The sequence below is a fragment of the Bacillus cereus ATCC 14579 genome (assembly GCF_000007825.1).
Taxonomy (GTDB): Bacteria; Bacillota; Bacilli; order Bacillales; family Bacillaceae_G; genus Bacillus_A; species Bacillus_A cereus.
The window spans coordinates 5213701-5271371 of sequence record NC_004722.1; the positions used below are offsets into that span (position 1 = coordinate 5213701).

The following is a 57671-nucleotide window of genomic DNA, read 5'->3' on the forward strand; positions in this document are numbered from 1 at the left end:
AAAGAGTACGGTATCCAAACTTCCATTGATGACTTCGGTACTGGGTATTCTTCTCTTGCTTATTTATCAATTTTTCCAATCGACACATTAAAAGTACCGAGAGAATTTACACAATTAGCTGATCATCGTCCTGAAGAACGAGCCATCGTTTCTACAATACTTTCCCTCGCAAATACTTTAAATCTTTCAGTCGTTGCCGAAGGAATTGAAACCGAAAAACAGCTTAAGTTTCTGCAAAAACATAACTGTAAATATATGCAAGGTTACTATTTCAGTAAACCACTTACTAGTAATCAATTTATAAAATTTCTACAAAAAACCCCCAGTATGAACAAATAATTCATACTGGGGGTTTTATAGTGCTAAATTTTTTTCTCATAATATTCTTCTGCAATCTCTTCGTAAAAAGCTGCAGATGTCGTATAGAAATATGGAATTAACCATAAGAATCCAATCCCTAACGTAATACAACTTAATATAAACCAGCCAATAAAACTTAAACATAAAATGAAATACTCCATCTTATGTCCATCCATCATACGACGACTTTCTGTAATAGCTTGGTTCAGTGAATACTCAGGATGATCGTTTATAATAAAGTATGTCATCGCATAAGAAAATGATTTAATAATACCTGGAATAATGAACAATAACGTCCATAAGAAAAGATAAAGATTTACTAATAAATATAATAAAAATGATTTTAGAAATCTCTTTCCCTCTGAAAACCAAATGAATACATTACCAATACTAGCTTGCTTTTCACGAAGGATATTTAAACCAAGGTAATATCCACCTAAAGTTAACGGTCCAGTTACAAAAAATGAAAGAATATTCGTTGAAAGTGAACCATTTGTTTTTTGCCAACCGAAAATTAAAGAAAATCCCCAATCAACACTAAAACTAAAAGCCGTGATAAGAATTGAAATGAGTAGTGTAGCTCCAACAGCTAATCCCCATTTCCCTTCTAATGAATCTAGTGCTTCTCCTTTTAAATCACTAATCATGCGTAGCCTCGCCTCCTATACACAATAATTCTATTAGTATAGCATGTTCCTATTGAAATTCACCTTTTGAAATGTAGCGATAAAAGTGTGCTGTCGTCGTACTCATATACGGACTAAGCCAAAGAAATCCTATTCCAAAAGTAAGCAGCGCTAAAATAGCCCATCCTATGAAGCTCAGCCATAAAAGAAACAAATCTAACTTATGACCCTTCATAAGATTCTTACTTTCCTTCATCGCCTGCGAAACACTATATCTGGATTTTCAATCATCACATAGTACGTCAGTGCATAAGAAAAATACATCACAATCATACCAACAATTGAAATTGCTAATAGTACGAAGAAAGCTATTGCAAATGACGTATTCCCTTCTTCACCTAACAATGCAAATAAGCCTATTAACAGCATCGGAATCCATGTACCTGTATATAACAAAATCGCAAGCATTGCCCACATTGTTTTCATCATTCTTTTAAAGCCACGAAATCCTTCGAATAAGTAATCTACTTTAGCATCTTCTCGTTTACTAATCTGTAAAAATACATTTGTATAACCATATGACGTAATCCCATACGATGCGTTACTCAAAATTATCATAATGCAATAAAAAATTCCAAAGGTAATACCTGCTCCAATCGACATCGTTTCCTCTTCAAATGATCCAGTTAAGCTTACAACTGAGAGAAATATAATAATTCCTGGAATTAATAGTATAAGCATTGCAGCCAGCGAAACAACATAACTTAAAATAAAATATAAAATTGTTGATCCAACACCTAGTCCCCATTTTCCCTTTAAAGAGTACAATGCTTCTCGCTTCATTTCACCAATCATTGATCCATCCCCTTTATGAAATATAAATTGTTGTACACTTCTACTTATACAAGCATCAATATAATTATACCAGTTTTGTAAAATTATCCATAAAATACACAAAAAAAAAAAAAAATCCGTAAAGGCAAAGCCCTTACGGATTTTTTTACTTCATATCGGAAACGTTCAAACGGTTCACAGCACGTTGTAATGCCATTTCTGCACGTTTAAAGTCAACATGTGCTTGTTTATCTTGCAGACGTTGCTCAGCGCGACGCTTCGCTTCATTTGCACGATGGATATCGATATGGTTTGCTTCTTCAGCAGATGATGATAATACAGTCACTTTATCTGGACGAACTTCGATAAAGCCACCGCTTACTGCTACATAATCAGTGTGTCCACCATTTTTCAGACGAACTGCACTAATTTTTAATGGTGCAACAGTTGGAATGTGACCTGGTAAGATCCCCATTTCCCCACTCTCTGCTTTTACACTTACCATTTCTACTTCTTTTTCGTAAACCGGTCCATCAGGAGTTACAATACTGACTGGAAATGTCTTCATACTTCGTCCCTCCTAAGGCCTTACGCCATCATTTTCTTCGCGTTTTCAATAACTTCTTCAATGCCACCTACTAAGCGGAATGCATCTTCTGGAAGGTCATCATATTTTCCTTCTAGAATTTCTTTGAAACCACTAACTGTATTTTTTACAGGTACGTAAGAACCTTTTTGACCTGTAAACTGCTCAGCTACGTGGAAGTTTTGAGATAAGAAGAATTGAATACGACGAGCACGATGTACAACTAACTTATCTTCTTCAGATAACTCATCCATACCTAAGATAGCGATGATATCTTGAAGCTCTTTATAACGTTGTAAAGTTTGCTGTACCTGACGAGCTACTTCATAATGCTCTTCTCCTACGATTTCTGGAGAAAGTGCACGAGATGTAGATGCTAATGGATCTACGGCTGGGTAAATACCCATTTGCGTTAAACGACGCTCTAAGTTTGTTGTTGCATCTAAGTGAGCGAACGTTGTAGCTGGTGCTGGGTCAGTATAGTCATCGGCTGGTACATATACCGCTTGGATAGACGTGATAGACCCTTTATTTGTAGATGTAATACGCTCTTGTAATTGACCCATTTCTGTTGCAAGTGTTGGTTGGTAACCTACCGCAGATGGCATACGACCAAGAAGGGCAGATACTTCAGAACCCGCTTGCGTGAAACGGAAGATGTTATCGATGAACAGAAGTACGTCTTGTCCTTGCTCATCACGGAAATGCTCAGCCATTGTTAAACCTGTTAATGCAACACGTTGACGTGCTCCAGGTGGCTCGTTCATTTGTCCGAATACCATCGCAGTTTTCTTGATTACGCCAGAATCGCTCATTTCGTGGTATAAGTCATTACCCTCACGAGTACGCTCACCTACACCAGCGAATACAGAGATACCACCGTGCTCTTGTGCGATGTTATTGATTAACTCCTGAATTAATACTGTTTTACCTACGCCGGCACCACCGAATAGGCCGATCTTACCACCCTTAATGTAAGGAGCAAGTAAGTCTACTACTTTAATACCAGTTTCAAGAATTTCTACTTTAGTAGATAATTCTTCGAATGCAGGTGCTTGACGGTGAATTGGATCACGGTGTACATCCGCAGGAAGTTCACCATCTAAGTCAATTGCATCACCTAATACGTTGAATACACGTCCAAGTGTTGCATCACCAACTGGTACAGAGATTGCTTTACCAGTATCTTCTACTTCTGTGCCACGAACAAGTCCATCTGTGGAAGACATCGCAACTGTACGAACTGTATCATCACCTAAATGAAGTGCAACTTCAAATGTTAAGTTCATGCTTCCGTTTTCGTTGCTTTGTTTTACCGTAAGGGCATTGTAGATTTCTGGTAGCTTTCCGCCATCAAACTTAACGTCTACAACCGGACCCATGATTTGCGTAACGCGCCCTTTATTCATCGGGTTCCCTCCTAGCTTTCTTTTAATTAGCTACCTCTATCAGAGAAGTTAGCTTTTAATTTTTTATTAGTTTAGCTTACGCGACTCTCCTGAAAGAGCCGCTTCCGCTTTTTATTGAATCCAGCTCCAGCGGTTAGAATGTTCGGTGGCTTCGCTTTTTCCTACGAGGCACAAATCGCCTCTACGTCAAAAGGCTCCATCCCCCTCTCATTCTGAACGAACCGCTTCCGCTTTTTAATACTATTCTAACGCTGCTGCTCCACCAACGATTTCCGTAATTTCTTGCGTAATCGCTGCCTGACGCGCACGGTTGAATGAAAGTGTAAGTGAATCGATAACTTCCATTGCGTTGTCTGTAGCACTCTTCATTGCTGTCATACGCGCTGCGTGCTCACTTGCTTTACCGTCTAGTAATGCACCGTACACTAAGCTTTCTGCGTATTGTGGCAATAGTACTTTTAAAATTTCTTCTTCAGAAGGTTCGAATTCATAAGCTGTCGTCGGTTTGTCAGACGCCACATCAGTAAGCGGTAAAATTTTATTTTCCGTTACCTCTTGTGAAATTTTACTTACGTAATGGTTGTAGTAAATGTACAGCTCATCATAAGCACCATCTGCGAACATCGCAATTGCTCGAGAAGCAAGGTCTTTAATATCAGTAAATGATGGGTGGTCAGATAATCCAACTACTTCATCAATAATGTTAAAGCCGCGACGTTTTAAATAATCACGTCCTAGTCGTCCAAGCACAATAATAGAATATTGGTTTGAATCCATATTATGACGTTCACGAATTACGTTACTTACTGTACGTAATACGTTACTGTTATAACCACCTGCTAGTCCGCGATCAGACGTAATAACGATGTATCCTGTACGCTTTACAGGACGCGCATTTAGCATTGGATGATTAATCCCTTTGCTTCCTTGCGCAATGCTCGCTACTACTTCTTGAATCTTTTCCATATACGGAACGAAAGATTTAGCATTTTGCTCTGCACGGTTTAACTTAGATGCAGATACCATCTCCATCGCTTTCGTAATTTGACTCGTTTTCTTTGTCGAGTTAATCTTCGCTTTTATATCGCGTAAAGATGCCACAGGTTTTCACCACCTTTTTTCCGGAAGTTGGCACGATTAGTAAGAATCCTCTTCCTAATCTACGTTGCAAGATATTCTTGCTCATGATTGAAGGAAAAGAATAGGTGCACCTACTCTTTTCCTTTACATGACCTTTAGCAATCTCAGAGCCCGAGATGCCTTTTATATATACTATCTAGCTCCAGCGGCTTGAATGAGCCGCTTCCGCTTTTATTAATCTAGTTCCGCCTCCTAGCCCCTTTCGTCTAAGAACCTTCCCCACAAGAAGGTAAAAAGCACCTTCTGTGAGAAAGAACCTTAGCCGATGGGGCTGAACAGTCGGCTTCACTTTTTATTATTATTCAGAAGCTACGAATACTTTTTTAAATCCATTGATTGCTGCTGCAAATTTGTCGTCATCCGCAAGTTTCTTAGTTGTGCGGATTTCTTCTAATAAGTCAGTCGCATTAGAATCTAACCAAGCATGGAATTCTTCTTCAAAACGAGTGATATCTACTACTGGGATATCATCTAGGAATCCACGTGTTAAAGCGTAAAGAATGATAACTTGTTTCTCTACACGTAACGGTTTGTGTAATCCTTGTTTTAATACCTCAACAGTACGAGCACCACGGTTTAATTTCGCTTGAGTTGCTTTATCAAGGTCAGAACCGAACTGAGCGAACGCTTCTAACTCACGGTAAGATGCAAGGTCAAGACGAAGTGTACCTGATACTTTACTCATTGCTTTAATCTGAGCAGATCCACCTACACGAGATACAGAAGTACCCGCATCGATCGCTGGACGTACGCCAGAGAAGAATAGGTCAGATTGTAAGAAGATTTGTCCATCCGTAATAGAAATTACGTTTGTTGGGATGTATGCTGATACGTCCCCTGCTTGTGTTTCGATGAAAGGTAGTGCAGTTAAAGAACCGCCGCCTTTTGCATCACTTAATTTTGCTGCACGCTCTAATAAGCGAGAATGTAAGTAGAATACATCCCCTGGGTAAGCTTCACGACCTGGAGGACGACGTAATAGTAATGACAGCTCACGGTAAGCCGCTGCTTGTTTTGATAAGTCATCATATACTACTAATACGTGTTTACCATTGTACATGAACTCTTCACCCATTGTTACACCAGCATAAGGAGCTAGGTATAATAATGGAGCTGGTTGAGAAGCAGATGCAGTTACAACGATTGTGTATTCTAATGCACCGTGCTTACGTAGTGTTTCTACTACGTTACGTACAGTTGATTCTTTTTGTCCAATTGCTACGTAGATACAAATCATGTCTTCATCTTTTTGGTTAATGATTGTATCAAGTGCAACTGCTGTTTTACCAGTTTGACGGTCACCAATGATTAACTCACGTTGACCACGGCCAATTGGTACAAGAGCATCGATTGCTTTAATACCTGTTTGAAGTGGCTCATGAACAGATTTACGATCCATTACACCTGGTGCTGGACTTTCGATTGGACGAGTGTTTGTTGTATTGATTGGGCCTAAACCATCAACTGGTTGACCTAATGGGTTTACAACACGACCAATTAGTTCTTTTCCTACTGGTACTTGCATGATGCGACCAGTACGACGAACTTCGTCACCTTCACGGATTTCTGTGTAAGGTCCTAAAATGATAATACCTACGTTGTTTTCCTCTAAGTTTTGTGCTAGTCCCATAACGCCGTTAGAGAACTCTACAAGTTCACCAGCCATAACGTTATCAAGACCATGAGCACGCGCGATACCGTCACCAACTTGGATAACTGTACCAACATCACTAACTTCGATTTCAGACTGATAGTTCTCGATTTGTTGCTTTATCAGTGCGCTAATTTCTTCAGCTCTGATGCTCATGTGCTTCACCCCTATCTATTCTTCATTAATTCACGCTGAATACGTGCTAATTTTCCTTGTAAACTTCCGTCATAAATGCGATTTCCAATACGTACTTTAATTCCGCCTAGTAAATCTTCATCTACAACATTTTTCACGCGAATTGCATCTTTTCCCGTTCTCTTTGCAAATGCTTCAGCAATGTTAAGCTTCTCTTCTTCTGATAGAAGACGAGTAGAATATACAGTTGCATCCGCTACGTTACGTTCTTCATTAGCAAGAACAACATATTCATCTGCAATTTCAGGTAAGATATCAATGCGTTTGTTATCAATTAAAATATATAACGTATTTAAAATAGATTCAGAAACAGATCCGAATACGTTTGCAAGAAACGTTTTCTTTTGTTCCTTTGAAATGTTCGGTTGCGTTAAAAAGCTATGTAGTTCTCCGTTCTTTACATAAACGTTTTGTACAAGGCGTAATTCCTCTTCAAACATTTCTAATACGTGTTTTTCTTTTGCAATTTTAAAAAGAGCGACAGCATAACGTTTTGCTACAATCCCATTGCTCATCGCGCTTCTCCTACTTCTTTAATATAATCGCGAATTAACTTCACTTGATCTTCTTCTTTTAATTCTTTTTCAATTACTTTAGAAGCAATTTGAACAGATAAAGAAGCGACTTGTTCTTGTAAAGCAGCAATTGCTTGCTCTTTTTCGCGTTGAATTTCTTGTACAGCAGATGCTTTAATTGATTCTGCTTCTTCTTTCGCAGCAGCAACAATAACATCCTTTTGATCTACAGCTTGCTTTTTCGCTCTTTCGATTAACTCTTGTGCTTCAACACGCGATTGTTTTAACATCTCACGTTGTTCTTCTACTAATTTCTTCGCTTCAGCATTATTTCTTTCTGCAGCGTCGATTTCATTAGCAACGTGCTCTTCACGTTCTTTCATAATTCCCATTAAAGGACCCCACGCAAATTTGCGTAGCATTACTAATAGAAGTAAGAAAATGAACAATGTATAAGCAATCGTTCCAAATGGAATGGAAGCTCCTAATAATAAAGTTGGCACAAGGATTCACTCCCTTCAAAATATCTAAATTGATCATATGAAAAAAAAAGACATACGTTTCGTTCATAAAGCAATGGCGAAGAAAGTTCGGAAAAACACTCTTCGCCATCTATGTAAGGGGAGTCTCCCTTATTTGTTCATTACGATGAATGCAATAACTACACCGATGATTGGAAGTGCCTCAACTAAAGCAACCCCGATGAACATAATTGTTTGAAGTGCGCCTTTTAATTCTGGTTGACGAGCAACACCTTCGATTGTACGTGATACGATAAGACCGTTACCAATACCTGCACCTAATGCTGATAAACCAATTGCAATTGCAGCTGCGATTACACCTAAACTCATTTAATTTGTCCTCCTTTGTATTATAAAAAAATAAATTTTTTCTTACTTAAATTATATTAATGGTCATGGCTTACTTTATGAGCCATATAAACCATCGTTAACATAACGAAAATAAATGCTTGGATTGATCCAACGAATACACTGAATCCCATCCATGCTAACATTGGTACAAGCGCACCTAATGCCCCAAGGACTGATGCTCCGCCCAACTTAGCAAGTAATCCTAATAAGATCTCACCTGCATAAATGTTACCAAATAAACGAAGACCTAACGTTAATGTGTTAGCAAACTCCTCAATAACCTTTAATGGGAATAAGAATTTCATAGGTTGGAAATAACCTTTTACGTACTCTTTCGTACCCTTCATCTTAATTCCATAATAATGGGTGAGGGTAACTACCATCACGGCTAATGTTAATGTAACTGCTGGATCAGACGTTGGTGATCTCCACCATGCAATATGTTCGCCAGCTTCAGTTGCTGAATACATGAATGGTAAACCAAGGAAGTTCGATACGATGATAAACATGATAAGCGTAACGCCAAGCGTTAAGAAACGTCCACCTGTTTTCCAGTCCATCGTACTATTGATAATCCCTTTCACGAAGTCAAACACCCATTCCATGAAGTTTTGCATCCCGGTTGGGCGAAGAGCTAAGCTGCGAGTTCCGATAACAGCGATTAAGAAAACAATAACTGCTGCTACAGTAACCATCATAACTGATGACAAATCGAACGTTAAACCTAGAAATTCAACTAATTTACCGTGTTCCACTAGTAATTCACCTCTCTTCCCTGCTCTTATACTCTAAATAAAGAAAATCTATGATCATGACAAGGTATCCTGTCAGCAATCCTACACCTAGGCCCCACATCGCGATTAACTCTTGATATTTGGCTGCAAATAAAATTAATAACCCAATCGTGGCGAATCTTGAATATGTACTTACCGCTGTTGCCTTGAACTTCACGTTTTCTCCATTTGTTACGCGATCTAGCAGCTTGTCTGTTCTACGTGCAATGATGCGCAAACTAAGAAAACTGAAAATCGTACCGATAATCAGTCCAAGAAATACATCCTTGTAAGAGGTAAATCCCCATCCTAGCACTAGAAGCGCAAGCAAGTAGTACATATATTTCTTTTGTCTTTGGACAAGTCCATGTACGTCTATCATCATTGCTCTCCCGAATAGTAATGTCGAATGAGTCGAATCATTGCGTATACCCCTGTTCCTAGTCCGAGTAATAACCCTATAATAAGAAACAACGGAAACGTTCCAACCTTATTATCAATCCACTGCCCACCAAAGATTCCAACAAGAATAGAACCGACTAATTGAGCAAGAATACCTGACATTAAAGCATAAGCTTTTATATGGCTGCGATCGTTTTTTTGCAAGGATTCATCCCTCCAATATGTAACCCTCATTCACGATGTGTTAATAATAACTCATTTTTTTGCATAAATCCTATACAAAACAAAAAGTTTACATTTTCGTCACGGAATAGATGTAATTTTGTCACTGAAAGCCCTACCATCTATCCCCGTTGTTAGCATACAATAGGGTATTAACAGTGTCAACGAGAAATCGTAAAAAATCTAAAAATTTGAGTATTAGGCATTTCCTCCCAAAAATGAAAACGTTCCCCTTCTAAATACTGGTTACATATATGCAATTTCTAACAGTTTTCTCTTTATAATAGAAGGAAATGTTCACAAGTTTGTCACTATTATATTTTCGATATATAACGCTTTTCTTCCATAATATAGTGTTCCTCAGACGTAAGACTTCTATATTATATGTGAGGTGTATGCAACTTATGTTGTATATACGATGTATATTTATCCTCTCCCCCTCCCCTACTTGCTTACAGCAAAAAAGACGAGCTGGGGAATCTCCCCTGCTCGTCAGTTGTCTTACTTCGTTCCGAATAAACGGTCACCAGCATCACCAAGACCTGGTACTACATATCCGTGGTCATTTAATTTCTCATCTAATGCTGCTACATAAATATCAACATCAGGATGTTCTTCTTGTACTACTTTTACCCCTTCTGGAGCTGCAACGATACACATTAATTTAATTTGTTTCGCACCGCGCTTTTTCAGAGAGTTAATTGCTTCAGCCGCAGAACCACCTGTTGCTAGCATCGGATCTAGTACGATAAAGTCACGCTCTTCTACATCCGTTGGAAGTTTCACATAGTATTCTACCGGTTGCAATGTTTTAGGGTCACGGTATAAACCAACGTGTCCTACTTTTGCTGCTGGAATTAATTTCAGAATTCCATCAACCATTCCTAAACCTGCACGTAAAATCGGAATTAAACCAAGTTTTTTACCAGCGATCACTTTTGTTGTCGCTTTGCTTACAGGTGTTTCAATTTCAATGTCCTTAAGTGGAAGGTCGCGAGTAATTTCGAAAGCCATTAAGCTTGCTACTTCGTCCACTAATTCACGAAAATCTTTCGTACCTGTATTCTTATCGCGAATATATGTAATCTTATGTTGAATTAACGGGTGATCAAATACATACAGTTTTCCCATGTGAATCTCTCCTTTAGATGATATTCATGCGTTTGCACGCTTTTTTACACTATTTACGATTGTAAAGAAAACGCTACTAATATTCAAGGGCAAATTTGGCAAAATCATGATTTTACAATGAATCTATCTAGTATCTTTACCAATTATGGGAGCTGTATCCTTCATTATATCGCCAAAATTTATTCATCATTTGTATACATACTTTAAAAATAATATATGTCCAAAAAAAAGACCGCCAAAACAATTAAGTCTCGGCAGTCTTCTTCAATCTATTATAGATTTGGATACATTGGGAATTTGCTAGTTAACGCTTCTACACGCTTACGTGCTTCTTCTAATGCAGCTTCATTTTCATGATTTTTTAATGTATAAGCAATAAGTGACGCAATTTCATCCATTTCTTCTAAACCAAAACCACGAGATGTTACAGCTGCTGTACCGATACGTACACCACTTGTTACAAATGGGCTTGCTGTTTCAAATGGAATTGTATTTTTGTTCACTGTAATACCAACTTCATCTAATACGTGCTCTGCTACTTTACCTGTGATTTCTAAGTTACGCACATCAATCAAGATTAAGTGATTGTCTGTTCCGCCAGAAACAAGTGTAAGTCCTTCTTTTTGAAGACCTTCAGCTAAGCGGTTCGCATTGTTAATGATATTTTGTGCATATGTTTTGAAATCATCTTGAAGTGCTTCACCAAATGCAACAGCTTTTGCAGCGATTACGTGCATAAGTGGACCACCTTGAATACCAGGGAAGATTGATTTATCAATTTGTTTTGCAAATTGCTCTTCACATAAAATCATACCACCACGCGGACCACGTAACGTTTTATGTGTTGTCGTTGTAACGAAATGTGCATGTGGTACTGGATTTGGATGTAAACCAGCAGCTACTAAACCTGCGATATGTGCCATATCAACCATTAAATAAGCGCCCACTTCATCTGCAATCTCACGGAATCGCTTGAAATCGATAACACGAGGGTATGCACTTGCACCTGCAACGATTAATTTTGGTTTATGTTCTTTCGCTTTTGCTAATACATCATCGTAATTAATACGGTGAGAGTCAGCATCCACGCCATATTCTACGAAATTATATTGTACTCCACTGAAGTTAACAGGGCTTCCGTGTGTTAAGTGACCACCATGAGATAAGTTCATACCAAGTACTGTATCGCCTTGCTCTAAAATCGTGAAGTATACTGCCATGTTCGCTTGTGCACCAGAGTGTGGTTGAACATTTACGTGCTCTGCGCCGAAAATTTCTTTCACGCGATCACGTGCGATATCTTCTACTACGTCTACGTGTTCACAGCCACCATAGTAACGTTTTCCAGGATATCCTTCAGCATACTTATTCGTTAAAACAGAACCTTGTGCCTCCATTACTGCTTCACTTACAAAGTTTTCCGAAGCAATTAACTCAATCTTTGAACGCTGTCTTCCTAGTTCTGCCTCAATTGCAGCAAATACCTTTTCATCTTGACGTTTTAAATGATCCACCAAAATCCCCCTTTTCTGAACGAATTACATCGATTCCCAACAGTTTTTTCTTATTTATTCAGAAAAAACGAAAATTCAGGTTGTAATTCTTTCGAACCTTCATGTTTTCAACTACATTCTAACATGACTTTCTATATCATAAAAGAAAAAAAAGACCGAAAATCGGTCTTTTCTTTCTTCTATTATAAAGTCAGACAACATACCTTTTATCTTATGATAAACAGGTACTATATGACTTCCTAATTTCTCATATTTAACGGCAAGTGGTAGTCTCTTCCACTGCCGCATAGACAGCACGTGCTCCACCAATTAGTTTTCCACGTGTTTTGGCCATCGTTACATGCGCACTTCCAATTTCCTTCACATTTGTACGAACCGGAACAGCTACATGCTTTAAATGCATACCGATAAATGTATCACCAATATCCATTCCTGCATCAGCTTTAATAAACTCAACTACTACCGGATCTTTCAAATTGTGATACGCATATGTCCCCAATGCACCACCTGCTGATCTAACAGGCGTAACTGTTACAATTTCAAATTGATATTTTATCGCTACTTCTCTCTCAACTACTAAAGCACGGTTTAAATGCTCACAACATTGAAACGCTAATTCAATACCTGTTTGCTCTTGAAATTGTTTTAACTCAGAGAAAATCGCCTCTGCTACTTCCATCGTTCCTGATGTTCCAATTCTTTCGCCTAGCACTTCGCTCGTGCTACAACCCACTACAAAAATTTGACCGCTTTGTAATGAAGCTTGTTCTTGGAAATCAGAAAGCGACATTTGTAGCTGTTCTCTTACCTTTACGATTTCTGTCACTACGCCTCTTCCTTTCACAGGTTGGTTCACCACATTATATTTCACACTACTGATAGTTAGAATCTATTACTTTGTTTCGTATGTTTTAATTTTTCCTACGCGGTTTTCGTGACGACCACCTTCATAATCAGTTGTTAACCAGATTTTCGCGATATCACGCGCTAGACCAGCACCAATTACACGCTCGCCCATTGCTAGCATGTTAGTGTCATTATGCTCTCTCGTCGCTTTCGCGCTGAAAGTATCATGAACTAACGCACAACGGATACCATTTACTTTGTTTGCTGCGATTGACATACCAATGCCTGTCCCACAAACTAAGATACCACGATCTACTTCACCATTCGCTACCATTTCAGCTGCTGGAAACGCAAAGTCAGGGTAATCAACAGAACCAGCTTCACATTCACAACCTAAATCAATATATTCAATATTTAACTCTTCTAATAAATTTACAAGTTCTTTGCGGATATTCATACCGCCGTGATCAGATGCTATTACTACTTTCATTTTTACCCCTCCAAAGTTTCAATCAATTATCTTCATTTCACACTCGCTACCTCATATAGGAAGAAGTGATCTCCAATATCGTATTATACACGAAACATCAACCTACTGAATGTTTTTTCAGTAAAGTTTGTACAAGTTTTTCCATCTCATCTAACGTTTCTTTATAAATAGAAAGCGAGCCTCCAAATGGATCTGAAATGTCCTTGCCTATACCTTCAGTTAATCCATATAACGTATTTAATTTCTTTTCAACGCTCGGATAATGCCCAAGTACAATTTGCTTATGGTTTTCTGTCATCGTTACGACAATATCAGCCCAATCAAGCAAAGTTTCATTTACTTGCTGCGCCGCATGATCAATTGAAATTCCTTTTTCAGCTAAAGCTTCCTTCGCATGTACCGATGCATCGCTCCCAGGATAGGCGAAAACACCAGCAGATTGCACTTCAAACTTATCTCCTCCGTGATGACGAAGCAACGCCTCAGCCATTGGACTACGACATGTATTGCCAGTACAAACAAATAACACTCGTTTCATTCAACCCCACCCCTATATTCGATTTCTTATCATTCATCATAACTTACATTAGAATAGAACAAAAGAAATGTGAATATACAAAAGGCGCATTTCTCTTATATTTTTTCTAAGAAAAATGCGCCTTATCCACATATATGTGAAACCCTATTTCCAAGTGCCTAGAGTATTTTAACATACATACTGAACACGCAACAAAAATAAGGAATCCATTTCATACGAAACGGATTCCTCTTATATTGCAATTATTTCATTGTAACTTTCATTACTTCTGTTGAACCTTTTGTAGCTGCTACGCCTACAGTTGTCTTAATAGACTCAGCTGCATCTGTGTTTGTAATAACAATTGGAGTAATTGTGCTTTTCGCTTTTTCACGGATTAATTCTAAGTCGAATGAGATTAATTTATCTCCAGCTTTTACAGCTTGGCCTTCAGAAACGTGCGCTTCGAAACCTTCACCTTCCATTTTTACAGTTTCTAATCCAACGTGGATTAAAATTTCTGTACCGTTTTTCGCTTTAATTCCGATAGCATGTTTTGTGTGGAATAATTGTACGATTTCACCATCAACTGGAGATACAACTACACCTTCAGTAGGATCAATTGCAACACCGTCACCCATCATACGACCAGCAAATACTGGATCTGGTACTTCTTCAATATTTTTCACTGCTCCAGTTAATGGAGCTACGATTGTTTCTTCATTTGTTTTTGAACCAAGACCGAATAATTTTTTAAACATAGGATAGTCCTCCTTATAATTTACCTAAAAGTTTATAGGGCAATCCCTAGTAAAACTCGGGATACATGTAAGACTTCATACTTCGAATATTATACTGTAAAAACGCTTTCGAAATAAATTATGTCATTACTAATAGACTCTTATTGTAGCGCTTCACAAAATTCCAGTCAATTCTGATTGTCTGAATAACAATTAGAAGTTAACTTCTATTTATATTTTCTCTTTTTTTGCCCAACTTGTCTAGAGGTCTTTACTACATTTTATTTTTTGTTGTTAATTTGTAAAATTTAATTCAAACTTTTTTCAAAATCCACTTGACTATAGTAAGTAACTATTTTATTATTACTTACGTAAGGTAAGTTAATAACTTTTAGGAGGTTTTTAAAATGATGGATTTCGGTCTACTTATTATTCGTCTTATTATAGGAATTACATTCATGGGTCATGGCGCTCAAAAATTATTTGGTTGGTTCGGCGGTTACGGTTTAAAAGGAACAGGTGGCTGGATGGAGTCAATCGGTTTACGTCCTGGTGTATTTATGGCATTTATGGCTGGCGCAACTGAATTACTAGGTGGTTTCTTATTCGCATCAGGTATTTTCATTGTAGTTGGTTCATTATTTATCGTTGGAACAATGTTAATGGCTATCTTCACTGTTCACGGAAAAAATGGTTACTGGGTAACACAAAACGGATATGAATATAACTTAATGTTAATCGCTGTCGCTGTTGGTGTAGCTTTAATCGGACCTGGCGCATACGTTTTACTTTAATTTTTATCTCAAATTTGAGATTCTCGAAAAAGAACTTACTTCATTACAATTGAAGTAAGTTCTTTTTATGAAACAAAATATTATTTCCAGCAGGATTTTCTCATCGTTATCTTGTAAACAAACAATAAGTATTCATATTTAGAAAGGGGATTACAAGCATGTTATCCATTAATCCAAATGAACAAACTGAAAAAGATAATTACAAATTACTTACCGGAAGTATCATCCCTCGTCCTGTCGCATTCGTTACTTCTGTAACAAAAGAAGGTGTACTAAACGGAGCACCATATAGTTATTTCAATATTGTCGCTGCTAATCCACCACTTATCTCAGTATCTGTACAACGAAAAGCAGGAGAAAGAAAGGACACTTCCCGAAACGCAATTGAAAAAGGAGAATTTGTCGTACATATTTCTGACGAATCGTATGTAGCAGCAATTAACGAAACAGCAGCTAACCTCCCGCCAAATGAAAGTGAAATTGAACTAGCAAAACTAACACCAATCGAAAGTGAAGTCATCTCTGTTCCAGGTGTAAAAGAAGCAAATATTCGAATGGAATGCGTATTAGAACGTGCAATTCCACTTGGCGGAACGGAAGACTCACCAGCTTGTGATCTACTAATTGGACGCGTCGTTCGTTTCCACGTTGCCGAACATCTATATGAAAAAGGGCGCATTCACGCAGAAGGACTCAAACCAATAAGCCGCCTAGCAGGACACAACTATGCAAAATTAGGAGAACAATTTGAATTAGTTAGGCCAATCTAAAAGTGGAAGCGGCTCGCTCAGAATCGCAGGGCACTTCAAGCTCTCGACCTTGAAGCGCTTTTTGCTTCATGCGAGAGAGCGAAATGACCGGAGATTCTAGCCGCTGAAGCTGGATAATATCTAAAAGCGGAGGCAGCTAGATTCCTCCCATCACTCAAATATAAAATCCCCTGCTTTTTAGCAGGGGATTTTATCATTGTAATTCTTCCTTCTTTTCCTCTAAAGTAGGCATTTTCTCTTTTTTCGGCTTCCCTAGCTTAATTACGAAGAAGTATAGGGAAAGCAATGTAATAAGAAAAACAATTAAAAACGGGTACGGAGAGTAAAAAGCACGCGCCGCCTCAGTCTTTCCCGCAACAAATTTCAATGACTCAATATCTAAAAACTCAGCAAACATTTGTACACCGAGCATACTAAACCAAAAAACAAAAAAACTAATAATAATACCAAAAACTTGCTTCAATCTCGTCATTCATCTCATCCTTTCTATATCTGTAATTTTTAGCGTAATAAATATAGTACAAACAAAATATTCACAGAAAGGAACTATCTCACCATTCACGAATTAACTTAATCCAACCTAACATCGAAATTTGCAAAATAATACCCCAAATTATAAGTCTTCTTAGCCATCGAGGAAAGAAGGTTAAAAATTTAACATACCATTCCAATAGCTTGTTCATAATTCCCTCCTACATAAAATTATATAGGAAAAAGGATATATAATCCAAACCCAACCAAAATGATACCACCTACTATCTCACCGTATGTACCGAGCATATCTTTCGCATGTCTCCCAATTAATAAACCAATCCACGCTAATAACATGCTAACAAATCCAAAAAGTAAAATCGTAATAATTGTCTGTGCCCCATAAATACCAAGACTAAGCCCTACTGAGAAACTATCTATACTGACGCCAAATGCAAATACGAATAAACTAATTCCAATAGGGGCAGTTCTAGTCTCTTCATTTTGTAAAATGGTCGAATATACGATATAAAACCCTAGTCCGATTAATAAAATAGCACCCGCAAAATGTGCGATATCTCCATATTTCTCTGATAAAAAACGACCTAGTACCATTCCTATAAACGGCATAATAATATGAAATATCCCTATCGTCATACCAATATACAGGATTTGTCTTAACTTTAGGGGCATCATCCCCATACCAAGACTCACCGAGAACGCATCCATCCCTAAGGCGAATGCCATAATTATTAAAGGTATTAGCTGTTCAAACGTCATTCATGCCCCTCCTTGGACGTGCTACTTCACAATATGCTTATCCAAGGAGAAATATTCTGTTTGCTAATCTTACCTTATCATTCAATAATAATATGATGTCCTGCCGCTTTTGTTAAACGATTCATAATTGCATTCCCTATTCCTTCATTAGGGAATGACTCACTAAAAATAACATCCACTTCACTTGCATCAAATGTTCTAAGTACATCATATAATTTAGTCGCAACGCTAGCTAAGTCACTTCTAACACCACAAGATAATATAACATCTGCACTATATACATGCTGATACTCTTCTGTCGTTAATACGCCTACTTTAAATCCTTCTTTCTTTTTCTCATCCACAAGATGCTGAATAAACTCACGTGAGCCCTCGACAATACTAAGTGGTGCTTTCGGCGCATAATGTGTGTATTTCATTCCAGGCGATTTCGGTTTTTCCTTCTCATCCTTTAAAGCTGGATCTAAAGAAACAGTACCTATCACCGCTTCTAATTGTTCTTTCGTAATCCCACCTGGACGTAATATTGTTGGAACCGTGCTTGTACAATCAATTACAGTTGATTCAACGCCTACTCCAGTTGCACCACCATCAACAATACCTGCAATCTTCCCATTCAAATCTTCATATACGTGAGAAGCTAATGTTGGACTTGGACGCCCTGAACGATTCGCACTTGGTGCCGCAACAGGTACATTCGCCTCTTCAATAAGAGCAAGTGCAATTGGATGATCAGGCATTCTTACTCCAACCGTATTAAGTCCTGCCGTCACCTTCTCTGAAATTCCTTCTTTTCTCGGCAAAATAATTGTTAATGGTCCTGGCCAAAAATGCGCCATTAACTTCTCTGCAACTGGTGGAATTTCTTTCACAATCCCATCTAACTGAGATTTTGTACCTATGTGGACAATGAGTGGATTATCACTCGGTCTTCCTTTCGCTTCGAAAATTTTCGCGATTGCTTCATCATCCATCGCGTTTGCCCCTAACCCATATACTGTTTCCGTAGGAAAAGCAACCGCCTCATTTTCTCTTAATAATTTTGCTGCTTCTTGTAACTGTGGATAATATTTTTTTCTTTCCACAACATTATCCACAACCCACATATTTGTATGCATTTTTTTCCACGTCCTTTTCTAGCCTTAAATACTTGTCTATTTTTAGTTTACTATGAGATTTATCCAAAAGACAAACAAGGTTTATCCACAAAATGTGGATAAACCTAATTAATCCGTGGATAACTTTGTGAATAGCTGACAATTTAGTATTATTGCATTCTGCTCTTTTATATTTTTACAAAAATGTTCTAGCTGTTGAATTCCCTCTGGAACCTCATCCTTTTCTATAGTAAAAAAGTCAAAGAACTGAAAGATCGGTACAGATTGTGGATGATTTGTTAGTAAGTACAATTGTTGAACACTTTTTTCTTTCATATACTGCAAAAACATTTCAAAAAAATATAAGAAAGTCTGTTTATCCACATGAGGTGTGAATAAACAAGAACGAATAAGTACATCTTCCCCACTTTGTTCATAACCAATTACAGCTCGTATTTCTTCCGCCTCTTCCAAAATCATAAATTGTGCGTACAACTCATTTATTTTATCATCTTTTTTATTAGCTTGTCCGAAAAAAGAATGTAATCTTTCCACATCTGCTTTCGTAGCAAAATACACTTTCTTCATAATAAATCCCTCCTCATTTTTATATATGAGGAGGGATTTATTAATAGTACTATTTAGAGAATAAAGATGTAAAAGCTTCTACAATAAACAATTTAACTTCTGGCTTTTCTTCTTCCTCTTCTACTTTTACATACTCATTTTGCTGTTCTTGTTTTTTCTCCACAGATTTCTCCACTTTTTCCACATTTTTTGTTTCTTCTTTACTTACAGGCTGCTCTTCGACTTTTGTTTCATTTTTCACTACTTTCTTTTCAGAAGCTGTTACTTTTTTTACTGCTTCCCGCTTTACAACTTTCGTTTCTTTTACCTCATCCTCTTTTTTCTCTTCTACATTTACTACTTCTTCATTATCTATTTGTTTTACTTGCTCCTCTTCAGGAGATTCCGCCTTCACAACGTGCTCTTCTTTTCTTACAGCTGTCCCGCTCGAAAAATCTAAGAAACACATCGGTGGAAATAATACACACCACCAGTTCGCCCCTTCACCTTCCCCAATTGTAATTAAGACTGCTTCATATTCCCCTGCCGGATAAATAAAATTCCCATATACCTTTGTAGGAAACTTTACATTCTTACTAAATTTCACTTGAAATGATTCTTTACTTCCCTCTCTTTTTAACGTATTTTCCACCGTTTTCTCGATTTCTGGAATATGACTTTGAATTACTTTGCGTGCCTCTTCAAATGAAGTTAAATCCGCTACCCATCCATCAATTTGTGCTTTTACTTCATCACGCACTTTACGCTTCAATGCCTGGTCTTTATCTGAATCACTATTTGCTAAAATTCGTAATCGAACGGCCTCTTTCGGAATAACTGAAGGCCCTTTCGCATCAGCTTTCATATATCCAAACTGCACAAGTAACTGTGCACCAATTAATAGTATAAGAAGATAAGCAATAACTTGTTTTTTCATTTCCTCCACCGTCCCTTCTACAAACAGTGTGGACAGACTTTCATCTTTCTAAACTATTAAATTCAAAATCTATATGAATTTTCCCACAAAAAAATAGAGTAAGGTGTGAACCTTACTCCATCTCTGCAAATACCATACGATCTTTTCCGTTAATATCGAAAACAACCTCAACATGAGCATGTGGAAAAGCTTGTTGTAACAATCTTTTTACATCCTCACCTTGTCCTACTCCAATTTCAAACGCCACAATCGCTTTCTTCTGCAACACATTCGGCAATTCTTCCATAAAACGGCGATAGAAATCTAATCCGTCTTCACCACCAACAAGTGCTCTCTTCGGCTCATGCTCTTTCACAACAGGAGAAAGACCACGCCAATCCTCTTCCGGTATATATGGAGGATTTGAAACAACAACATCTAGCTTTTGACCCGTTTTATGAAATGGTGACAATAAATCACCGTGATAGAACGTTACTTCTGCACCTAAAGCTTTTGCATTTTCTTTTGCAACTTCAATCGACTCTTGTGCAATATCTACTGTATACACATGAAGATTTTTATTTTCTAAAGCAAGCGTAATAGAAATCGCTCCACTACCTGTACCTATATCTGCTACATGTAGTTTCTCATCACCAAAATGGCGCTCGATTCTTTCTAATACTCCCACTATAAGCTCTTCTGTTTCCGGCCTTGGTATTAATACTTCTTCATTCACAAAGAAAGACCGTCCATAAAATATTTCATAACCAATCATATATTGAATAGGAATACCTTCTACATGCTTATGGATAAACTCCGTAAAGCTTTTCTCTTGTTCCTCAGTTATTTCTTCACGCATATTCATAAGTAATCCTGTTCTGTTCACCTTTAATACATGACAAAGGACAATTTCTCCCGCATTTTCATCTCGTCCATTTTCCTGTAAAAAAGAAGAAGCCCATTTCAGGGCTTCATAGACACGCATTACTCAGCTGCCTCCATCTTTTGAGCCTGATCTTCCATCACTAAGGCATTGATGAAATCATCTAACTTACCTTGTAAGATTTGATCTAGCTTTTGAATCGTTAAACCGATTCGATGGTCTGTAACACGGTTTTGCGGGAAGTTATACGTACGAATACGCTCTGAACGATCTCCCGTACCAACAGCTTGTTTACGGTTTTGATCATACTCAGCTTGCGCTTCTTGTCTAAACTTATCATAAACACGTGCGCGTAATACTTTCATCGCTTTTTCTTTATTCTTGATCTGTGATTTCTCATCCTGACAAGATACAACTACACCAGTCGGTAAATGCGTTAAACGCACCGCTGACATCGTTGTATTAACGCTCTGTCCACCAGGTCCACTAGAAGCGAATGTATCAACACGAACATCTTTCTCATGAATATCAATTTCTACTTCTTCTGCCTCTGGTAATACAGCTACAGTTGCTGTAGATGTATGAATACGTCCACCAGATTCCGTTTCAGGAACACGTTGTACACGGTGAGCACCATTCTCGAATTTCAGCTTCGCGAAAGCACCTTTACCATTAATCATAAAGATAATCTCTTTATATCCACCTAACTCTGTATAGCTAGCCTCAATAATCTCCGTTTTCCAGCCCTGTACCTCAGCGTAACGGCTATACATACGGTATAAGTCACCAGCAAATAAAGCTGCCTCGTCTCCACCAGCAGCTCCACGAACCTCAACGATAACGTTCTTATCATCATTAGGGTCTTTTGGAACAAGTAAAATTTTCAGACGCTCTGATAATGTTTTATCTTGTGATTCTAACTCAGAAACTTCTTCTTTTACCATTTCACGCATTTCTGCGTCTAACTTATCTTCTAACATTGCTTTCGCATCTTTTAATTGCTCACGAACATCCTTATACTCACGATACACCTCTACCGTTTCCTGTATATCAGACTGTTCCTTTGAATATTCACGAAGCTTATTTGAATCACTAATAATCGCTGGATCACTTAACAATTCATTTAACTTCTCATAACGATTTTCTACAGCTTGCAAACGATCTAACACATCATTCACCTCTACATCCTAGTATCTAATACAAATAGTATATGGTACTTACTCAAAAAAACGCAAATTATATTTAAAAGTGGTGGTGGCTTGTTCAGCTCTGACCAGCTAAGGTTCTTTCGACCTAAAGGTGCTTTTTACCTTTCGGGCGGAAGGTTCTTAGATGCGAAGAGCTAGCCACCAGAACTAGATATATTGAAAAGCGTAAGCGGCTCGCTCAGAATCGCAGGCCATTGGAGCTCTCGACCTTGAAGCGCTTTTTGCTTCGAGCGAGAGAGCGAAATGGCCGGAGATTCTAGCCGCTGGAGCTAGATAATATATTTAAAAGTGGCAGTGGCTCTTTCAGCTCTGACCAGCTAAGGTTCTCTCGCACAGAAGACGTTTTTTGTCTTCTCGTGCGGGAGGTTCTTAAACGCAAGGACCTAGGAGGCGGAGCTAGATAATATCTAAAAGCAGCGGATCACACCACTCACACTCTCTATTTTGAAAAAAACCCGCCTTGCGCAGCGAGTTTTACTTATCTTTGTTTGCAGGTACTGCATGACAATGACGACAACGTGGTTCATACGATTCTGAAGCTCCAACTAAAATAATTGGATCATCAAATGCCGCTGGTTCTCCATCAATTAATCGTTGTGTACGACTTGCTGGAGATCCACATACAGAACATACTGCTTGTAGTTTTGTCACATGTTCAGCAATCGCCATCAGCTGAGGAACTTGTCCAAATGGTAGACCACGGAAATCTTGGTCTAAACCAGCTACAATGACACGATAGCCACGATTTGCCAATACTTGCACCACTTCCACAATGTCCCCATCAAAAAATTGCACCTCATCGATTGCAATAACATCCAGCTCTTCTGTAATATGTTCAAATATATCCTTTGAAGCTGAAACAGGAACTGCTTTTACCTTTAATCCGTTATGTGATACAACATCTTCTTCACTATATCGATTATCAATACATGGTTTAAATACAATTGCATGTTGTTTTGCAAATTGCGTACGGCGCACACGGCGGATTAGCTCTTCTGACTTGCCAGAAAACATACTACCGCAAATCACTTCAATCCAGCCATTTTGATTTATTAAGTACATGAAGCTCTCCTTTCATCTACTTTTCAGTTAAAAGTAGGGTAAAGGTATAATATTTTCGCAAAAAAAACAGACAAGCGAATACATACACTTGCCTGTTTTATGTTTTTATTACTTAAGACCGTATTTCTTATTGAAGCGGTCAACGCGTCCGTCTGCAGTAGCAAACTTCTGACGTCCAGTGTAGAATGGGTGAGAATCAGAACTGATCTCAACTTTTAGTAATGGATAAGTGTTACCATCTTCCCACTCAACAGTTTCGTTAGATCCTTTAGTAGATCCGCTTAAGAATTTGAAGCCTGTGTTTGTGTCCATGAATACAACTTTCTTGTAATCTGGGTGAATTCCTGCTTTCATTCTTTTCATCTCCTTCCGCCCTGAATCATTTTCGAAACAGAGTTTTTCATCTTCAGCTGCATACACAACTATATTGATGAAACACATATGATGAAATTATAACAAGGCTAACTTCATTTTGCAACTACCTGTTTTTGTCTTTTGAAATTAAAAGTGGAGACGGCTCGTTTAGCTCTGACTGGCTAAGGTTCTCTCGCACAAAAGGTGCTTTTTACCTTTAGTGCGGGAGGTTCTTAGACACGAAGAGCTAGCCGTCGGAACTAGATACAATTTAAAAGCAGAAGCGGCTCGTTCAGAATGGGAGGGGGATGGAGCTTCTGACTTAGAGGTGCTTTTTACCTTGTAGGAAGACGCGAAGCCACCGACCATTCTAGCCGCTGGAGCTGGATATTATCTTAAAAGTGGAGGTGGCTCGCTCAGCTCTGACCAGTTAAGGCTCTTTCACCCTAAAGGTGCTTTTTACCTTTCGGGCGGAAGGTTCTTAGATGCGAAGAGCTAGCCACCAGAACTGGATATTACTTAAGAATCCAGGACACTTCGAACTCTCGACCTTGAAGCGCTTTTTACTTCGAGCGAGAGAGCGAAATAACCGGAGATTTTAGCCGCTGGAGGGAGCTCATCCAGCTCTGACTAGCTCAGGTTCTTTCACTTATTTCTCTCTTTAATATCACCTAAACAGCATAAAAAACTCGCTTACTATAAAATAAGCGAGTCTTGATTTTTTCCCTTTACTTAGTTGTTACATACCTTTTCGAGTCTGCAACAATGTTTTGTAAAAACTCTTCATTTGTCTTCGTTTGACGAAGCTTACGTAAGAAACTTTCAACAAAGTCTGGTGTATCACGCATTGTCTTACGAATGCCCCATAACTTGTCTAAATGTTCTTTTGGAATTAATAGATCTTCTTTACGTGTACCAGAACGACGAATATCAATCGCTGGGAAGATACGACGTTCAGCTAATGAACGATCTAAGTGAAGTTCCATATTTCCAGTTCCTTTAAATTCCTCGTAAATAACATCGTCCATACGTGATCCTGTATCAACAAGGGCTGTTGCTAAAATTGTTAAGCTACCGCCTTCTTCAATATTACGTGCAGCTCCAAAGAAACGCTTCGGTCTATGGAAGGCAGCTGGATCGATACCACCTGATAATGTTCTACCACTTGGTGGAATAACGAGGTTGTAAGCTCGAGCTAAACGGGTAATACTATCCATTAAAATGATAACATCTTTCTTGTGCTCTACAAGACGCATCGCACGTTCTAACACAAGCTCAGCTACTTTAATATGATTTTCTGGTACTTCATCAAAAGTAGAACTTACAACATCTCCTTTAACAGAACGTTCAATGTCTGTTACTTCCTCTGGACGCTCATCAATTAAAAGTACAATTAGTTCTGCTTCCGGATGATTTGTTGTAACACTGTGCGCGATTTCTTTTAATAGACTTGTTTTACCAGCCTTTGGAGGCGCAACAATTAAACCACGTTGTCCAAATCCAACTGGTGCGATTAAATCCATGATGCGTGTCGGTAACTTTTTCGGTTCCGTTTCCAATTTCATTTGGCGATCTGGGTATAATGGTGTTAATGCAGGGAAATGCACACGCTCTTTTGCTGAATCTGGATCATCTCCGTTTACAGCTTCAACTTGTAATAACCCAAAATAGCGTTCATTTTCTTTCGGAGGTCGTACTTTACCAGAAACCTTATCTCCATTACGTAAATCGAAACGACGAATTTGCGAAGCTGAGATATAAATATCTTCTGAGCTTGGAGAATAGTTGATAGGACGTAGGAATCCAAATCCTTCTGATTGAATAATTTCTAATACGCCTTCCATGAAAAAGAAACCTTCTTTTTCTGCTCGAGCTTTCAAAATAGAAAAAATCAGCTCTTTTTTCGTTAACTTGCTATAATACGAAATCTTAAATTCTTTCGCAAGCTCGTATAACTCTTTTAATTTCATGTTTTCTAATGCTGCAATTGACAAATTCATTCAGACACCACACTTTAACGTTATTCTCTTTTTTCATGGGTAAAGGGAAAAAATACGGAAGGCAAATAATTAATAATGAAAGGCAATAAGTTCAAGTAGGGTAATATTCACTATTGTAACCCTTTTATCTAGTTTTAATCAATACGTTGGAACACAAATACAAGAAGCGAAGACAAGAAAATTTGTCTTCGCTTCTTATTTAATTTAGTTCCAGCTCCGATAGTTAGAAAGATCGACCATTTTAACCTTTCTGAAGGAGCTGCTTACGCTTTTTATTTAATCTAGCTTCAGCAGCTAGAATGGTCAGTGGCTTCACTTCTTCCTGCGAGGCAAAAAGCGCCTCTACGTCAGAAGCTCCATCCCCCTCCCATTCTGAACGAGCTGCTTACGCTTTTTATTTAATAACCAAGTTCGGTTTTTTATTTAAGCTATGACGACCATCTACGAAGCGAACTGTGCCTGATTTTGCGCGCATAACAAGGGATTGCGTTGTTCCTACGCTACCTTTAAATTGAACACCACGTAATAGTTCTCCATCTGTTACGCCTGTTGCTGCAAAGATTGCATCGTCACCTTTTACTAAGTCCTCCATGCGAAGGATACGATTAATGTCTTCTATGCCCATTTTTTTACAACGTGCTAATTCAGCTTCGTTTTGTGGCAATAGTTTTCCGTGAATTTCTCCACCTAAACATTTTAAAGCAACTGCTGCTAATACACCTTCAGGTGCTCCACCAGATCCAAATAAAATATCTACACCTGTACGATCAAACGCTGTATTAATCGCTCCAGCTACATCTCCATCATTAATCAATTTAATGCGCGCACCAGCTTTACGAATTTCTTCGATAATTTCTTGATGACGTGGACGATTTAAAACTGTCGCTACAACATCTTCAATATCTTTATTTTTCGCTTTCGCAACTGCACGTAAGTTATCAATAATAGGCGCATCAATGTCGACCGCCCCAACTGCTTCTGGGCCAACCGCGATTTTATTCATGTACATGTCAGGGGCATGTAACAAATTACCGTGGTCTGCAATTGCAATGACAGCAAGAGCATTCCAGCCACCGGCTGCTACGATGTTTGTCCCTTCTAAAGGATCAACCGCAACGTCTACACGTGGTCCATATCCTGTACCTAATTTCTCTCCGATATATAGCATTGGTGCTTCATCCATCTCACCTTCACCAATTACAACTGTACCTTTCATCGGAATTGTATCAAATACATCACGCATAGCTGATGTTGCTGCACCGTCTGCCTCATCCTTTTTCCCGCGCCCCATCCAACGCGCTGATGATAAAGCTGCAGCCTCTGTTACACGTACTAACTCCATAGATAAACTTCTTTCCACGATAATCCCTCTCCTTTAAGCCTTTATATTTCTGCCGTATTTTGTGAACCGTGTTTTTCTATAAAGTGTACTTCCGCAAGTAGTGATGCTTCGCTTCCCCCTTGCGGAAGTATCACTTATGCGTTCTTCATTTCTTCAATTTCTTGCTTTGTCATTTGTTCTCGCCAAATGTTTGCACCAAGCCCTTTAAGCTTGTCCACTATATTCTCATAACCTCGATCAATATGCTCAAGTCCTGTTACTTCTGTAATTCCATCTGCCATTAACCCTGCAATAACAAGTGCCGCTCCTGCTCGTAAATCACTCGCCTTCACTTTTGCACCTTGCAGTAACACAGGACCAGTTACAATTGCCGAACGACCCTCTACTTTAATTTGAGCATTCATACGACGTAATTCATCAATGTGTTTGAAACGGGCACCGTAAATTGTATCTGTTACAACTCCCGTCCCGTGTGCCTTTGTTAAAAGCGTCGTAAACGGCTGTTGTAAATCCGTTGGAAAACCTGGATATACAAGCGTTTTGATATCAACTACTTTTAACTTTCTATTACCGTTCACCGTAATTTGATCATCGTTCGTTTCAACTTGAACACCAGCTTCTCTTAGCTTTGCAGTAACTGATTCTAAATGCTGAGGAATAACGTTATCAACCGTTACTTCTCCTCCTGATGCAGCTCCTAGAATCATATACGTACCAGCTTCAATACGATCTGGGATGATAGTATGGTGACAACCATGTAAAGAGTCAACACCATCTATTCGGATTACGTCAGTACCAGCACCTTTAATACGTGCTCCCATGCTTGTTAACAATGTAGCTACATCAATGATCTCAGGCTCTTTCGCTGCATTTTCAATAACAGTTCTACCTTTCGCTCGTACAGCTGCTAGCATAATATTAATCGTAGCTCCTACACTAACAACATCTAAATAAATACGTGCCCCGCGTAGCTCATCTGCTCTTAAATAGATGGCACCTTGTTCATTCGTAACATGTGCACCTAGCGCTTCAAACCCTTTAATATGCTGATCAATCGGCCTCGGTCCTAAATGACATCCACCCGGAAGCCCAATAACAGCTTTTTTAAAACGGCCAAGCATTGCACCCATTAAATAATAAGAAGCGCGCAATTTTTTCACTTTTCCATTTGGCAAAGGCATTGCAACCATGTTAGAAGGATCGACTACCATCTCTTCCTCCTGTCCATAAGTTACTTTCCCTCCAATTTCCTCTAGTAAGTCTCCTAACATTTTCACGTCCGAAATATTAGGGACACCACCAATAGTTACTGGAGTATCTGCTAAAATTGTCGTTGGAATTAATGCAACGGCACTGTTCTTTGCACCACTTACTCGAATTGTTCCATTTAAAGCTCTTCCGCCTTCAATTAGCAATTTTTCCATATTGAGCTCCCTTCTTGTGAATGTATTTACTTTCTATCTTTTTATAGAAAGCTCCCCTTAAGAATCTCAATTACTCTTTCCATCCCAAAACTCAATAAATAGGAAACCATTATCTTCATTTCTCCTGTAGCACGAATAGATAAAGATCAACTATTCATCGAATTCACTTTATCAATTTAGATACGTTATCACATTTATTAATAGGACTATGCACATTATTTTCTATTTAAAAACCAAAAATGATAAAATCTTTAGACTTGTTCACGCTTTCATTATACAACGAAAGGAAACCGTCTAAAAGACTAGACGGTTTCCAAAACGGAATTTTATTCTTACGCTTTACCGTTAGAACCGAATTCGCGAATTTTACCAATAACAGTTGCTTTGATAGCGTCGCGGCCAGGTCCGATAAATTTACGAGGATCGTAAACTTCTTGGTCTTTGTTTAATACTTCACGAACAGCTTTTGTAAACTCGATTTGGTTCTCAGTGTTTACGTTGATTTTTGAAGTACCTAAAGAGATAGCTTTTTCGATATCAGCAGTTGGGATACCAGTACCACCATGTAATACTAAAGGTACGCCAGTGAAGTCACGAACTTGTTCCATTTCAGCGAATCCTAAGTTAGGCTCACCTTTGTAAGGACCGTGTACAGAACCTAAAGCTGGAGCTAGGCAATCGATACCTGTTGCTTCAACAAGGTGCTTACACTCTGCTGGGTCAGCGTAAATTACGCCTTCAGCGATTACGTCGTCTTCTTGTCCGCCAACTGTTCCAAGCTCAGCTTCAACAGATACGTTACGAGCGTGTGCGTATTCTACTACTTGTTTAGTAGTTTCAACGTTTTCTTCGAATGGGTGGTGAGAAGCGTCGATCATTACAGATGTGAAACCTGCATCAATTGCTTCTTTACATTTTTCGAAGCTTGAACCATGGTCAAGGTGAATCGCTACAGGAACAGTGATGTTCATTTCTTCGATTAAAGCTTTAACCATAGCTACAACTGTTTTGAAACCAGTCATATGACGAGCTGCACCCTCAGATACACCTAGGATTACAGGAGATTTTTCTTCTTCCGCAGCAGCTAAGATAGCTTGAGTCCACTCTAAGTTGTTCATGTTGAATTGACCAACTGCGTATTTTCCTTCTAGTGCTTTGTTTAGCATTTCTTTCATAGAAACTAAAGGCATGGTGAATCCTCCTAAAAAACGTTTTTTGTATCCGATAAGTTCTTATCGCTGGTAGTATGACCAGAATAAGGTAAAATATGTATATCTACATACCGGACTTTTTTCTACACTCAATAGGATAACAACTTGTACTCAAAAACTCAACCGTATTCACCTGCACAATAGTCCATGTAAACGCTTTTTTCCATATTTTTTATAAAAAATTCATTTTTATGCCTCTACAGCGAGCTCATTTCTCACAGCTTGACGAATTTCATCAATATCAAATGGTTTAGCAAAATGCATTAAAGCTCCTAAATCTTTTGCTTCTTGGATCATATCAAGCTCTCCATAAGCAGTCATTAAAATTACTTTAATACTCTCATCAATTTCTTTTACATGCTTTAAAATCTCTATACCATCCATGCCTGGAATTTTCATATCTAACACTACTAAATCTGGATTATCTTTTTTCACGATATCTAAAGCTTGAAATCCATTCGCTGCTTGGAATGTCTGATAACCTTCTTTTTGGAACACTTCATGTAATAACACACGAATCCCATATTGATCATCAACGATTAAAATTTTACCTTCCATAATTCCCAACCTTTCTGTGTAAGTACAAGATTTAAAGCTTCTTATATCTTAACGATTTAATTTCGCTATTCTTTGGCAAATTCCTTCCTATTCTTTCTTATTTTACCGTTTCCTATTTTGTTATGCTACCCTACGATTTCACCTTTCTAAAAAAATAAATTATAATGAAAGCCGGCAAACACGTACGAAGGGAGTAACATTATGTTAAAAATTTTTTCAACTCAATTAAGTGGTTATTTCTCCAGAGTTTCTCAAAAAGAAGAAATGAATATAGAAGATAGCGCTCGTTTACTTGCTCAAGCACTAGTTGGCGATGGTTTCATTTATTTACATGGTACAAATGAAATGGAGGGCGTTGTTGCCGAGGCACTATTCGGTGCTGAACCAATGAAGCAAGCAAAACGCTTATTTGAAAATGGTAAAGAAGCAGAAGTAACCTCTGCGGATCGTGTACTTCTTATTAGCCGTTTTTCAACAGATGAAGCGGTTGTAGAAATTGCAAAAAAACTACAAGAAGAGGGACACTCTATTGTCGGCATTTCTGCTCTTCAAGAAGGTACGGAATCACTCGAACGATATACAGACGTACATATTGATACAAAACTGTTAAAAGGTCTTATTCCAGACGATGAAGGTAATCGCTACGGATTCCCAAGTTTAATAGTAGCCTTATTTGCTTATCACGGGATTAAATTTACAATCGATGAAATGTTAAATGAATATTAAAAAAAGCGCCTTATTTCAGGCGCTTTTTTTATTACTTGCTCTCTTTATTCGTAATAGAAGCTCTTACGAAGTCATGGAACAATGGTTGTGGACGGTTTGGACGAGAAACAAGTTCTGGGTGGAACTGTGCTGCCACGAACCAAGGATGATCTTTTAATTCAATGATTTCAACTAGACGACCGTCTGGGCTTGTACCAGAGAATACAAATCCTTCTTTTTCCATATCCGGACGGAACTGGTTGTTGAACTCATAACGATGACGATGACGTTCATATACAACCGGCTCATTATAAGCATTGTAAGCATTTGTTTCTTCAGCAAGCTTACATGGGTATAGACCAAGACGAAGTGTACCACCTAGGTCCTCTACATCTTTTTGTTCTGGTAATAAGTCGATGATTGCATATGGTGTGTCAGGGTTGATTTCAGAAGAGTTAGCACCTTCTAAACCTAATACATTACGTGCGAATTCGATTGATGCAAGTTGCATACCTAAGCAAATTCCTAAGAATGGAACTTTGTTTTCACGAGCATATTGAATCGCAACGATTTTACCTTCTACACCACGATCACCGAAGCCACCTGGTACAAGGATACCATCTGTATCGCCAACTAATTCTTTTACGTTTTCTGCTGTTACGTGCTCAGCATTTACCCATTTTACTTCTACATCTGTGTCGAATGAGTAACCAGCATGACGAAGTGCTTCTACAACAGAAATATAAGCATCTTGAAGTTCTACATATTTACCAACAAGAGCGATTTTTGTTTTCTTAGAAAGATTACGCACTTTGTTAACTAGAGCAGTCCACTCTGTCATATCTGCAGCTGGATTGTCTAATTTTAAGTGGTCACAAACGATTTGGTCCATATTTTGTTCTTGAAGAGATAATGGAACCGCATATAAAGTATCTGCATCGCGAGCTTCGATAACTGCTTTTGTATCAATGTCACAGAATAATGCAAGCTTGTCTTTCATATCTTGAGAAACAGGCATTTCTGTACGAACAACGATAATGTTTGGTTGAATTCCTAAGCTACGAAGTTCTTTAACACTATGTTGTGTTGGTTTTGTCTTCATTTCACCCGCTGCTTTTAAGTACGGGATTAACGTACAGTGAATGTACATTACATTGTCACGACCGATGTCGCTCTTAATTTGACGGATTGCTTCTAAGAATGGTAGAGACTCGATGTCACCAACAGTTCCACCGATTTCTGTAATAACAACATCCGCATTTGTTTCACGACCAGAACGATATACGCGTTCTTTAATTTCGTTAGTAATGTGAGGAATAACTTGAACTGTTCCTCCTAAATATTCACCGCGACGCTCTTTTTGAAGAACTGAAGAGTAAATTTTACCTGTTGTTACGTTGCTGTATTTGTTTAAGTTAATGTCGATAAAACGCTCATAGTGACCAAGGTCTAAGTCAGTTTCTGCGCCATCATCTGTTACGAATACCTCACCGTGTTGATATGGGCTCATAGTCCCTGGGTCTACGTTAATGTATGGATCAAACTTTTGAATCGTTACGTTTAAACCACGATTTTTTAAAAGTCTTCCAAGAGATGCTGCTGTAATACCTTTTCCTAAAGACGATACTACACCGCCTGTTACAAAAATATACTTAGTCATGAAAAAGCTCCCTTCTATTTTGCTGTTATATAATCACCGTTGCAAAGCGCAACGTATGTAGATAACACTGTATCCATCTTATTGTTAGACTCTTTCTATTTTCTAAACAAAAAACAAAAAAGAAAATTGCTCCCCTCATCACAAAAAGTAATAAGTAGGGAGCAATTTTCTTTTATATTTACACTTTAAAAGTATTATCGTCCTTTTTTAAAGAGCCCAAAAATGATTCTACATGGACGATAATGAAAAGTCAAGAACTACAGTTCTTCCTCTTCTTCTTCTTCAGTTTCGTCATACTCAAGTTCTTCTTCAGCGAAGTCGTCGTCATCTTCGTCTAAATCATCAAGATCGTCGTCATCTCCGTCTTCTTCTTCAAGAACCTTGTCCAAATCTTCTACATCATCATCTTCGTCTTCATTTACATCTGCATCGTCGAAGTCATCTTCATCTTCTTCAATGTAGTCGTCAAAACCGTCTTCTTCAACTTTACGTTTCTTCTTCGGTTTTGGTTGAGGCAAGATTTCTTCATCAATTTGCTCGTATGGGTACCAGCTGCGTAGCCCCCAACGATTTTCTCCTAAATTAATGAAACGTCCATCGATGTTTAAGTCTGTATAAAATTGTGCGATTTTCGCATTAACTTGCTCTTGAGATAGTCCCAGCACTTGAGCGATTTCTTGAACCAACTCGTTGAATGTCGTTGCTTGTTTTTTATCCCCTAAAACGCTATGTACAACTTCAATCATTGAACATTCTTTTAGCTCTTCTGGTGAATATTGCTTAAAATCCACTTATGCGGCACTTCCTTTCATCAAATATAACCTTATATATAACGGCCTGCTTAAAAAAATCCATACTATTCATTATAAACAAAAGTCGCACAAATATGCTACAAAAAAAACGGGAAACTTTTATAGGGTAGTAAAATTATAATTTGTCTGTTCCTTATTTCGGAAGCATATGGGCCCCTTGCAATACATACCTAATTTGCATTTCTGTATATTCTTCGAGCGTATACAGTTTTTGCAGCGCCCAGCGTCTAAATCCCCACATCTGTCCTTGTATAAAAATATTATGGGCAAGAAGCTGTATTTCTTTTTTATTTAATGTAAATGTTCCATTTTCCGTACACTGTTCTAAAATATTCTCGAACATTCCTACCATTTGAAACTCCTTTTCTAATACATACGGAAGTGATTCTTTCGGTAAAAAGCGTACCTCTTGATACATTATCAATACTTCTTCCTGTAATTCATCCATCACTTTAAAGTAATTCGTTATTGCTATCTTTAAACTTTCTACACTCCCTTTTTCTGTACAAACTACTTCCTCTAATCTTTCTTTTACATGTTCATAAATACTATCACAAACTAAATACAAAACATCATCTTTTGTACGAATGTACTCATAAAGTGTCCCTATACTAAATCCAGCCGCTTTTGCAATTTCTCTCGTTGTTGTACGCGGAAATCCTTTTTGTTTAAACAGTTGCACCGCACCTTTAATCATTTGCTCACGTCTTAACGCAACTAATTTTTCATCTTTCACCGATGCATGTACATTATGTTTAACCATTCCCTTCACCTCTCTCTATTATTTTTTGGAAGGAAAAAGCGTAGGAAAATACCTACGCTTTCGTTCCTACTTCGTTAACATACGAGAAATTACAAGCCTCTGAATCTCTTGTGTTCCTTCATATATTTGTGTAATTTTTGCATCTCGCATATAACGCTCTACTGGATAATCTTTCGTATAACCGTAACCACCAAATACTTGCACCGCTTCAGTCGTCACCCTCATCGCTGTATCTCCTGCAAATACTTTTGACATCGCTGACTCTTTTCCATACGGAAGCCCTTCTGATTCAAGCCAAGCCGCTTGATATGTTAAAAGGCGTGCCGCTTCTACATCTGTTGCCATATCCGCAAGTTTAAAGCCAATCCCTTGCTGCGCCGCAATTGGTTTTCCAAATTGATGGCGCTCCCTTGCATATTCTACAGAAGCATCTAAAGCCCCTTGTGCAATACCAACAGCTTGCGCCGCAATACCGTTACGACCTCCATCTAATGTTTGCATCGCAACTTTAAACCCTTGCCCCTCTTCTCCAAGTAGATTCTCTACAGGAATACGGCAATCTTCAAACATAATTTCAGTCGTTGGTGAAGAGCGAATCCCTAGCTTGCTCTCCTTCTTCCCAACTGAAAATCCCGGTGTATCACTTTCTACAATAAATGCACTCGTACCGCGCTGCTTTGATTCAGGATCAGTTAGCGCAAAAACAACGTAAATATCAGCAATACCGCCATTTGTAATGAAAATTTTTGATCCATTTAAAATATAATGGTCTCCATCTCTCTTTGCGATTGTCTTCATTCCACCAGCATCCGATCCAGATCCTGGCTCCGTTAAGCCGTATGCACCAATTTTCTTTCCTTCAGCCATCGGTCGTAAAAACTTTTGCTTTTGCTCTTCCGTCCCAAATTTAAAAATTGGCCATCCTGCAAGTGAAGTATGCGCGGACAGTGTTACGCCTGTTGAAGCACAAACGCGGGATAATTCTTCAATAGCGATTACGTACGCTAAGTAATCGCTTCCAATTCCACCGTACTCTTCAGGCCACGGAATACCGGTTAAACCAAGCTCTGCCATTTGATCAAATAATTCTCGATCAAATCGCTCTTCCTCATCACGCTCAGCTGCTGTTGGTGCCACTTCATTTTTAGCAAAATCTCGAACCATTTTTCTTATCATTTCATGTTCTTCTGATAGTTTAAAATGCATCTCCGTCTCCCCCTCGCCCTTTTATAAAGCACGGCTAATAACAAGTTTCTGTATTTCACTTGTTCCTTCATATATTTGCGTGATTTTCGCATCACGGAAAAATCGTTCTACTGGATAGTCTTTCGTATATCCGTAACCACCAAACACTTGCACCGCCTCAATCGCGACTTCAACCGCTGTCTTAGAAGCAAATAATTTCGCAATAGATGCTTCTTTACCGCATGGTAATCCCTGTGCCATAAGAGATGCCGCTCTATATACGAGTAACCTTGCTGCTTCGACACTTGTTGCCATATCTGCAAGCTTGAAGCCAATCCCTTGCTGCGCCGCAATTGGCTTCCCGAATTGCTCTCTTTCTTTTGCATAATCAATTGCACAGCCAAGCGCCGCTTCAGCAATTCCTAACGCTTGCGCACCGATTCCAATTCGCCCAACATCTAAATTCGCCATTGCCACCTTAAATCCTTGTCCTTCTTCCCCAAGTAAATTCTCAGCTGGCACTTTCATATCTTCAAAAGTAAGTTGTACTGTACGAGAACCGAGAAGTCCCATCTTATGTTCATCTTTTCCAATGATTAAACCAGGTGTATCTTTCTCTACTATAAATGCAGAAATACCACTTTTTCCTGCCTCTGGATTTGTAGAAGCGAATACAATGTATGTACTTGCTTCACCACCATTTGTAATAAACACTTTCGATCCATTAATAATATAATGATCACCTTTTTTCACAGCTCTTGATTTCAAACTCCCTGCATCTGATCCTGCATTTGGCTCTGTTAAAGCAAATGCACCTAAATATTCCCCAGTTGCAAGTTTAGAAACATATTTTTTCTTCTGTTCTTCTGTTCCGAAATATAAAATCGGATTCATTCCAACTGACGTATGTACAGCTAAAATTACACCAACTGTTGCACTTACCTTTGAGATTTCCTCAATTGCTAGAATGTAAGATATAAAGTCCATTTCTGCCCCACCGTATTTTGCAGGCGCTGGAATACCCATTAATCCAAGCTCACCCATCTTTTGCAAAATATCTTTCGGGAACACCCCTTGTTCCATACTAGGAACAAAGGGAGCTATTTCTTTCTGTGCAAAATCCCGAACCATTTTCCTCATCATTTGCTGATCTTCATTAAAACGAAAGTTCATATATTCCGCCTCCATTTGCTATATATCCTTTAAATAATTTGGTAAGACCACTATGTTGTAACAAAGGGGGCATTTATTCGTAAACGTAGAATCCACGACCTGTTTTACGCCCCTAACCATCCTGCATTCACATACTTACGTAATAACGGACATGGGCGATATTTACTATCTCCTAATCCTTCATGCAACACTTCCATAATGTATAAACACGTATCTAAACCGATAAAATCGGCGAGTGTCAAAGGCCCCATCGGATGGTTCATACCAAGCTTCATGACTTCATCAATTGCTTCTTTCGTCGCTACACCTTCATATAACGTATAAATTGCTTCGTTAATCATCGGTAGCAAAATACGATTTGATACAAAACCTGGGAAATCATTCACTTCAACTGGTACTTTCCCAATTTTTTTCGTAATATCTTCAATTGCTTCATATACCGCATCATCGGTAGCCAAACCACGAATAATCTCAACAAGCTTCATAACTGGAACTGGATTCATAAAGTGCATACCGATTACTTTTTCCGGACGCTTCGTTACCGCTGCAATTTCTGTAATTGGCAGAGATGACGTATTCGTTGCTAAAATTGCGTGTTCTGGAGCAATTTCATCTAGTTTCGCAAAGATTTTCTTTTTAATATCCATTTTCTCAACAGCTGCTTCAATAATAAGATCCGCTTCTTTCACACAATCTAAATCAAGCGTTACTGTAAGACGATTTAATGTGGCTTCCTTCTCTTCTTCCTTCATACGTCCTTTTTCTACTTGGCGTGCTAAGTTTTTCGTAATGATAGCCAATCCTCTATCTAATTGCTCTTGCTTTAAATCTTGTACCTTCACGTCATATCCTGCCATTGCACATACTTGTGCAATTCCTGATCCCATTTGCCCTGCACCAATTACAACAATGTTTTGTACACCCATTTTTCTTCCCCCTTAATTGTTAATAAATTTTATACCCTCGAACTTTAATTAGTGAACTTCAATCATCACTGCGTCCCCTTGACCGCCACCGCTACAAATCGAAGCAATTCCAATTCCACCGCCGCGCTGCTTAAGTGCATGGATTAGTGTAACGATAATGCGCGCTCCGCTTGCTCCAATTGGATGTCCCATCGCTACCGCGCCGCCATTTACATTCAATTTTTCCGGATCAATTCCTGCGATTTCTGTACTTGCAATTGCTACCGCTGCAAAGGCTTCATTAATCTCGAATAAATCAATGTCTTCAATTGTCTTTCCTGTTTTTTCAAGCAATGCGTTAATTGCATAACCTGGAGTTCTTGGGAAATCTTTAGATTCCACTGCAATTGCTGTATGCGCCAAAATTGTCGCTAATGGCTTTCTTCCTTCTTGCTTCGCTCTGTCTTCGCTCATTAATACAAGTGCGGCACCACCATCGTTTAGTCCCGGCGCATTACCAGCTGTCACCGTCGCTGTCTTATCAAATACAGGTTTTAACTTTGCTAACTTTTCAATCGTTGTATCTTCACGTGGCGCCTCATCCTTTGCAACGACAATAGGATCGCCTTTTCTTTGCGGAATCGTTACTGGCACGATTTCCTCTTCAAAACGCCCTTCTTTATGCGCTGAAACCGCACGCTGATGGCTACGATATGCCCATTCATCTTGCGCTTCGCGAGAAATTCCATCTTCCTTTGCAACTTCTCCGCCATAAACGCCCATGTGTGTACCTGAAAATGCGCATGTTAAACCGTCAGCAACGTTTAAATCAATAACTTCGTTGTTGCCCATTCTGTATCCCCATCTTGCTCCACGTAAAATGTAAGGACTGTTACTCATCGACTCCATACCGCCAGCTACAATCAGTGATTGATCGCCAGTACGAATAATCTGATCCGCTAACGTAACCGCACGAAGCCCTGATGCACAAACTTTATTCACTGTTTCCGTCTGCACTTCCCAAGGGATTCCAGCAGCCCTCGCAGCTTGGCGCGATGGAATTTGTCCCTGCCCACCTTGAATAACCGTTCCAAATATAACTTCTTCAACATCACTAGCCGCAACATTTGCTCTTTCAAGTGCTGCTTTAATTGCAATTCCTCCAAGTTCCGTCGCTTTTACATCCTTTAAAGATCCTCCAAATTTTCCAACTGGTGTTCTTGCAGCACTTAAAATAACTGTTTTACTCATGTTTCTTTCCCCCATTTCATTTTTTAACACTGAGCGCTCGCTCGGTATCCCTACGTTGAGAAGAGGTGCAATCATTGCACCTCCTTCTAAAGTTGTATACATTCTTACAAACTACATTGCTTCTTTTTTCTGTCCGATAACAGATCGTTCTAAAATCTCTGTCACATCAAGAGTTTGAACTTTCTCTTCTACCTCTTTCGCTTTCGTTCCATCACTGATCATCGTTAAGCAATATGGACAACCTGTACCGATAATGGATGGCTGTACAGCTAATGCTTGTTCTGTACGAGCAACGTTAATACGAGAACCTGTTGTTTCTTCCATCCACATTAAGCCACCACCTGCGCCACAGCACATTCCAGTTTCACGGTTACGTGCCATTTCTACAAGATTCACTCCAGGAATCGCTTTCAAAATGTCACGTGGCGCTTCATACACTTCGTTGTATCTTCCTAAATAACAGGAATCATGGTACGTAACTGTTTCTTCAATAGCGTGAACAGGCTTTAAGCGCCCTTCTTTCACCCACTGAGCTAACAATTCTGTATGATGATAGACTTCTGCTTGCAAGCCAAAGTCCGGATACTCATTTTTAAATGTGTTATAAGCATGAGGATCAATCGTAACGATTTTCTTCACTCCTGCCTTTTCAAATTCTTCGATATTCTTTGTCGCCATCTCTTGGAATACAAATTCATTTCCGAGGCGGCGTGGTGTATCTCCAGAATTCTTTTCTTTATTACCGAGAATTGCGAATGAAATACCTGCTTCGTTCATTAACTTCGCAAACGATATCGCAATCTTCTGACTACGATTGTCGTATGATCCCATTGAACCAACCCAGAATAAATACTCGAATTCCTCCCCAGCTTTTGATTTTTCTTTTACAGTTGGAACTGTTACTTCGTCATCACCTTGGCGCCATGTTTCACGCTCTTTACGGTTCAGACCCCACGGATTCCCTTGACGCTCGATATTTGTCATCGCGCGTTGTGCTTCCGCGTCCATTTTTCCTTCTGTTAAAACGAGATATCGACGTAAATCAATAATTTTGTCAACATGCTCATTCATAACTGGGCATTGATCTTCACAGTTACGACACGTTGTACATGCCCAAATCTCTTCTTCTGTAATAACATCTCCGATTAAACTCGGATCGTAAGCGAGCGTTGTAGACGCTGATTCTTGTTGTCCTTTTCCAGCTGCCATCATCGCTAACTGATTTCCTTGTGTATTATTGAAGGCAACTACTGGAACCCACGGTGCTTTTGATGTTACCGCAGCTCCTTTATCAGTTAAATGATCGCGAAGTTTTAAAATTAAGTCCATCGGCGATAACAGTTTTCCTGTTCCTGTCGCCGGACACATATTTGTACAACGGCCACACTCTACACAAGCGTATAAGTCAATAAGTTGATTTTGTCTAAAGTCTTCAATTTTACCAACACCAAATGTTTCTTGCGTTTCATCTTCAAAATCAATCTTTTCAAGCTTCCCTGGGTTTGAAAGACGACCGAAGAATACATTAGCTGGTCCTGCAATTAAATGCGCATGTTTTGATTGTGGAACATACACTAAAAACGTTAACAAAATTAGTAAATGCACCCACCAAGAAAAATAGAACACTGAAATAGCTACGGTTTCATTTATCCCGCTAAAAACGTAAGCGATTGCAGAAGCAATTGGTTCACTCCATGAAAGCTCCTCGCCATGCCATATAAGTCCCATACCGTTACCAAGTAGCACAGAAATCATTAAGCCACCGATAAAGATAAGAACAAGACCTGATTTGAAGTTACGTTTTAAACGAACAAGCTTTTCTACATAACGTCTATGAAAAGCCCAAAATACTGCAATTAAAATAACAAGTGTGACAATTTCCTGGAAGAATGTAAATGCAGGGTATAGTGGTCCAAGTGGAAGATGTGATCCTGGTGCGAGTCCTTTCCAAACGAAGTCAATTGCTCCAAATTGGACAAGAATAAATCCGTAAAAGAACATAACGTGAATGATGCCGCTTTTCTTATCTTTCAGCAGCTTTTTTTGACCGAAAACATTGACCTTAAGGAGATCCCAACGCTCTTTAAAACGACGGTCAAATTCAATTTTTTTTCCTAATTGTATGTAGGCCATTCTCGTCCGTATAAGATATACAAACAAATATCCTGCATAAGCAATAACAGCAATGGCAGCCAGCCAATTAATGATCAGTAAGCTATTCATTTTTATGCTACCCCTCTCTTTGTAAGCCCTCTTTCTTTTTTGAATCTTCAAAAATATATAATTTTCTGAATTATATCCCCTATCCCCATTATATAATGAGTGAGCATTCAGTCAACAGTTTTTTGTTATAGAACAACACATTTTTTCATAAAGCTGTTTATTTCGGTGAAACTATAAAGTGAAACTTTAATCAGCAGGGGTGGTTCATCCCCCGCTGATTATTAGTTGAACCAATCGGGCTTTTACGGGCAGTTGATTTCCAAACTAGCTTCTGCTTATTCATCAATTTTTGAAATAGGAAGCTTACTGCCCGTTAAAGCGGGATAAAGTGAACCTTTAATCAGTACAAGATCTATCCTCTAAAGAAATTTATAATAACAGCCGTGCTACCCGTATCATTTGTAACACACTGAAGGTGAAAAGAATGCGAAGGAGGGAATTCACTAATGCTCTACTTATCTCTTTTGTTAATATCCGTTGCTCTTTGGATTACAATTGACCTTTCATACGGGAGACTTCTTCATTTAAAACGAGTAAGCTCTCGCACTTTCCCTTTACGTCAAAGTGATTTTCACCTTTATACATACGGGAAAGATTTGTATGACGCTTTATTTACTGATATAAAACAAGCACAGCATCACATTCATATTTTATTCTTCATTGTAAAAAACGATAAAATCAGTCGTGAATTTTTAAAATTGCTGATTGATAAGGCTCAGGAAGGAATTGAAGTACGACTTTTACTTGATCGATTTGGCAGCCATTCTTTATCAAACGAAGCTATTCGCTCCCTGCAAAAACATGGTGTATCTTTTTCATTTTGTCATAAGGTAAAATTTCCTCTGCCTTTCTTTTCTGCCAATCAACGAAATCATAGGAAAATTACAGTGATTGATGGGAAAACCGGCTATATCGGGGGATTTAATATCGGTGAAGAGTATCTAGGGCATAATGAATATTTAGGATTATGGCGAGACTACCATTTACGTCTTACAGGAGAAGGGGTTCAAGATTTACAAAAGCAATTTTTGCATGACTGGTTTGATGATACGAAACAAAATTTATTAGATGCTTCTCTTTATTTTCCAAAACAAAACCCAGGTACCATCCTGCATCAATTTATTCCGACTGATGGGGCTTATTTACAGCATACTTTTTTACATTTAATTAACGCGGCAAAAAAAGAAATCTGTATCGGTACACCATATTTCATTCCTGGAAAAAAAATTATGAATGCCTTATTAAAAGCAAGAGAAAGAGGGGTTCAAATCACAATTCTTGTTCCAGAAAAAGCTGATCACCCTCTTGTTCGAGAAGCCAAATTTCCGTACTGCCGAAAATTAATACAGGCGGGTTGCAATATTTATGCATTTCAACAAGGTTTTTTTCACGCCAAAATTATTATAGTAGACGATGATATTTGCGATATCGGAACAGCAAACTTTGATATGAGAAGTTTATATATTAACCATGAAATAAACTGCCTGTTATATAATAAACATTTCATTCAAACAGTAAAAAAGAAATTCCATGAAGATCTAGATAATGCATCTGTACTTTCCTATAGCGATGTAAACCCGCCTTCTCTTATCGATAGAGGAAAGGAATGGATTGGAACAATATTTGCTTTCTTTTTATAGGAAAGACAATGAATAAAAGAGGTGTATCTCATATGCTTATACGGTTTGGATATGTCTCACATGCAATGGCACTCTGGGACTGTTCTCCTGCCAAAACAATGACGTTTACAAGCTTTAAGAAACTCAGCAAGCAAGAGCGAGAAGACAAACTGTACCATGTTATAAGGCAAAATTTAGAGCACACAATACGTATCCTTCATTACAATATAGCGCATGAAATCCCACTATATCGCCTATCGTCTTCCATCGTCCCACTTGCAACACATCCCGAAGTCGAGTTTGACTATATTGGGGTATTCACACCACTTTGGCGTAAAATAGGGGCTTTAATTAAAGAACACAATTTACGAATAAGTTTTCATCCAAATCAATTTACGCTATTTACAAGCGACAAGCCACATATTACTACTAACGCTATTACGGATATGACTTATCATTATAAAATATTGGATGCTATAGGCATTGCAGATTCTTCTTACATTAATATTCATGTAGGTGGAGCCTATGGAAATAAAGAAAAGGCAATTGAGCGCTTCCATGAAAACATAAAAAAACTTCCTACACATATAAAAAAACAAATGACTCTTGAAAATGATGATAAAACCTATACAACCGCTGAAACTTTATCAATTTGCCAAAAAGAAAATATTCCATTTGTATTTGATTATCATCATCATATGGCCAATCTTTGCGAGGAACCACTAGAAGAGTTGCTTCCTGCAATTTTTGAAACTTGGTCACATACAAATATCTCTCCTAAAGTTCACATTTCCTCCCCGAGATCGGAAAAAGAATTTAGGGCTCATGCTGAATATATCGATTTAGAGTTTATTAAGCCTTTCTTACACATTGCAAAAAAACACAATCATAATTTCGATATTATGATTGAAAGTAAACAAAAAGACTTAGCACTATTCCAATTAATAGATGAACTTTCTGCTATAAGAGGAATTAAAAGAATAAGTGGTGCAATGTTACAGTGGTAAATTGTAACTTTGCACCATTTTTTCAAAAAAGTAATTTTTATAGTAAAAAACATCCTATTTTATATGCTATTATTTAAATTAGCATTCCCTCGAGATTCAACTTTATTGAAACGGAGTCATAATATGATTAATCAAAAAAAATATGTACAATTTGTCATAATATACATATCTATATTTGCTCTTTGGATACTCTTTATTCCAAATGAATCGCATATAAAGGAGATTGGAATTCTTTTCTTATTCTGTTTCGCTGCACTTTTTTCTTGTCACTGTTTATATAAAGCTATTAAGAGAATGAAACGCAGCGATAAACTATTTTGGATTTTATTACTATGTACTTGCCTATGTGGGTTAGTTATGGAGATAACCCTATTTCTTAGTTCACTTTCTATACATGATCAATCTATATTTTCATATAAAGCATTACCTTTTTTTATCATACAATATATTTTGCTCTTTGTTGGATTTGCTATAAAGTTTATAAAAAATTATTCTATTAAGGGGCTTTCTCAATTTTCATTCGATAGCATCTTTATTATTATTATGAACATTTATTTCACCTTAACTTTTATCTTAGACCTTTCAAGCTTCCGCATGTTAACAAAGGATACTTGGATTTTAATTGGGTATTTCATTGCACAATCATTAGTAATTTACGCCGTTATTAGCCTATATAGAAGAGAACAATATTCTTCTAGTAGAATTGCATTAATTATCGGTTTCACTATTATACTCGTATACGGTTATATTCATCTGTTTCAATTGAATTTTGGGATGAAAACTTCTGCTGAAATTAATTATTTAATACACACTGCTTCTATTTTATTAATTGGACTTTCTTCCATACTATATATTTTAGATAAACCAATGCAGCATGAAACGAAAACAAAATATTATCGATTCGATTATGTACGTTTTATACTACCTTATTTTAGTATAATTATTACTTTTTCTTTTATTATCATTCAACCTTGGGATGATAAATTCATGTTAATCGGTCTCGTATTATCACTTATTTTGTTATTCTTGCGGCAACTTTACATGTGGAAAGATAATCAAGCACTAATTCATACATATGAACAGTTGACTACACAACTAGAGGACGAAGTTGAAGAAGGTGCATTTGCATTATCAAAAAGTGAACAACGTTATAAATCTTTATTCGAGGACCATCCCGATGCCGTTTTCTCTTTAAATATGAATGGCATTTTTCAACAATCTAATAAGGCGTGCGAAAGCTTATTTACTGCCTATTATTGCGAAGTGGCAAGCTATTCTCTGGTACACTTCATTGATTCAAAAGACCACGAACTACTAAAGAAGGCTTTACAAATTACAAAGGAAGGTAGGCCACAAACGTTAGAAGTTCGTACAAAAGAACAAGAAGGCTATTATTATTATCTCCATATTACACTTATCCCTACTTTTATAAACAAAGAAGTGGTCGGAATGTTTGGGATAGCACGTGATATTACCACCTTATATGAAAAACAAAAACAAGTAGAACATTTAGCCTTTCACGATGCACTTACTGGATTACCAAATCGTCGAAAGTTCGAAAAAGATTTAAAAGCCATTTTAAATACAGCCCAAACTAACGCAAATGATGTCGCCGTCATATTCCTTGATTTAGATCGATTTAAAAAAATTAACGATAGACTTGGCCATGACGTTGGAGATTTATTATTAATTGAAGTAGCAAAAAGATTACGCGGTTGCTTGCGTTCAAAAGATATCGTCGCTCGCCAAGGTGGAGATGAGTTTACAATTCTATTACCAGAAATGTACTCAGAAAAAAGTGCAATTTTTATAGCTGAACAGATTTTAACTATTTTAAACAAACCATTCTTCATTCAAGGCGAAGAACTCTCTATTACACCAAGTATCGGAATTGCGATGTACCCTGATTATGGAACTGATGTAAATGAGTTAATGAAAAATGCTGATATGGCTATGTATCGTGCGAAAGCAAATGGAAAAAACAGATTTGTTTTCTTCTCAAAAGAAATGAGTATCGCTCAAAATGAAATTCAATTCTTAGAAGGTGAACTTTCAAAAGCATTACAACAAAATGAATTTTTCCTTGAATACCAGCCACAAGTAAGCACAAAAACAAAACAAATTATCGGTTTTGAAGCATTAATACGTTGGAAGCATCCAAAACTCGGTATCGTATCTCCTGCCCAATTTATCCCTCTAGCAGAGGAAACTGGTTTTATTATTGAACTTGGCAATTGGATTTTACGTACTGCTTGTTTAGAGGCAAAAAGATGGCATAATCAAGGTTTCTCTCACTTAAAAGTTGGTGTAAATTTATCTGTTGTTCAATTTAACCATGCAGATTTAATCCCAACTATTTCAAAGGTATTGGAAGAAACAGAACTGAAACCAGAAGCCACTAGATATTGAAATTACGGAAAGCATCGCAATTAATCAAAATCAATCTGTAGTTGCAAAACTAGAACAACTTCAAAATCTCGGTATTCAAATTTCAATCGACGACTTTGGAACTGGTTATAGTTCTTTAGCTTATTTAACAAAATATCCAATCAACACATTAAAAATCGCTCGAGAGTTTATTTGTGGAATTACAACTAGCCCTTTAGAAGAAGCAATTGTCTCTTCCATTATTACACTATCAAAACAACTAAATTTAGAAGTGATTGCAGAAGGTGTAGAAACGGAAGAAGAATGGGAATTTTTACATAAACAAAATTGTGATCACATTCAAGGATTCTTTATTAGCAAACCTGTTTCTAGTAAAGACGTTTGGATGTTACTCCATAAAAAAACAACCGCCTAAGTAAGACGGTTGTTTTTTAATATTCAAAAGGTAAATCTTTAGCTAATTGTACCTCTTGATCGTTATGAGAAATTATATGGCTTTTCTCTAATGCCGTATCGCCTAATGAAATACCCCATGCCATCGCTAACGTTAATAAACTACCAATAAGTAATTTCTTCATATTCCATCACCCACATTTTTTATTTTAATATATCATGAAAATTTATCTCTATTATATGCAATTATGCATACCCATTTTTTAGGATATTTATCTACTGATTTTATTTACGAGAGCTTCTTTATATGTATGCATTTCTAATATATCAAAAAAGAAGCTTGCCTTTTTATATGCATCTTCAACCTCTGCCCCATCGTACTCCAACTTCCCTAGGCATTCACCTCTTTGATAATATAGCTGTCCAATTAATGCCATACTATTAATTCGGCATGATATTTCAATCGCTTTATTTACTTGATAAAGTGACTCTTCATATTGATTATCTAAATATAATGCTTTCGCATGATTATATCTTACCTTCACTTCAAATTCTTCATTATCATGCAATACCTCTAATTGTTTTAATATATCTTCAAATAACTCAATACTCTTCTTAAAATAGCTATTTTCAGCATAAATATTTGCAATCGCATTTTCTATATAAAGATTTTGGTATACGTCTATTCCAGCTAACTGTTGATTTAACAATTTTTTTAATTCTAAAATACAATATTCGTAATCGATTTTCTTTAATATGTAAGCTGCTACATGATATTGCCATTGAAGAAATTGCTGGAATTCAGGATGATATTCTTCCTTTTTCAGCTCATTCCATACTTTATTATAAATTTCTTTATATCTTTTTTGCTTACAAAGCATAATGATTTGATCTTTAAACTGTTTTTTTCTTTCAATATCGGAATAAATGAGTACCTCATAAAAATGAATAATAGGAACTTGTAATTTTGCTGCGATACCTTGCAATATATCCATACTTGGGTATACCGCACCCGATTCAATTCTACTCACTTCCGATTGATGACATATATTATCGGATAACTGTTTCTGTGTTAATCCTCTCATCACCCTAATTTTCTTAATTTCACTTCCTAATTTTTCTGCGTGCATACTTACTCACCATCCCATTAGAACAATCTAATTTTTTGAGTTGTCATACCACTACAATAATGTGAATTCGACAATTTTTGATATGAAATAATGCATAATATATATAAAATTCGGCAAATTTTTCATACAATTCATCTCACATACAATAATAGATTAGGAGTGTTATAGATGAATTATAGAAAACTTGCTAGTGCTTTCGTTACATTCGGTCTTCTTTGCCCTTTATCAACAGAAGCTATTCATGCTCAAGAATTAGACAAAAGTGCAGTCAAAGTTGAAATTGCTCAGCCTGGTTTAACAATCGGGAAATTAACACAACCTCAAAATGATACGAAAGAAAATATTGCTAAAAAGTATTTAAAAGGTGAGGTAAATGGGGCGAAAGCTCAACAAGAACAAGTCACTACTGAAAAAAATGTAGATTTCCAACCTACAAATAAAGAAACCAAAGAAAATCAAACCGAAGTTCGCCTTGCACAAACATATAAAAACTATAAAGTATATGGCCAAGATCTCATTGTAAAAGTAGATAAAAATGGAGTAATCACAACTGTTAGTGGTAAAGTTGTTCAAAATTTAAATCAACAACCTAATCTTACTATAACAAATTTTTTGTCGAAAAATGAAGTAAAATCTAAATTACGCGATATAGTTCAAATTCCAAGCGATGCAGTTGAGACAGAATTCTCTAGCGAAACCGTTGTTTATAAGAAAAAAGATGGCTATTATACATTCGCAACTGTTATTACATTTACTTATGAAAACAATGAACAAATTATAAACGGCAATGCTATCGTTGATTTAAAAACTGGAGAAGTACTTTTCCAAGAAAAGTTCATTAAAAACAAAGAGAATAAGACTATAAATCAAGTAACATCACCTAGATTATCCCCTGCAAGTGAGCCAGGAACTGGGAAAAATGCACTTCAAGAAAACATCTCTTTCAATATTGCCAAAGGAACTGATGGAAAATTTTATTTAGCGGATTTATCACGCGGAAATGGTATTTATATTTATAATGCAAACTACGCCGATTCCCTTGGAGGATATAGTCAAGCTGGTTATCCAGGGACACTAATTTCAAGTAGTACTCCTAATTTTGCAGATAAAGAAGCCGCGGGCGCTATGAAGAACATGAGTGATATTTACGATTACTTTAAGAAAGAACATAATCTAAAAAGTTACGACAATAAAGATTCAAAAGTTGTTGCTAGTGTACACGGTTTTGATTCTACTGAAGTTAGTGATGGTGTAAAAGAAGACTATGTAAATGCATTTTGGCATCCCGCTTGGAACCAAATGGTATTTGGTGATGGTTTAGACGGAAAACTAACATCCGCTCTTGATGTAACAGCTCATGAATTTGGACATGCTGTATTCAGTGGCACGACGAAAAATAAAGTCGTGAGATATCCAAGCGCTGAAACATCTGCACTAAACGAGGGATTAGCGGATTTCTGGGGTACACAAATCGAATATTACGTAAAGAAAGATAAAGGAAACTGGATTATGGGCGATACATTAGGTGGCCTAACAATTCGTGATATCCCAAGGGAAATTGGTGACGGCGGTCATAAACTATATACAAATTTACAAGATTTCTATAACGATGGTAATAATCAAGAATCACACGTGAATTCTGGTATTATCAGTCACGTATTATATCAATTAGCTGAAGGTAAAACATATAACGGTGTTGCTGTTCAAAAACAAGGAAATGAAAAAGTAAGTAAAGTTGTTATGCGTGCATTGCAAAATTATGCAACTTCCGCTGAAGACTTTGAATCACTTCAATCTCATATCGTACAAGCTGCCAAAGATTTATATGGCACTGCCGTATCAAATGAATTTGCAAAGGCATTTGAAGCACACGGTTACAAACCGTTACAAAAAGTAAATCAAGTAATAGAAGTACAATAATTATAAAAAGAAGGTTACCTCTCATAGGTAACCTTCTTTTTATATCCAACCCTTTTCTTCCGCAATTGTAATTGCCTCAATTCTATTTTTCGCATCAAGCGTTCGCTAATACTTCAGAAATATAATTACGTACTGTACCCGGCGAAAGATAAAGTGCCTTCGCAATTTCGTTTGCCGTCTTTCCTTCTTTCGCAAGCAACAGTACTTCCTTTTCGCGATCTGACAACGGATTTTGCTCCTGCCATAAGCCAAACATTAAATCTTGGGAGACCTCTCGTTTCCCCTTCATTACATTACGAATTGCTGCCGCTAAATCTTCACTTGGGCTATCCTTTAATAAATAGCCGTGCACACCAGCTTTCATTGCTCTTTCAAAATATCCCGGCCGTGCAAATGTTGTTAAAATCATTACTTTGCATGATGATTTTTCTTTCTTTAAAGTCTCAGCGACATCCAATCCACTTTGAATCGGCATTTCAATATCCATAATACTTACATCTGGCTTTAACGATTCAATCAATTCTAACGCCTCTTCCCCGTTCGCAGCTTGCCCAATTACTTCGATATCATCTTCTAGATCAAGCAGGGCCCCTAATGCACCACAGCAGGGCCCCTAATGCACCACGAAGCATCCGCTGGTCTTCTGCAATAATAATTCGAATCATGCCCTCACCTCATCTTTTCCTGTTCTAATAACAACTGGAACTTTTACCGTTAATAACGTCCCTGGATTGATTGTACCTAGTTCAACAAATCCATCAATAAGAGCAATTCGTTCTTTCATGCCGCGAATACCATTTCCATCATGATTTTGATCTGTTAAACCGATTCCGTTATCTTCTACTTTCAAAATCAGTTCACCTTGTGATTCTAATACAGAAACTGCGCACCGCGTTGCCTTACTATGTTTTACAACATTTGTAACGGCCTCACGTAAACACATCCCGACAATATTTTGTTCAATTGGTGATAACGAGCTCGATCTTGCTTCTTGCCTCACTTCTAATTCAATATTAGCTGCTTGTAAGATCGCTTTTATTTGCTCTAGCTCTTCTTCTACCGTAATCATACGCATATCAGAAATTAATTCTCTCAGCTGTTTTAAGGCTGTACGAGACGTTTGTGTAATTTCCTTCGCTTCCGCACTTGCACGCTCTGGATTTTTCACAATTAACTTCTCTACAAGCTGGCTTTTCAAAGTAATAAGAGATAACGTATGCCCTAATGTGTCATGAAGATCTCTTGCAATCCGCTGCCGTTCTTCACGTTTTACTAAGTCTTTAATTTGCTCGTTCGCCTGATCCAATTGATTTCTTAACATCTTTTTCTGATTAAAATTGCGCATACCAAATGGCGTAAGAATCATTAAAATAAACATTGGAACGATATTTACTAAACTTGTAGTTGTTAGTTGATTCATATTTACAAATAAAAATGCTCCAAGCATGATAACTAACGAACATAACAGCACTCGAAATACTTTCTTATTTGGCGCAAATCCCATCGCACTTGCTGTGAAAAAGCCAAAAAATATCATAAAAGGATTATAAAATAAAGCAAATAAAAAGATGAGTACCATTTGAATACACGCCCAAAAAACAAACGTCCTCTGAACAAAATAAAGCTGACGGTATGTGACGATAAAAATTATCAACATACCGCTTCCTATTACAAGCTTCCATCCTGATGCCTGCGCTAAGTGATAAATTGGAAATAATAGATAAACAAACCACATATACGGGAAGAATCCCATATGTTTCGGAAAAATCTCAATCCTCTTCTTCTCTATCATTTATACCGCTTCCTGTCTTTTTCTTATATATATTGATACTACAACAAATATAAGGAAATAACCTCCTAATACCGCGATATTTTCCCATCCAATTGATTTTCCAGCTACAATATCCCACGCACCACTTCCGAAATGGTATGTCGGTGTCCATTCACCAATCGTTCTTAATATTTTGGGGAATACTTCAATCGGCATCCATAACCCGCCAACTATAGCTAAACTCATATTTAAAATATTTGCTAAGCCAGCAGCTGCGTCCGCCTTCTTAATGGAACCTATTACTGTTCCTAACGCTAAAAATGGTGTTACCCCTAACAATAACCATAATCCCGCACCAATCCATTGCCCTATCGTTAACTCAACATGATTAATTAGTATCCCTGCAATAAAGATAACTAATATTGAAAAAGCATTTACTACTGTTTGAGCGATAATTTTTGCTGTTAAATATGCTCCCTCTGGAAGCGGTGTAATTTTTAGAAGATGTGTCCATCCTTGCCCTCTTTCCTGAGAAAGTCTCACACCGAAACTAAAGAGTGCAGTCCCTACAATACTGAAAGTTGCCATCGAAATTAAATAATGTGCTTTCCACGCATCTCCGTTTTGTGGTACTTGAACAACATTTGTGAAAATGTAGTAAAACATAACAGGCATTAATAATGAGAAAAAGATAAATAATTTATTGCGGAATGTACGTAAAATTTCTATTTTGCATTGCATCCATAATGCTCTCATGCGATTTCCTCCTTCTGATTTGCGACAAACTGTTCAAATGCTTCATCAAGACTTCCACGTTTAACTGAAACATCTGTTACAGGTAAACTCTTTTGATAAATGGCTTTTAAAGTTGCATCCGTATCCTCCGTTGTTAAAATGAAGCGTCCTTCGCTTGACTTTACTTCTGTTACATTTGGTAATTCCTTTAGTAATTTTGTAGGAATGCTTTCCTTCGAGTAAAATGTGATTGTTTTTCGCGAAATCGTCGCTTTCATTTCGTCTGGTGTACCATCTGCGATAATCTTTCCGTTCGCAAATAATAAGATACGATTTGCTAAAGCATCTGCTTCTTCTAAATAATGCGTCGTTAAAATAATTGTTTTCCCTTCACTTGCTAACTTTCGAATCGTTTCCCAAAACATTCTTCGAGACGTAATATCCATTCCGACTGTCGGCTCATCTAAAAATAACAAATCTGGATTTCCCGCAAGTGCAAGCGCAAAATTCAACCTTCTTTTTTGCCCACCTGATAACTTCTCACATCTTTGCTTTCGCTCTGATTCTAAATTTGATAACTGCAGTAACGTTTCTATCGCTATAGGATTCGTATAATAACTACGGAATAACTCGATTGCCTCTTCCACCGTAATACTATCAATGACACTTACTTCTTGCAGCATCGCACCGAGGCTATTACGAACATCTCTATGCTTTGGACTCTTTCCAAATATAAAGACCTTACCTTCTGTTGGGTCCTTTAATCCAAGCATCATCGACATCGTCGTTGTTTTCCCCGCACCATTCGGACCAAGTAACGCTACTATTTCCCCTTTATTTACATGAAATGAAACATTATTTACTGCGTTTTTATGTTTAAATGTTTTAGAAACACCATTTACTTCAATAATCTTTTCCATCTCTCCACCCCCGCTGTTTCTTATATTTACATTGTATTACTTGGAAAACTTAGGAAACAGTATAATGCGTCATGACATCGATATGACAATTGTCATGTATTCTTTATGAGAGGAATCAACCCGCATACCGCAAGCGAGTAGCAGGACGAAAATAAACATGATACAATCGGATAAGATATATATTCGAGGAAGGACAGTGGTTTTCATGATTATTCGTAATGAACAAGATTTAGAAGGCTTACGAAAAATCGGCCGCATCGTTGCGCTTGCACGTGAAGAAATGAAAAAACAAGCGAAGCCAGGTATGACAACGAAAGAGCTTGATTTGATCGGTAAAAAAGTATTAGATGAGCATGGTGCTATTTCTGCACCTGAAAAAGAATATGATTTCCCAGGTGTAACTTGCATTAGTGTAAATGAGGAAGTTGCTCATGGTATTCCAGGAGATCGCGTATTAAAAGAAGGCGACTTAGTAAACGTCGATGTATCTGCTGCACTTGATGGCTATTATGCAGATACAGGTATCTCATTTGTTCTTGGAGAAGACGAAGCAAAAGAAAAGCTTTGCCAAGCAGCGGTTGATGCATTTTGGGCAGCAATGAAAAAGGTTAGAGCTGGCTCAAAACAAAATCAAATTGGTCGTGCTGTTTCAAACTTCGCACACAAAAGTGGATACAATGTTATTCAAAACTTAACTGGTCACGGCATTGGTCTTAGCTTACATGAAGCACCAAATCACATTTTAAGTTACTATGATCCAATGGATAATGCGCTTCTAAAAGACGGTCTTGTTATCGCTGTAGAACCGTTCATCTCTATGAAAGCTGATCATATTATTGAACGTGGTGACGATGGCTGGACATTCGTTACACCTGATAAAAGTCTTGTTGCACAATGTGAACATACGGTTGTCGTAACGCGCGGCGAACCAATAATTTTAACAGAAATCTAATACCAAAAACGGCTGTTTTGTAGATTTATTCCACATAAAACAGCCGTTTTTATTTTTGGGAAAATATGTGAACTACTGTTGAACTCTTTATCATTTAAGTATATAATCTTTAGCGGAGGTTACTTAAGCTTATCTTTACTAAAAAGATATTGTAACTAAAAACACCTTCTTTCTTATTGTTTAAACAGTCTCAAAAATGACCGTAGTAACGTGTTAGTCGAATATTATGTAATTCTTATATTCCTCTAACAATGTAAGAAACTATCATCTTTCAACTTCGGTCCACTAATCGCACAACTCTCTTTAGACAAAATAAATGACTATTTTCAAAGTACGTATTGTCTTCATTCTGACCAAAACCAACCCTATCTAGCTTTTTATCTCCACATAACTTTAAGGCAAAAATAAGCCTTCACAAAGGGATACACTACATTGGTTAGTATGTATCGTAAAACTTACCTTTATAACCATTCTTTTTTACTAGATATACATGAAAACTATCTCACATATAAAGGTCTGATATCATTCTTTATATCAGTATTTTTTTCGACATTTTTTGTCGAATTGTGTATATTTCCATAGAACTGTGTAAATATACATTTTGTTTTACGTTAAACAATTTTACTTTGAACATAATCCTGTTTGTCTGAGAACGCGTATAGAAACGGAGGGATAGCAAAAATAAATAGCTTATAACAAATACTTTTAATATTCCATTTGTTCATGTGGAATAAGTCCCCAATGGACAAATGAATGTTCAGAGGAGGAAAAATGAAAAAAATTTTCAATGTATGTTTAATTGTATTCGTACTATTTTCGCAACTTGCTAGTTTTCCATACAATCAAGTAAAAGCGGAAACCTTAACAGGAGATTCCTTATTTGACACTGTTGAAATGAAAGATGCAACGAATCATATTATTGACGAAGCATTAAATCCTAAAAACTTAATAAATGCAGGATCAATCATTCACCTAGAATATGCTTGGTCAATAAAAGATCATCAAATTGCACAAGAAAAAGATGCAACAGTTCTTCAAATACCTAACGCATTAAAAGTAAAAAATGACCAACAAGGAAACTTGATGGCAGATCAACAAATTATTGGTCAATATTTTGTTACGGCAAACGATAACAAAATGAAAATAGTCTTTAACGATTCAGTAAAAGATTCAAAAGGTGTTAAGGGAAAAATTAAATTTGACACTGTATTCAATCCAGATTTAAAACCTGGCATAAAAGCCGTCCCACTCACTTTCCCTCTAGGTACAGTAGCTAAGACTATCTCAGTTCCTGTTCAAGTAGATAACCCTACTTCACCTACTATTAATAGTGATGATGCTAAGCAGACTACCGAAGAGCAAATGAACGGTGACGCACAGCAACCTACTGAACAGCCAAAAGATGGTGAAACACAGCAGAAACCTGCGGAACAACCAAAAGACGGGAATCCTCAGCAGCCTGCGAAACAGTCAAAAGATGGTGAGACACAGCAGAAACCTGCGGAACAACCAAAAGACGGGAACACTCAGCAACCTGCGGAACAGCCGAAAGACAGGAATCCTCAGCAGCCTACTGAACAGCCAAAAGATGGCGGGACACAGCAACCTACTGAGAACCCTGGTGATAACACAACAGGGCAACCTGTTGAAAATCCAGACCCATCACCTAAGCAAATTAAAGAAAATATTTTAACAAGCGTAAAATTAACAGATAAAGACGGAAAAAACCATTTAATGATACAGATAATCGTCCAAATCCTGATTCTGCTGCCAATATCGATTTTACATGGGAAGTTTTAGAATCATTAAAAGTAAAAAAGGGAGATTACTATATTTTCCAACTTCCGGAATATTTTATCGTCCACAACACCATTACACAGCCTTTAGTTGATGGAACAGGACATGAAATTGGGACGTTCGTTGTTGACTTAAACGGAAAAGTAACTATGACTTTTAACGAGTACGTTGAAGACAATCCTAATATAGATGGTCATTTAAAAGTTGGTACGGAATTCAATAAAACAAAAATTAAAGGGACTACGGAACAAAAAATTCCTTTCCCAATTAAAGAACAAGACGTTATTATCGAGCTTGATTTCAAACCTAATGTAAAGAAATCTATGAATAAAAAAGGTATACCTGATAGACCGATTAATACGAATCAAATCAATTGGACAGTCGAAATGAACAAAACAAAAGACATTCTTACAAACGCTGTCTTCCAAGACAATATTCCAAATGGATCCAGTCTCAATGAAGATTCTATTAAGGTTTATGAGTTAGAAGTAGATATTAACGGGAAAACGACTCGTGGAGCCGAAGTTAGTAAAGAAGAATATACACTCACTTCATCCTCCGATAAATTAAATATCGCTTTTAAAAATGAAACGAAAAAAGCATATCAAATTGAATATGCGACAAAAATTACTGACGAAAGTGTTACTAGTTTCAAAAATGAAGCAAAAGTATCCAGCAAGAATCAAGGAGATGTATCCGCAAATGCAACTGTAACTGTTTCACGCGGTACACATCTAGAGAAAACTAGTAAATATAATCCAAAAACACAAACAATTGAATGGACAATTACTTTCAACGGTGACCAAAGAGATATTAAACAATCTGATGCGCTTTTAAAAGACATCTTGGACAAATCTCATAAAGTTGATGCAAGTTCTATCGTGGTTAAAAATGCTTCTTATGATAATAACGGAAAACTTGTTACAGGTGACAACGCCACAAACTTTACTGTAAAAGAAACCGATGAGGGATTTGATTTACAATTTAATGAAGATATTAATAGTGCCTATGTGATTACTTATACATCGAAAGCCAAGAATGATGTTATACAAGATGGCGAAATCGAAAATACAATTATTGCAGATGGAAAATGGAGTAAAACAAACAAAGTTACATTACAACAACAAAACATCATAAAGAAACATAATAAAAATGCAAACGATACAGATTACAATAAGAAAACAACGAAATGGACAATTATTGTAAATGATAACAATTACGTGTTAAATGATGCTGTTATCACTGATACGTTTGACTATAGTGGACTTACATTACAAAAAGATAGTTTCAAAATTACTGATGGATCAACTGAACTGAAATTAGACTCTGATTACACACTTGATGTAACAGCTGACGGATTCAAAGTAACACTAGCTGGTAGTTATAAGTCTAATATGGATAAAACTTTAACCATCACGTACACAACAGACTTTAATTACGAGACTCTATCTAAAAAGGATGATAATAAATCATTCAAAAATACAGCTGAGTTATCATGGAAAGATATAAATGGGAACGATAAAAATAGTAAATCTCATGATAGATTCAATCCTGACGGCTATACAAAAGGAAACGGATTTAAATACGGTTCTTACAATGCCCAAACGAAAGAAATCAAATGGGACATAGGGTTTAACTATAATAACAGGACTATTAAAGACCCTTCTATCGTTGACGTACTAGAAAACAATCAAAAACTTATACCAGACTCCATTGAGATTCATCATATGGAATTAACTGGTGGTGCAGACGGTTATAAATTAGGGGCACTTGTTTCCCCTGACGAATATACGGTAGAAAATGCAACGAAAGATAATAAAAATACATTAACGATTCATTTTAAAAATGAAATTAAAACAGCGTACCATATCAGCTTTAAAACTTCACTTGCAGGTGAAGAAATTAATAAGCGCTATGATAATTACGCCAAATTAAAAGATGGATCGGAAACTATCGCCAATATTCATGGTGCATTCGAGATCAAAAATGGTGGTAGCGGCGTTACGAAAAAAGCAAAACAAAATGACAAGTACATTGATTGGAGCGTTTCTATTAATGCAAGTCAATCAACGATTGAAAATGCTGTCGTAACAGACGATCCG

At 37.4% G+C, this 57671-nt stretch carries 53 protein-coding genes and 5 pseudogenes (2 of these 58 only partly in view); 10 read left to right on the plus strand and 48 right to left on the minus strand.

The window, feature by feature from the left end; all coding sequences use genetic code 11:
* Positions 1 to 339, plus strand: partial view of an EAL domain-containing protein gene (locus tag BC_RS26440; protein ID WP_000745011.1) — the 3' portion only. 2391 nt of this gene lie to the left of the window's left edge; 339 of the gene's 2730 nt are visible here — the last part of the coding sequence; its start codon lies off the left edge, out of view; its stop codon occupies positions 337 to 339.
* A 23-nt stretch (positions 340 to 362) separates the two neighbouring features.
* Here the strand turns inward: BC_RS26440 and BC_RS26445 are convergent, their stop codons facing one another.
* From BC_RS26445 to BC_RS26535, 19 genes and pseudogenes are all read right to left on the minus strand, one after another.
* Complete coding sequence (locus BC_RS26445; protein WP_000622462.1) at positions 363 to 1007, minus strand: DUF975 family protein; 645 nt, start codon at positions 1005 to 1007, stop codon at positions 363 to 365.
* A 49-nt stretch (positions 1008 to 1056) separates the two neighbouring features.
* Positions 1057 to 1841: pseudogene (locus BC_RS26450) on the minus strand (DUF975 family protein).
* 145 nt (positions 1842 to 1986) lie between these two features.
* Positions 1987 to 2388 carry a F0F1 ATP synthase subunit epsilon gene (gene atpC, locus BC_RS26455; RefSeq protein ID WP_000847211.1) on the minus strand — a complete coding sequence of 134 codons (402 nt, stop codon included), beginning with the start codon at positions 2386 to 2388 and terminating at the stop codon, positions 1987 to 1989.
* Positions 2389 to 2408: 20 nt separating this feature from the next.
* Complete coding sequence (gene atpD, locus BC_RS26460) at positions 2409 to 3815, minus strand: F0F1 ATP synthase subunit beta (protein WP_001032595.1); 1407 nt, start codon at positions 3813 to 3815, stop codon at positions 2409 to 2411.
* A 240-nt stretch (positions 3816 to 4055) separates the two neighbouring features.
* Entirely contained in the window at positions 4056 to 4916 is an 861-nt protein-coding gene (atpG, locus tag BC_RS26465; protein ID WP_000157696.1) for a F0F1 ATP synthase subunit gamma, read from the minus strand.
* 337 nt (positions 4917 to 5253) lie between these two features.
* Positions 5254 to 6762, minus strand: coding sequence for a F0F1 ATP synthase subunit alpha (atpA, locus tag BC_RS26470; protein WP_000027518.1), 1509 nt, complete (start codon positions 6760 to 6762; stop codon positions 5254 to 5256).
* An 11-nt stretch (positions 6763 to 6773) separates the two neighbouring features.
* Positions 6774 to 7316, minus strand: a complete 543-nt coding sequence (gene atpH / locus BC_RS26475; protein WP_000064683.1) for a F0F1 ATP synthase subunit delta — start codon at positions 7314 to 7316, stop codon at positions 6774 to 6776.
* Positions 7313 to 7819: a F0F1 ATP synthase subunit B gene (gene atpF / locus BC_RS26480; protein WP_001142624.1), complete on the minus strand. Its 507-nt coding sequence runs from the start codon at positions 7817 to 7819 to the stop codon at positions 7313 to 7315. The genes atpH and atpF overlap by 4 nt, the downstream gene beginning before the upstream one ends.
* Positions 7820 to 7948: 129 nt before the next feature.
* Positions 7949 to 8167, minus strand: coding sequence for a F0F1 ATP synthase subunit C (gene atpE, locus BC_RS26485; protein WP_000052064.1), 219 nt, complete (start codon positions 8165 to 8167; stop codon positions 7949 to 7951).
* A gap of 56 nt (positions 8168 to 8223) precedes the next feature.
* Entirely contained in the window at positions 8224 to 8943 is a 720-nt protein-coding gene (gene atpB, locus BC_RS26490) for a F0F1 ATP synthase subunit A (protein WP_000399871.1), read from the minus strand.
* 7 nt (positions 8944 to 8950) lie between these two features.
* A complete protein-coding gene (locus tag BC_RS26495; protein ID WP_000567600.1) occupies positions 8951 to 9343 on the minus strand; it encodes an ATP synthase subunit I in 393 nt (130 codons plus the stop codon).
* Complete coding sequence (locus BC_RS26500) at positions 9343 to 9567, minus strand: AtpZ/AtpI family protein (protein ID WP_001171223.1); 225 nt, start codon at positions 9565 to 9567, stop codon at positions 9343 to 9345. The genes BC_RS26495 and BC_RS26500 overlap by 1 nt, the downstream gene beginning before the upstream one ends.
* A gap of 26 nt (positions 9568 to 9593) precedes the next feature.
* On the minus strand, positions 9594 to 9707 hold the full coding sequence (locus BC_RS26505; RefSeq protein WP_000232962.1) for a DUF4024 domain-containing protein: 114 nt from the start codon (positions 9705 to 9707) through the stop codon (positions 9594 to 9596).
* Between the two features lie 379 nt (positions 9708 to 10086).
* Positions 10087 to 10716, minus strand: coding sequence for a uracil phosphoribosyltransferase (gene upp / locus BC_RS26510; protein WP_000517539.1), 630 nt, complete (start codon positions 10714 to 10716; stop codon positions 10087 to 10089).
* Between the two features lie 272 nt (positions 10717 to 10988).
* The gene (gene glyA / locus BC_RS26515) at positions 10989 to 12230 is read right to left on the minus strand and encodes a serine hydroxymethyltransferase (protein WP_000349805.1); all 1242 of its coding nucleotides are present in this window, start codon (positions 12228 to 12230) and stop codon (positions 10989 to 10991) included.
* Between the two features lie 253 nt (positions 12231 to 12483).
* Positions 12484 to 13056, minus strand: a complete 573-nt coding sequence (locus BC_RS26520) for a TIGR01440 family protein (protein WP_000136374.1) — start codon at positions 13054 to 13056, stop codon at positions 12484 to 12486.
* 66 nt (positions 13057 to 13122) lie between these two features.
* The gene (gene rpiB / locus BC_RS26525) at positions 13123 to 13566 is read right to left on the minus strand and encodes a ribose 5-phosphate isomerase B (RefSeq protein WP_000869538.1); all 444 of its coding nucleotides are present in this window, start codon (positions 13564 to 13566) and stop codon (positions 13123 to 13125) included.
* Between the two features lie 97 nt (positions 13567 to 13663).
* Positions 13664 to 14104 (minus strand): low molecular weight protein arginine phosphatase, encoded by a 441-nt coding sequence (locus BC_RS26530; RefSeq protein ID WP_000832373.1) that lies wholly within the window; start codon positions 14102 to 14104, stop codon positions 13664 to 13666.
* Positions 14105 to 14346: 242 nt separating this feature from the next.
* Positions 14347 to 14844 carry a PTS sugar transporter subunit IIA gene (locus tag BC_RS26535; protein ID WP_000473665.1) on the minus strand — a complete coding sequence of 166 codons (498 nt, stop codon included), beginning with the start codon at positions 14842 to 14844 and terminating at the stop codon, positions 14347 to 14349.
* A 386-nt stretch (positions 14845 to 15230) separates the two neighbouring features.
* Here BC_RS26535 and BC_RS26540 point away from each other — a divergent pair, with 386 nt between their 5' ends.
* Complete coding sequence (locus BC_RS26540; RefSeq protein ID WP_000968616.1) at positions 15231 to 15617, plus strand: DoxX family protein; 387 nt, start codon at positions 15231 to 15233, stop codon at positions 15615 to 15617.
* A 158-nt stretch (positions 15618 to 15775) separates the two neighbouring features.
* Positions 15776 to 16387 carry a flavin reductase family protein gene (locus BC_RS26545; protein WP_000949054.1) on the plus strand — a complete coding sequence of 204 codons (612 nt, stop codon included), beginning with the start codon at positions 15776 to 15778 and terminating at the stop codon, positions 16385 to 16387.
* 193 nt (positions 16388 to 16580) lie between these two features.
* Here BC_RS26545 and BC_RS26550 read toward each other — a convergent pair whose 3' ends face one another.
* The 15 genes from BC_RS26550 to spo0F all read right to left on the minus strand — a co-directional run bounded on the left by BC_RS26550 (position 16581) and on the right by spo0F (position 30260).
* Positions 16581 to 16859, minus strand: a complete 279-nt coding sequence (locus BC_RS26550) for a DUF3935 domain-containing protein (protein WP_000197472.1) — start codon at positions 16857 to 16859, stop codon at positions 16581 to 16583.
* A gap of 79 nt (positions 16860 to 16938) precedes the next feature.
* Complete coding sequence (locus BC_RS28260; protein ID WP_001037634.1) at positions 16939 to 17070, minus strand: hypothetical protein; 132 nt, start codon at positions 17068 to 17070, stop codon at positions 16939 to 16941.
* 19 nt (positions 17071 to 17089) lie between these two features.
* Entirely contained in the window at positions 17090 to 17638 is a 549-nt protein-coding gene (locus BC_RS26555) for a manganese efflux pump MntP (protein WP_000142475.1), read from the minus strand.
* Between the two features lie 77 nt (positions 17639 to 17715).
* Positions 17716 to 18756, minus strand: coding sequence for an L-threonylcarbamoyladenylate synthase (locus BC_RS26560; protein WP_000557353.1), 1041 nt, complete (start codon positions 18754 to 18756; stop codon positions 17716 to 17718).
* Positions 18757 to 18864: 108 nt separating this feature from the next.
* On the minus strand, positions 18865 to 19323 hold the full coding sequence (locus tag BC_RS26565; RefSeq protein ID WP_000758437.1) for a mechanosensitive ion channel protein: 459 nt from the start codon (positions 19321 to 19323) through the stop codon (positions 18865 to 18867).
* A 49-nt stretch (positions 19324 to 19372) separates the two neighbouring features.
* Positions 19373 to 20239, minus strand: a complete 867-nt coding sequence (gene spoIIR, locus BC_RS26570; RefSeq protein ID WP_000745065.1) for a stage II sporulation protein R — start codon at positions 20237 to 20239, stop codon at positions 19373 to 19375.
* Between the two features lie 112 nt (positions 20240 to 20351).
* Positions 20352 to 21203 (minus strand): peptide chain release factor N(5)-glutamine methyltransferase, encoded by an 852-nt coding sequence (gene prmC / locus BC_RS26575; RefSeq protein WP_001267061.1) that lies wholly within the window; start codon positions 21201 to 21203, stop codon positions 20352 to 20354.
* Positions 21203 to 22270 carry a peptide chain release factor 1 gene (gene prfA / locus BC_RS26580; protein WP_000887064.1) on the minus strand — a complete coding sequence of 356 codons (1068 nt, stop codon included), beginning with the start codon at positions 22268 to 22270 and terminating at the stop codon, positions 21203 to 21205. The genes prmC and prfA overlap by 1 nt, the downstream gene beginning before the upstream one ends.
* A 513-nt stretch (positions 22271 to 22783) precedes the next feature.
* A complete protein-coding gene (locus BC_RS26585; protein ID WP_000280859.1) occupies positions 22784 to 23371 on the minus strand; it encodes a thymidine kinase in 588 nt (195 codons plus the stop codon).
* Between the two features lie 108 nt (positions 23372 to 23479).
* The gene (locus BC_RS26590; protein WP_000643433.1) at positions 23480 to 23725 is read right to left on the minus strand and encodes a type B 50S ribosomal protein L31; all 246 of its coding nucleotides are present in this window, start codon (positions 23723 to 23725) and stop codon (positions 23480 to 23482) included.
* A 728-nt stretch (positions 23726 to 24453) separates the two neighbouring features.
* Positions 24454 to 25725 carry a transcription termination factor Rho gene (rho, locus tag BC_RS26595; RefSeq protein ID WP_001053903.1) on the minus strand — a complete coding sequence of 424 codons (1272 nt, stop codon included), beginning with the start codon at positions 25723 to 25725 and terminating at the stop codon, positions 24454 to 24456.
* Positions 25726 to 26119: 394 nt separating this feature from the next.
* On the minus strand, positions 26120 to 27085 hold the full coding sequence (glpX, locus tag BC_RS26600; protein ID WP_000442341.1) for a class II fructose-bisphosphatase: 966 nt from the start codon (positions 27083 to 27085) through the stop codon (positions 26120 to 26122).
* 116 nt (positions 27086 to 27201) lie between these two features.
* Positions 27202 to 28491 (minus strand): UDP-N-acetylglucosamine 1-carboxyvinyltransferase, encoded by a 1290-nt coding sequence (gene murA, locus BC_RS26605; protein WP_000413268.1) that lies wholly within the window; start codon positions 28489 to 28491, stop codon positions 27202 to 27204.
* A 332-nt stretch (positions 28492 to 28823) separates the two neighbouring features.
* The gene (locus BC_RS26610; protein ID WP_001131855.1) at positions 28824 to 29681 is read right to left on the minus strand and encodes a class II fructose-bisphosphate aldolase; all 858 of its coding nucleotides are present in this window, start codon (positions 29679 to 29681) and stop codon (positions 28824 to 28826) included.
* 210 nt (positions 29682 to 29891) lie between these two features.
* Positions 29892 to 30260, minus strand: a complete 369-nt coding sequence (gene spo0F / locus BC_RS26615) for a sporulation initiation phosphotransferase Spo0F (protein ID WP_000398594.1) — start codon at positions 30258 to 30260, stop codon at positions 29892 to 29894.
* A 201-nt stretch (positions 30261 to 30461) separates the two neighbouring features.
* On the opposite strand from spo0F, the gene BC_RS26620 reads away from it, so the two are divergent.
* Positions 30462 to 30986 carry a DUF2529 domain-containing protein gene (locus BC_RS26620; RefSeq protein ID WP_000912402.1) on the plus strand — a complete coding sequence of 175 codons (525 nt, stop codon included), beginning with the start codon at positions 30462 to 30464 and terminating at the stop codon, positions 30984 to 30986.
* A 31-nt stretch (positions 30987 to 31017) separates the two neighbouring features.
* Here BC_RS26620 and pyrG read toward each other — a convergent pair whose 3' ends face one another.
* From pyrG to BC_RS26660, 8 genes and pseudogenes are all read right to left on the minus strand, one after another.
* Positions 31018 to 32625: a CTP synthase gene (gene pyrG / locus BC_RS26625; protein ID WP_000170460.1), complete on the minus strand. Its 1608-nt coding sequence runs from the start codon at positions 32623 to 32625 to the stop codon at positions 31018 to 31020.
* Positions 32626 to 32882: 257 nt separating this feature from the next.
* Entirely contained in the window at positions 32883 to 33416 is a 534-nt protein-coding gene (gene rpoE / locus BC_RS26630) for a DNA-directed RNA polymerase subunit delta (protein WP_000346278.1), read from the minus strand.
* 154 nt (positions 33417 to 33570) lie between these two features.
* The gene (locus BC_RS26635; RefSeq protein ID WP_000238605.1) at positions 33571 to 34200 is read right to left on the minus strand and encodes a TetR/AcrR family transcriptional regulator; all 630 of its coding nucleotides are present in this window, start codon (positions 34198 to 34200) and stop codon (positions 33571 to 33573) included.
* Between the two features lie 66 nt (positions 34201 to 34266).
* Complete coding sequence (gene acdA / locus BC_RS26640; RefSeq protein WP_000545544.1) at positions 34267 to 35406, minus strand: acyl-CoA dehydrogenase AcdA; 1140 nt, start codon at positions 35404 to 35406, stop codon at positions 34267 to 34269.
* 21 nt (positions 35407 to 35427) lie between these two features.
* Complete coding sequence (locus BC_RS26645) at positions 35428 to 36558, minus strand: acyl-CoA dehydrogenase (protein WP_001011162.1); 1131 nt, start codon at positions 36556 to 36558, stop codon at positions 35428 to 35430.
* A gap of 73 nt (positions 36559 to 36631) precedes the next feature.
* A pseudogene (locus BC_RS26650) lies at positions 36632 to 37484 on the minus strand (3-hydroxybutyryl-CoA dehydrogenase).
* Between the two features lie 48 nt (positions 37485 to 37532).
* Complete coding sequence (locus BC_RS26655; protein ID WP_002195957.1) at positions 37533 to 38816, minus strand: acetyl-CoA C-acetyltransferase; 1284 nt, start codon at positions 38814 to 38816, stop codon at positions 37533 to 37535.
* A 9-nt stretch (positions 38817 to 38825) separates the two neighbouring features.
* Positions 38826 to 40937, minus strand: a complete 2112-nt coding sequence (locus tag BC_RS26660) for a heterodisulfide reductase-related iron-sulfur binding cluster (RefSeq protein ID WP_001086770.1) — start codon at positions 40935 to 40937, stop codon at positions 38826 to 38828.
* 446 nt (positions 40938 to 41383) lie between these two features.
* Between BC_RS26660 and cls the strand changes: the two genes are divergently transcribed.
* From cls to BC_RS26675, 3 genes and pseudogenes are all read left to right on the plus strand, one after another.
* Entirely contained in the window at positions 41384 to 42577 is a 1194-nt protein-coding gene (cls, locus tag BC_RS26665) for a cardiolipin synthase (protein ID WP_000966421.1), read from the plus strand.
* Between the two features lie 32 nt (positions 42578 to 42609).
* Entirely contained in the window at positions 42610 to 43563 is a 954-nt protein-coding gene (gene uvsE / locus BC_RS26670; RefSeq protein ID WP_011110499.1) for a UV DNA damage repair endonuclease UvsE, read from the plus strand.
* A 123-nt stretch (positions 43564 to 43686) separates the two neighbouring features.
* Positions 43687 to 46366: pseudogene (locus tag BC_RS26675) on the plus strand (DUF4084 domain-containing protein).
* Between the two features lie 16 nt (positions 46367 to 46382).
* On the opposite strand, the gene BC_RS26680 reads toward BC_RS26675, so the two are convergent.
* Both BC_RS26680 and plcR read right to left on the minus strand, forming a co-directional pair.
* Complete coding sequence (locus tag BC_RS26680; protein ID WP_000734730.1) at positions 46383 to 46529, minus strand: quorum-sensing peptide PapR; 147 nt, start codon at positions 46527 to 46529, stop codon at positions 46383 to 46385.
* Positions 46530 to 46616: 87 nt separating this feature from the next.
* The gene (gene plcR, locus BC_RS26685) at positions 46617 to 47474 is read right to left on the minus strand and encodes a transcriptional regulator PlcR (RefSeq protein ID WP_000542912.1); all 858 of its coding nucleotides are present in this window, start codon (positions 47472 to 47474) and stop codon (positions 46617 to 46619) included.
* Positions 47475 to 47642: 168 nt separating this feature from the next.
* Between plcR and BC_RS26690 the strand changes: the two genes are divergently transcribed.
* The gene (locus BC_RS26690) at positions 47643 to 49394 is read left to right on the plus strand and encodes a M4 family metallopeptidase (RefSeq protein ID WP_001109507.1); all 1752 of its coding nucleotides are present in this window, start codon (positions 47643 to 47645) and stop codon (positions 49392 to 49394) included.
* A gap of 39 nt (positions 49395 to 49433) precedes the next feature.
* On the opposite strand, the pseudogene BC_RS26695 reads toward BC_RS26690, so the two are convergent.
* The 4 genes and pseudogenes from BC_RS26695 to BC_RS26710 form a co-directional block, all read right to left on the minus strand.
* Positions 49434 to 50059, minus strand: a pseudogene (locus BC_RS26695) (response regulator transcription factor).
* A complete protein-coding gene (locus tag BC_RS26700; protein ID WP_000570606.1) occupies positions 50056 to 51186 on the minus strand; it encodes a sensor histidine kinase in 1131 nt (376 codons plus the stop codon). The pseudogene BC_RS26695 and the gene BC_RS26700 overlap by 4 nt, the downstream one beginning before the upstream one ends.
* Positions 51187 to 51921, minus strand: coding sequence for an ABC transporter permease (locus BC_RS26705; RefSeq protein WP_001202429.1), 735 nt, complete (start codon positions 51919 to 51921; stop codon positions 51187 to 51189).
* A complete protein-coding gene (locus BC_RS26710; protein WP_000411125.1) occupies positions 51918 to 52820 on the minus strand; it encodes an ABC transporter ATP-binding protein in 903 nt (300 codons plus the stop codon). The genes BC_RS26705 and BC_RS26710 overlap by 4 nt, the downstream gene beginning before the upstream one ends.
* A gap of 157 nt (positions 52821 to 52977) precedes the next feature.
* Between BC_RS26710 and map the strand changes: the two genes are divergently transcribed.
* Positions 52978 to 53772, plus strand: coding sequence for a type I methionyl aminopeptidase (gene map, locus BC_RS26715; RefSeq protein ID WP_003313889.1), 795 nt, complete (start codon positions 52978 to 52980; stop codon positions 53770 to 53772).
* A 771-nt stretch (positions 53773 to 54543) separates the two neighbouring features.
* A pseudogene (locus BC_RS26720) lies at positions 54544 to 57671 on the plus strand (SpaA isopeptide-forming pilin-related protein) (it continues 6276 nt past the right edge of the window).

Coding starts and splice junctions, on each gene's coding strand:
- map (WP_003313889.1), top strand. CDS start 52,978: ATGATACAATCGGATAAGATATATATTCGAGGAAGGACAGTGGTTTTC.
- prmC (WP_001267061.1), bottom strand. CDS start 21,203: ATGCGTGTCTATGAAGCCCTGAAATGGGCTTCTTCTTTTTTACAGGAA.
- BC_RS26555 (WP_000142475.1), bottom strand. CDS start 17,638: ATGACGTTTGAACAGCTAATACCTTTAATAATTATGGCATTCGCCTTA.
- spoIIR (WP_000745065.1), bottom strand. CDS start 20,239: ATGAAAAAACAAGTTATTGCTTATCTTCTTATACTATTAATTGGTGCA.
- upp (WP_000517539.1), bottom strand. CDS start 10,716: ATGGGAAAACTGTATGTATTTGATCACCCGTTAATTCAACATAAGATT.
- pyrG (WP_000170460.1), bottom strand. CDS start 32,625: ATGACTAAGTATATTTTTGTAACAGGCGGTGTAGTATCGTCTTTAGGA.
- BC_RS26680 (WP_000734730.1), bottom strand. CDS start 46,529: ATGAAGAAATTACTTATTGGTAGTTTATTAACGTTAGCGATGGCATGG.
- BC_RS26540 (WP_000968616.1), top strand. CDS start 15,231: ATGATGGATTTCGGTCTACTTATTATTCGTCTTATTATAGGAATTACA.
- BC_RS26495 (WP_000567600.1), bottom strand. CDS start 9,343: ATGATAGACGTACATGGACTTGTCCAAAGACAAAAGAAATATATGTAC.
- BC_RS26635 (WP_000238605.1), bottom strand. CDS start 34,200: ATGGTTAAACATAATGTACATGCATCGGTGAAAGATGAAAAATTAGTT.
- BC_RS26550 (WP_000197472.1), bottom strand. CDS start 16,859: ATGACGAGATTGAAGCAAGTTTTTGGTATTATTATTAGTTTTTTTGTT.
- BC_RS26660 (WP_001086770.1), bottom strand. CDS start 40,937: ATGAATAGCTTACTGATCATTAATTGGCTGGCTGCCATTGCTGTTATT.
- BC_RS26590 (WP_000643433.1), bottom strand. CDS start 23,725: ATGAAAGCAGGAATTCACCCAGATTACAAGAAAGTTGTATTCATGGAC.
- BC_RS26560 (WP_000557353.1), bottom strand. CDS start 18,756: ATGCATACAAATATGTGGGTTGTGGATAATGTTGTGGAAAGAAAAAAA.
- BC_RS26705 (WP_001202429.1), bottom strand. CDS start 51,921: ATGAGAGCATTATGGATGCAATGCAAAATAGAAATTTTACGTACATTC.
- BC_RS26565 (WP_000758437.1), bottom strand. CDS start 19,323: ATGAAGAAAGTGTATTTTGCTACGAAAGCAGATGTGGAAAGATTACAT.
- atpE (WP_000052064.1), bottom strand. CDS start 8,167: ATGAGTTTAGGTGTAATCGCAGCTGCAATTGCAATTGGTTTATCAGCA.
- BC_RS26535 (WP_000473665.1), bottom strand. CDS start 14,844: ATGTTTAAAAAATTATTCGGTCTTGGTTCAAAAACAAATGAAGAAACA.
- BC_RS26445 (WP_000622462.1), bottom strand. CDS start 1,007: ATGATTAGTGATTTAAAAGGAGAAGCACTAGATTCATTAGAAGGGAAA.
- BC_RS26645 (WP_001011162.1), bottom strand. CDS start 36,558: ATGAACTTTCGTTTTAATGAAGATCAGCAAATGATGAGGAAAATGGTT.
- BC_RS26610 (WP_001131855.1), bottom strand. CDS start 29,681: ATGCCTTTAGTTTCTATGAAAGAAATGCTAAACAAAGCACTAGAAGGA.
- spo0F (WP_000398594.1), bottom strand. CDS start 30,260: ATGGAAGGTAAAATTTTAATCGTTGATGATCAATATGGGATTCGTGTG.
- BC_RS26620 (WP_000912402.1), top strand. CDS start 30,462: ATGTTAAAAATTTTTTCAACTCAATTAAGTGGTTATTTCTCCAGAGTT.
- BC_RS26505 (WP_000232962.1), bottom strand. CDS start 9,707: ATGGTAGGGCTTTCAGTGACAAAATTACATCTATTCCGTGACGAAAAT.
- BC_RS26700 (WP_000570606.1), bottom strand. CDS start 51,186: ATGATAGAGAAGAAGAGGATTGAGATTTTTCCGAAACATATGGGATTC.
- BC_RS26585 (WP_000280859.1), bottom strand. CDS start 23,371: ATGTACTTAATAAATCAAAATGGCTGGATTGAAGTGATTTGCGGTAGT.
- uvsE (WP_011110499.1), top strand. CDS start 42,610: ATGCTTATACGGTTTGGATATGTCTCACATGCAATGGCACTCTGGGAC.
- plcR (WP_000542912.1), bottom strand. CDS start 47,474: ATGCACGCAGAAAAATTAGGAAGTGAAATTAAGAAAATTAGGGTGATG.
- atpA (WP_000027518.1), bottom strand. CDS start 6,762: ATGAGCATCAGAGCTGAAGAAATTAGCGCACTGATAAAGCAACAAATC.
- atpD (WP_001032595.1), bottom strand. CDS start 3,815: ATGAATAAAGGGCGCGTTACGCAAATCATGGGTCCGGTTGTAGACGTT.
- rpiB (WP_000869538.1), bottom strand. CDS start 13,566: ATGAAAGTAGTAATAGCATCTGATCACGGCGGTATGAATATCCGCAAA.
- BC_RS26655 (WP_002195957.1), bottom strand. CDS start 38,816: ATGTATACAACTTTAGAAGGAGGTGCAATGATTGCACCTCTTCTCAAC.
- cls (WP_000966421.1), top strand. CDS start 41,384: ATGCTCTACTTATCTCTTTTGTTAATATCCGTTGCTCTTTGGATTACA.
- atpC (WP_000847211.1), bottom strand. CDS start 2,388: ATGAAGACATTTCCAGTCAGTATTGTAACTCCTGATGGACCGGTTTAC.
- BC_RS26690 (WP_001109507.1), top strand. CDS start 47,643: ATGAATTATAGAAAACTTGCTAGTGCTTTCGTTACATTCGGTCTTCTT.
- murA (WP_000413268.1), bottom strand. CDS start 28,491: ATGGAAAAATTGCTAATTGAAGGCGGAAGAGCTTTAAATGGAACAATT.
- BC_RS26545 (WP_000949054.1), top strand. CDS start 15,776: ATGTTATCCATTAATCCAAATGAACAAACTGAAAAAGATAATTACAAA.
- BC_RS26530 (WP_000832373.1), bottom strand. CDS start 14,104: ATGAAACGAGTGTTATTTGTTTGTACTGGCAATACATGTCGTAGTCCA.
- atpH (WP_000064683.1), bottom strand. CDS start 7,316: ATGAGCAATGGGATTGTAGCAAAACGTTATGCTGTCGCTCTTTTTAAA.
- BC_RS26710 (WP_000411125.1), bottom strand. CDS start 52,820: ATGGAAAAGATTATTGAAGTAAATGGTGTTTCTAAAACATTTAAACAT.
- BC_RS28260 (WP_001037634.1), bottom strand. CDS start 17,070: ATGAACAAGCTATTGGAATGGTATGTTAAATTTTTAACCTTCTTTCCT.
- rho (WP_001053903.1), bottom strand. CDS start 25,725: ATGAATTTGTCAATTGCAGCATTAGAAAACATGAAATTAAAAGAGTTA.
- acdA (WP_000545544.1), bottom strand. CDS start 35,406: ATGCATTTTAAACTATCAGAAGAACATGAAATGATAAGAAAAATGGTT.